At 45.9% G+C, this 57,671-nt stretch carries 52 protein-coding genes and 2 pseudogenes (1 of these 54 running past the window's edge); 9 read left to right on the forward strand and 45 right to left on the reverse strand.

The window, feature by feature from the left end; translation table 11 throughout:
* The 19 genes and pseudogenes from sigE to ACXN9U_RS07015 all read right to left on the reverse strand — a co-directional run.
* Nucleotides 1-404: the 5' portion of an RNA polymerase sporulation sigma factor SigE gene (sigE, locus tag ACXN9U_RS06925; protein WP_016936200.1), read on the reverse strand. The gene continues 316 nt to the left of window position 1, outside the view; the window shows 404 of its 720 coding nt (coding positions 1-404); the start codon lies at nt 402-404; its stop codon lies off the left edge, out of view.
* A gap of 57 nt (nt 405-461) precedes the next feature.
* Nucleotides 462-1,391 carry a sigma-E processing peptidase SpoIIGA gene (spoIIGA, locus tag ACXN9U_RS06930; RefSeq protein ID WP_438421880.1) on the reverse strand — a complete coding sequence of 310 codons (930 nt, stop codon included), beginning with the start codon at nt 1,389-1,391 and terminating at the stop codon, nt 462-464.
* Between the two features lie 215 nt (nt 1,392-1,606).
* Nucleotides 1,607-5,896: a S8 family peptidase gene (locus ACXN9U_RS06935; protein ID WP_060962843.1), complete on the reverse strand. Its 4,290-nt coding sequence runs from the start codon at nt 5,894-5,896 to the stop codon at nt 1,607-1,609.
* A gap of 272 nt (nt 5,897-6,168) precedes the next feature.
* A pseudogene (gene ftsZ, locus ACXN9U_RS06940) lies at nt 6,169-7,318 on the reverse strand (cell division protein FtsZ).
* 35 nt (nt 7,319-7,353) lie between these two features.
* Entirely contained in the window at nt 7,354-8,667 is a 1,314-nt protein-coding gene (ftsA, locus tag ACXN9U_RS06945) for a cell division protein FtsA (RefSeq protein ID WP_060962845.1), read from the reverse strand.
* A 547-nt stretch (nt 8,668-9,214) separates the two neighbouring features.
* On the reverse strand, nt 9,215-10,006 hold the full coding sequence (locus ACXN9U_RS06950) for a cell division protein FtsQ/DivIB (RefSeq protein ID WP_060962846.1): 792 nt from the start codon (nt 10,004-10,006) through the stop codon (nt 9,215-9,217).
* A 128-nt stretch (nt 10,007-10,134) separates the two neighbouring features.
* Complete coding sequence (gene murB / locus ACXN9U_RS06955; protein WP_047475120.1) at nt 10,135-11,046, reverse strand: UDP-N-acetylmuramate dehydrogenase; 912 nt, start codon at nt 11,044-11,046, stop codon at nt 10,135-10,137.
* Nucleotides 11,047-11,071: 25 nt separating this feature from the next.
* A complete protein-coding gene (murG, locus tag ACXN9U_RS06960; protein WP_016936207.1) occupies nt 11,072-12,163 on the reverse strand; it encodes an undecaprenyldiphospho-muramoylpentapeptide beta-N-acetylglucosaminyltransferase in 1,092 nt (363 codons plus the stop codon).
* Nucleotides 12,164-12,279: 116 nt separating this feature from the next.
* On the reverse strand, nt 12,280-13,380 hold the full coding sequence (spoVE, locus tag ACXN9U_RS06965) for a stage V sporulation protein E (protein ID WP_003154430.1): 1,101 nt from the start codon (nt 13,378-13,380) through the stop codon (nt 12,280-12,282).
* A 58-nt stretch (nt 13,381-13,438) separates the two neighbouring features.
* Entirely contained in the window at nt 13,439-14,794 is a 1,356-nt protein-coding gene (gene murD, locus ACXN9U_RS06970; protein ID WP_060962847.1) for a UDP-N-acetylmuramoyl-L-alanine--D-glutamate ligase, read from the reverse strand.
* Nucleotides 14,795-15,769 (reverse strand): phospho-N-acetylmuramoyl-pentapeptide-transferase, encoded by a 975-nt coding sequence (mraY, locus tag ACXN9U_RS06975; RefSeq protein ID WP_007409707.1) that lies wholly within the window; start codon nt 15,767-15,769, stop codon nt 14,795-14,797.
* A 107-nt stretch (nt 15,770-15,876) separates the two neighbouring features.
* Complete coding sequence (locus ACXN9U_RS06980) at nt 15,877-17,349, reverse strand: UDP-N-acetylmuramoyl-L-alanyl-D-glutamate--2,6-diaminopimelate ligase (protein WP_060962848.1); 1,473 nt, start codon at nt 17,347-17,349, stop codon at nt 15,877-15,879.
* 195 nt (nt 17,350-17,544) lie between these two features.
* Nucleotides 17,545-19,464, reverse strand: a complete 1,920-nt coding sequence (locus ACXN9U_RS06985; RefSeq protein WP_003154438.1) for a stage V sporulation protein D — start codon at nt 19,462-19,464, stop codon at nt 17,545-17,547.
* Nucleotides 19,465-19,576: 112 nt separating this feature from the next.
* Nucleotides 19,577-21,721, reverse strand: coding sequence for a penicillin-binding protein 2B (pbpB, locus tag ACXN9U_RS06990; protein WP_060962849.1), 2,145 nt, complete (start codon nt 21,719-21,721; stop codon nt 19,577-19,579).
* A gap of 6 nt (nt 21,722-21,727) precedes the next feature.
* Complete coding sequence (gene ftsL / locus ACXN9U_RS06995) at nt 21,728-22,081, reverse strand: cell division protein FtsL (protein ID WP_060962850.1); 354 nt, start codon at nt 22,079-22,081, stop codon at nt 21,728-21,730.
* A gap of 38 nt (nt 22,082-22,119) precedes the next feature.
* Nucleotides 22,120-23,055 (reverse strand): 16S rRNA (cytosine(1402)-N(4))-methyltransferase RsmH, encoded by a 936-nt coding sequence (gene rsmH, locus ACXN9U_RS07000; RefSeq protein WP_016936213.1) that lies wholly within the window; start codon nt 23,053-23,055, stop codon nt 22,120-22,122.
* Nucleotides 23,056-23,121: 66 nt separating this feature from the next.
* Nucleotides 23,122-23,553 (reverse strand): division/cell wall cluster transcriptional repressor MraZ, encoded by a 432-nt coding sequence (mraZ, locus tag ACXN9U_RS07005; RefSeq protein ID WP_013352164.1) that lies wholly within the window; start codon nt 23,551-23,553, stop codon nt 23,122-23,124.
* A gap of 125 nt (nt 23,554-23,678) precedes the next feature.
* On the reverse strand, nt 23,679-25,298 hold the full coding sequence (gene bshC, locus ACXN9U_RS07010) for a bacillithiol biosynthesis cysteine-adding enzyme BshC (protein WP_489202356.1): 1,620 nt from the start codon (nt 25,296-25,298) through the stop codon (nt 23,679-23,681).
* Between the two features lie 86 nt (nt 25,299-25,384).
* Nucleotides 25,385-26,266 (reverse strand): 2-dehydropantoate 2-reductase, encoded by an 882-nt coding sequence (locus ACXN9U_RS07015; RefSeq protein WP_489202357.1) that lies wholly within the window; start codon nt 26,264-26,266, stop codon nt 25,385-25,387.
* A 163-nt stretch (nt 26,267-26,429) separates the two neighbouring features.
* Between ACXN9U_RS07015 and ACXN9U_RS07020 the strand changes: the two genes are divergently transcribed.
* Nucleotides 26,430-26,912, forward strand: coding sequence for an N-acetyltransferase (locus tag ACXN9U_RS07020; RefSeq protein ID WP_060962853.1), 483 nt, complete (start codon nt 26,430-26,432; stop codon nt 26,910-26,912).
* Between the two features lie 41 nt (nt 26,913-26,953).
* Here ACXN9U_RS07020 and gerR read toward each other — a convergent pair whose 3' ends face one another.
* The 3 genes from gerR to ACXN9U_RS07035 form a co-directional block, all read right to left on the reverse strand.
* Nucleotides 26,954-27,529, reverse strand: coding sequence for a sporulation-specific transcriptional regulator GerR (gene gerR, locus ACXN9U_RS07025; RefSeq protein WP_016936217.1), 576 nt, complete (start codon nt 27,527-27,529; stop codon nt 26,954-26,956).
* Between the two features lie 156 nt (nt 27,530-27,685).
* Nucleotides 27,686-27,865, reverse strand: coding sequence for a 50S ribosomal protein L32 (gene rpmF, locus ACXN9U_RS07030; protein ID WP_003154457.1), 180 nt, complete (start codon nt 27,863-27,865; stop codon nt 27,686-27,688).
* A 21-nt stretch (nt 27,866-27,886) separates the two neighbouring features.
* Nucleotides 27,887-28,405 (reverse strand): YceD family protein, encoded by a 519-nt coding sequence (locus ACXN9U_RS07035; RefSeq protein WP_016936218.1) that lies wholly within the window; start codon nt 28,403-28,405, stop codon nt 27,887-27,889.
* Nucleotides 28,406-28,613: 208 nt separating this feature from the next.
* Here ACXN9U_RS07035 and ACXN9U_RS07040 point away from each other — a divergent pair, with 208 nt between their 5' ends.
* Entirely contained in the window at nt 28,614-29,861 is a 1,248-nt protein-coding gene (locus ACXN9U_RS07040) for a nucleotidyltransferase (protein WP_489202358.1), read from the forward strand.
* 88 nt (nt 29,862-29,949) lie between these two features.
* Entirely contained in the window at nt 29,950-30,396 is a 447-nt protein-coding gene (locus ACXN9U_RS07045) for a hypothetical protein (RefSeq protein WP_061862166.1), read from the forward strand.
* A 49-nt stretch (nt 30,397-30,445) separates the two neighbouring features.
* Here the strand turns inward: ACXN9U_RS07045 and ACXN9U_RS07050 are convergent, their stop codons facing one another.
* Complete coding sequence (locus tag ACXN9U_RS07050) at nt 30,446-31,468, reverse strand: SepM family pheromone-processing serine protease (protein ID WP_060962855.1); 1,023 nt, start codon at nt 31,466-31,468, stop codon at nt 30,446-30,448.
* Nucleotides 31,469-31,473: 5 nt separating this feature from the next.
* A complete protein-coding gene (locus tag ACXN9U_RS07055) occupies nt 31,474-32,253 on the reverse strand; it encodes a patatin family protein (RefSeq protein WP_014304961.1) in 780 nt (259 codons plus the stop codon).
* Nucleotides 32,254-32,431: 178 nt separating this feature from the next.
* Here ACXN9U_RS07055 and ylbJ point away from each other — a divergent pair, with 178 nt between their 5' ends.
* Nucleotides 32,432-33,658: a sporulation integral membrane protein YlbJ gene (gene ylbJ, locus ACXN9U_RS07060; RefSeq protein ID WP_060962856.1), complete on the forward strand. Its 1,227-nt coding sequence runs from the start codon at nt 32,432-32,434 to the stop codon at nt 33,656-33,658.
* 17 nt (nt 33,659-33,675) lie between these two features.
* Here ylbJ and coaD read toward each other — a convergent pair whose 3' ends face one another.
* The 8 genes and pseudogenes from coaD to ACXN9U_RS07100 all read right to left on the reverse strand — a co-directional run bounded on the left by coaD (nt 33,676) and on the right by ACXN9U_RS07100 (nt 38,273).
* Complete coding sequence (gene coaD / locus ACXN9U_RS07065; RefSeq protein WP_016936222.1) at nt 33,676-34,158, reverse strand: pantetheine-phosphate adenylyltransferase; 483 nt, start codon at nt 34,156-34,158, stop codon at nt 33,676-33,678.
* A gap of 4 nt (nt 34,159-34,162) precedes the next feature.
* Nucleotides 34,163-34,717 carry a 16S rRNA (guanine(966)-N(2))-methyltransferase RsmD gene (rsmD, locus tag ACXN9U_RS07070; RefSeq protein ID WP_045927180.1) on the reverse strand — a complete coding sequence of 185 codons (555 nt, stop codon included), beginning with the start codon at nt 34,715-34,717 and terminating at the stop codon, nt 34,163-34,165.
* Between the two features lie 298 nt (nt 34,718-35,015).
* Nucleotides 35,016-35,288, reverse strand: coding sequence for a YlbG family protein (locus tag ACXN9U_RS07075; protein ID WP_016936225.1), 273 nt, complete (start codon nt 35,286-35,288; stop codon nt 35,016-35,018).
* 57 nt (nt 35,289-35,345) lie between these two features.
* Nucleotides 35,346-35,796 (reverse strand): annotated as a pseudogene (ricF, locus tag ACXN9U_RS07080) (regulatory iron-sulfur-containing complex subunit RicF).
* A gap of 70 nt (nt 35,797-35,866) precedes the next feature.
* Nucleotides 35,867-36,106 (reverse strand): YlbE-like family protein, encoded by a 240-nt coding sequence (locus ACXN9U_RS07085; RefSeq protein ID WP_003154475.1) that lies wholly within the window; start codon nt 36,104-36,106, stop codon nt 35,867-35,869.
* Between the two features lie 15 nt (nt 36,107-36,121).
* Complete coding sequence (locus ACXN9U_RS07090; protein WP_047475165.1) at nt 36,122-36,532, reverse strand: YlbD family protein; 411 nt, start codon at nt 36,530-36,532, stop codon at nt 36,122-36,124.
* A gap of 173 nt (nt 36,533-36,705) precedes the next feature.
* Complete coding sequence (locus ACXN9U_RS07095; protein WP_438421867.1) at nt 36,706-37,746, reverse strand: CAP domain-containing protein; 1,041 nt, start codon at nt 37,744-37,746, stop codon at nt 36,706-36,708.
* An 83-nt stretch (nt 37,747-37,829) separates the two neighbouring features.
* Nucleotides 37,830-38,273, reverse strand: a complete 444-nt coding sequence (locus tag ACXN9U_RS07100; RefSeq protein WP_489202359.1) for a CBS domain-containing protein — start codon at nt 38,271-38,273, stop codon at nt 37,830-37,832.
* A 140-nt stretch (nt 38,274-38,413) separates the two neighbouring features.
* On the opposite strand from ACXN9U_RS07100, the gene ACXN9U_RS07105 reads away from it, so the two are divergent.
* Nucleotides 38,414-38,773: a YugN family protein gene (locus ACXN9U_RS07105; protein WP_016936230.1), complete on the forward strand. Its 360-nt coding sequence runs from the start codon at nt 38,414-38,416 to the stop codon at nt 38,771-38,773.
* Between the two features lie 33 nt (nt 38,774-38,806).
* Here ACXN9U_RS07105 and ctaG read toward each other — a convergent pair whose 3' ends face one another.
* From ctaG to cyoE, 6 genes are all read right to left on the reverse strand, one after another.
* Nucleotides 38,807-39,676: a cytochrome c oxidase assembly factor CtaG gene (ctaG, locus tag ACXN9U_RS07110; RefSeq protein ID WP_489202485.1), complete on the reverse strand. Its 870-nt coding sequence runs from the start codon at nt 39,674-39,676 to the stop codon at nt 38,807-38,809.
* 39 nt (nt 39,677-39,715) lie between these two features.
* Entirely contained in the window at nt 39,716-40,048 is a 333-nt protein-coding gene (gene ctaF / locus ACXN9U_RS07115) for a cytochrome c oxidase subunit IVB (RefSeq protein WP_007409686.1), read from the reverse strand.
* 2 nt (nt 40,049-40,050) lie between these two features.
* On the reverse strand, nt 40,051-40,674 hold the full coding sequence (ctaE, locus tag ACXN9U_RS07120) for a cytochrome c oxidase subunit III (protein ID WP_013352146.1): 624 nt from the start codon (nt 40,672-40,674) through the stop codon (nt 40,051-40,053).
* Nucleotides 40,674-42,542, reverse strand: coding sequence for a cytochrome c oxidase subunit I (ctaD, locus tag ACXN9U_RS07125; protein ID WP_489202360.1), 1,869 nt, complete (start codon nt 42,540-42,542; stop codon nt 40,674-40,676). Before ctaD ends, ctaE begins: the two co-directional genes overlap by 1 nt.
* Nucleotides 42,543-42,573: 31 nt before the next feature.
* Nucleotides 42,574-43,644 (reverse strand): cytochrome c oxidase subunit II, encoded by a 1,071-nt coding sequence (gene coxB / locus ACXN9U_RS07130; protein WP_016936233.1) that lies wholly within the window; start codon nt 43,642-43,644, stop codon nt 42,574-42,576.
* A 217-nt stretch (nt 43,645-43,861) separates the two neighbouring features.
* On the reverse strand, nt 43,862-44,779 hold the full coding sequence (gene cyoE / locus ACXN9U_RS07135; RefSeq protein ID WP_060962860.1) for a heme o synthase: 918 nt from the start codon (nt 44,777-44,779) through the stop codon (nt 43,862-43,864).
* A 343-nt stretch (nt 44,780-45,122) separates the two neighbouring features.
* On the opposite strand from cyoE, the gene ctaA reads away from it, so the two are divergent.
* On the forward strand, nt 45,123-46,049 hold the full coding sequence (ctaA, locus tag ACXN9U_RS07140) for a heme A synthase CtaA (protein WP_060962861.1): 927 nt from the start codon (nt 45,123-45,125) through the stop codon (nt 46,047-46,049).
* Nucleotides 46,050-46,142: 93 nt separating this feature from the next.
* Here ctaA and pyc read toward each other — a convergent pair whose 3' ends face one another.
* From pyc to glsA, 4 genes are all read right to left on the reverse strand, one after another.
* Complete coding sequence (gene pyc, locus ACXN9U_RS07145; protein WP_489202361.1) at nt 46,143-49,589, reverse strand: pyruvate carboxylase; 3,447 nt, start codon at nt 49,587-49,589, stop codon at nt 46,143-46,145.
* Nucleotides 49,590-49,664: 75 nt separating this feature from the next.
* The gene (locus ACXN9U_RS07150) at nt 49,665-50,876 is read right to left on the reverse strand and encodes an FtsW/RodA/SpoVE family cell cycle protein (RefSeq protein WP_049628415.1); all 1,212 of its coding nucleotides are present in this window, start codon (nt 50,874-50,876) and stop codon (nt 49,665-49,667) included.
* 204 nt (nt 50,877-51,080) lie between these two features.
* Entirely contained in the window at nt 51,081-51,362 is a 282-nt protein-coding gene (locus tag ACXN9U_RS07155) for an Fpa/YlaN family protein (RefSeq protein ID WP_016936238.1), read from the reverse strand.
* A 107-nt stretch (nt 51,363-51,469) separates the two neighbouring features.
* The gene (gene glsA, locus ACXN9U_RS07160; protein WP_489202362.1) at nt 51,470-52,399 is read right to left on the reverse strand and encodes a glutaminase A; all 930 of its coding nucleotides are present in this window, start codon (nt 52,397-52,399) and stop codon (nt 51,470-51,472) included.
* Nucleotides 52,400-52,501: 102 nt separating this feature from the next.
* On the opposite strand from glsA, the gene ACXN9U_RS07165 reads away from it, so the two are divergent.
* Nucleotides 52,502-52,978 carry a peptidyl-prolyl cis-trans isomerase gene (locus ACXN9U_RS07165; protein WP_438421858.1) on the forward strand — a complete coding sequence of 159 codons (477 nt, stop codon included), beginning with the start codon at nt 52,502-52,504 and terminating at the stop codon, nt 52,976-52,978.
* Here the strand turns inward: ACXN9U_RS07165 and ACXN9U_RS07170 are convergent.
* A complete protein-coding gene (locus tag ACXN9U_RS07170) occupies nt 52,973-54,301 on the reverse strand; it encodes a PhoH family protein (RefSeq protein ID WP_060962865.1) in 1,329 nt (442 codons plus the stop codon). The two genes, ACXN9U_RS07165 and ACXN9U_RS07170, sit on opposite strands and share 6 nt — an antisense overlap.
* A 156-nt stretch (nt 54,302-54,457) precedes the next feature.
* Between ACXN9U_RS07170 and ACXN9U_RS07175 the strand changes: the two genes are divergently transcribed.
* On the forward strand, nt 54,458-55,084 hold the full coding sequence (locus tag ACXN9U_RS07175; RefSeq protein WP_060962866.1) for a YhcN/YlaJ family sporulation lipoprotein: 627 nt from the start codon (nt 54,458-54,460) through the stop codon (nt 55,082-55,084).
* Nucleotides 55,085-55,186: 102 nt separating this feature from the next.
* Complete coding sequence (locus ACXN9U_RS07180) at nt 55,187-55,396, forward strand: YlaI family protein (protein WP_489202363.1); 210 nt, start codon at nt 55,187-55,189, stop codon at nt 55,394-55,396.
* Between the two features lie 41 nt (nt 55,397-55,437).
* On the opposite strand, the gene ACXN9U_RS07185 is transcribed toward ACXN9U_RS07180, so the two are convergent.
* Nucleotides 55,438-55,758, reverse strand: a complete 321-nt coding sequence (locus ACXN9U_RS07185) for a YlaH-like family protein (RefSeq protein ID WP_015239793.1) — start codon at nt 55,756-55,758, stop codon at nt 55,438-55,440.
* Nucleotides 55,759-55,813: 55 nt separating this feature from the next.
* Nucleotides 55,814-57,652 (reverse strand): translational GTPase TypA, encoded by a 1,839-nt coding sequence (typA, locus tag ACXN9U_RS07190; protein ID WP_016936244.1) that lies wholly within the window; start codon nt 57,650-57,652, stop codon nt 55,814-55,816.
* Nucleotides 57,653-57,671 lie beyond the last annotated feature (19 nt).

A 57,671-nucleotide genomic window follows, 5' to 3' on the forward strand; every position in this document is an offset into this window, starting at 1 on the left:
TCTGAACGGATTTTATTGTTTCGGCGCAAGTACATTAAAATTTCGTTTTCAATACATCGTGACGCGTAGGTTGCGAGTTTGATTTTCTTTTCCGGATTAAACGTGTTTACCGCTTTGATTAAACCGATTGTGCCGATGCTGATTAAGTCCTCGATATTGATGCCGGTGTTTTCGAATTTGCGGGCAATGTAAACGACAAGGCGTAAGTTTCTCTCAATCAGGATGGCCCGCGCCGCCTGATCCCCGCTCGGCAGCTTTAATAAGAGCACCTGCTCCTCTTCTTTAGACAAAGGCGGCGGCAGCGCTTCGCTCCCTCCTATGTAATATACTTCATCACTTTTCAGTCCGAGTTTCATCAGCCATTTATACCATAAATATGTCAGACGCAACTTAAGTTTTTTCATCTTCCTCCCCCTTCTAAATACAATGCGTTTTGAGTATGATGAATAACAGACTTTTCGTCAGGATACATGCTTCACAGCCTTCCCGGTCAGCATCTTCGGGTGAACGATTCCGTCAAATTCACCATCCGCTGATAATGGTTTCGCGCTGATGCCGATCAGGCATTTTTCACATGCGATCATCTCGTCTTTCGTTATAATCGTGACGTAATCCGGCTTTAAACAGAGTAAAAATTGATTGTCCTGACCGACGCCCCTGTATGGAATCAGCCTCAGCTTATCCGCATGACGGAACGAATCATCAAGCTGCTCTATCACTTCAAGCGGACTGGCAGATTTGATGATGTCCGTTTCCTTTTCACTGAGAATCGGAGCGAATTTGTCAATGTGAAGGATCATGACCGGCGTTTTTGTCAGCGGATCATAAAGCTGATTCCCGGAATCCACCAGGCCTTTTGCGCGGATTGTCTGCCCGCTGAATTCTGCCTGAACCATGACAAGTTCATCGTACTGAATGGACTTCGTCTCGATGTCTTCGATTCTCTTTTTCGAAAAAAACCATACGGCCGGAAATCCGATGACAACAAATATCCAGCTGATCGGGTCACCGAAGCCGGTCTGGCTCGTAACCATGGCGCCGTGTTCTACAATTGATTCTGTCTGCAGCAGGGAATGTACGCCGATCATTCCCCCGCCGACGAGAAAGGTCGCGAAATAAAAGGCGAACAAATTTTGAAAAAAGTACCGAAATCGTTTAAAGCCAAAAGCCGTAAGCACGATGACAACTGAAAATGCCATTTTTCCCGCCGGATGCTCCACAAAGGGAGAAACAGGCGTAAACATCAGAAGCACAATGGCTGATCCGATGAAACCGCCGGCGGCCACTCTTCTTTTTTTCACCTGGCGTTTTAAAATAAAGGCGGTTAATAAAAGCAAAAGAGAATCAAAACAAAAGTTCAACAGCCAAATGACATCCAGATAGATTTTCACATCTGACCCCTTTCCTCTTTTGTCTTACATATCTGTTTCTCTCTCTTGTTTCATAAGTATAAAGCAAGCTCTGTGGGAAAGTCTGTCAATTAATGTTGAGGGGAAAGTACAATTTTTAAGGGATAACCGTTTTATTTGTCGAGGGTCGAAGAGATTGATTTCCTATTGACCGTCTCAGCAAAAAAAGCGCTGCCGTGTCCCGGCAGCGCTCTGTTTTACTCATTGATATAAAGTTTTCCTTTTGCTGTCTGTCTCGTTTCATTTCCATAGTCATCTCTTGCAATAACGTCAATTTTTGCTCCGCTTGCCTTGATGGAAGAAGTCGCCGTCCAGTAACCCTCATATCGTCCCGGAGAAATTTCTCTCAGCGGAAGCTCCGTCGCGTTTTGGGTCCCTGTCCGGGCGTTTGCCAGAGGCATACGGATCACGAAAGAGGCGTCTAATTTCTTCCCGCTTGAAAAAGCGATTTTCACTGATTCTCCGGCTTTTAATTCTTTATCCGCTCCGGGAACCAATCCGGAGATGACGGGAGCGTGATAATTGACATCAATCACCGTCTTTTTTGTTGTTTTGTTACCCGCTTCGTCTGAGGCCGTGACTTTGATTTCGTTGCTGCCGTTTTCCAAAAGGATTCTTGCTTGATAAGAGCCGTCACTCACCTCGGCCTTTTTGCCGTTCACCTTCACCCATTTTAGATGGTTATCGTAAGCTTTTCCTTTTACAGTCACCGCTTCTTTATTTGTTTTATCTCCGTTTGCCGGACTGTCAATCGTCACATCCGGCTTATCCTGATCGAGTATGACCGTGACAGGGCGTGACTCATCGGTTGATCCCTTGTCCGTCACAGATGCCGCCGTCAGCCGATTGGCATCTTTACGCAGTGTGACATCAGCCTGGAAATGGCCGTCTGCATCCGCTTTCGTTTCAGCGGCGGTTTTACCGTTATTGGTCAGGCGGACTGCGGTTCTTGGTGAAGCCGTTCCTTTCACCGTGATGGACTTCTTGTTTGTAAATGACCGGTCATCAGGCGACGTGATGTCAGGCACGGAAGCTTCGTAGTCGACTAAAGCCCTGATCATAAAGTTTCCGTCTGATTTATCGGCTTTTGACCAGCTGCCGTCGAGGTATTGCCAGTTTCTGTTCGAATATGGACTGCCGTCGTCAGATGACAGGGCAGGTGAATAAGGATCGGGTTTCGTCTGGCGGAGCACAAGATAAAAATCCTTTCCGACCTCGATTCCTTTTGAGCTGAGATCCACTTTGGTCCATTCTCCGTTTCGAAGCGCTTCAGCTTGGAACGGGCCGGCAATTTTGCTGCCCGGGCCCCCGTCAGGGCCGGATGCATCATATACTTCTGCTTGAAATTCTGTACCGCCCGGATCAGGCCAGTCCGCGCCCCAAAATTTAAAGAGGCCTCCTGTCAGCATACCGTGTTCTTTTCCATCTTTAAGCGTCATCTTAACGGCAGATTTGCTGCCTGCCTTAAAATAGGACAGTCCGGCTTCTTCAGTTCCGTTATCATAGGCAATTTCCCCTTCATAGCCGATATACGGCTTAAGCTTGGCGTTTTTTTCAGCATCCCCTTTGATGTCAACAGAAAATTCACTGTTGTAAAAGCCTTTTGCGGCTACTTTAATGGTGTATGAGCCTTCGTACGCCTGAAGCGAATATTCCCCTTTATCATTTGTCACCGCAGGCTCAATTGCAGCGTCCTCCACTACATAAAGCGCGGCCCCTTCCACCGGTTCGCCTGTCGACTGATTGGTGATGGTTCCTTTTAACGTGCCGGACGGCATTTGCTCCAGTGTAAAGTCTGCCTGTGCGGTTTTGTCTGCTTGAACAGAAACTTGTTTTGCAGCGGGTTTAAATCCGTATGCCTCGGCTTTCAGCGTATAGTTTCCCGCTTTATGAGACAGGCTGTAGCTTCCGGTTGCGGGGTCGGAATACACGGATTTCCCCGTCTCGGCGACACTGATTTGCGCTCTGAGCGGCAGGAGATTCGTTTCTCGTTTCACCGGTTTTCCGGATGATTTTACCGCCGGTTTGGCCAGTTTCGGACTGACGGCTTTTTTCTTCAGATGGCCGGGCGGTGTTTGTCTATTGTGTTTACTTTTTTTGGCCGCCTTGCCGAGAGGGCTGCTTGAAAGCCGGACGTCATCAATATACCATCCGTCTTCATTGAGTACTTCGTCTGACTGCATATTAAACATAAGCTTTATATTTTGGCCTTTATACGCGGATAAGTCTGCTTCTTCATCATTCCACCCTGCGGAGTCACCATTGTAAACAGCAGCCTGCTCCCAATTCGATTTTCCTTCCGGCAGAACGAACACGTACCCGTAATCAAAAAATTCTTCGAGCTTGTGCCAGCTTTTAAATTGCAAAAACAATCGTCCTGAATCCGGAACCTGGATCGGAGGCATCACCAAATTCATATTGGCTGAATCGGCATACGGTCCGGACAGGTTCGTCGCATACACTTTATCTCCGGAAAATGCAGCGCCGGGGCCTGAACTCGGAATCCCCCATTCCCATTGGTCATGTGTCCCGTAACTGGACCAGCCGGCCGGCTGTGATTCAAAATCTTCTTTGTACCCCGCCGTAATGCTCGGTTTTACATCAGCCCGGTACGTATCAGATTCTGCAGAATGACCCCCGAAATCTTTTATTGTCCATTTATAACTTACCGTGCTGCCCGTTACGTGCGGAATTTCTGCCTGATAGAGTCCCTTTTTTTCATCACCGCTTTTTTGAACGGCGGCGATCGTTTTCCACTCTCCTTTATCAAATTGATAGGAAAGTAACACCTCAGTCACGCTTACATCATCTTCTGCTGTAACCGTTAACGGCAGATTTGCCCCTTTGTAAGCTTCATGGACGGGTTCATGCTGCCAGCTGGGGGGATTGTGATCTTCGCCCGCAGAAGATACTTTGCCTTCTACGCTTCCGATTCCGTCTGTTACGGCAGAAACGGCGTCAAAAGCATTGACTAAACCGTGGCCGTAGCCGTTATTCGGTGATTCTGGAAAAACGGAGTCTGTCAGCTTTTCAGCGGTGCGCGTCAAAACGTCTTCCATTTCATCAACCGTAATAGACGCGTTCGCCTGCCTTAACAAAGCCGCCGTCGCCGCCACATGCGGCCCGGCCATTGAAGTTCCGTTCCAGCCGCCTTCATATGTTCCCCCAGGAATAGAGGAACGGATATTCACTCCCGGAGCCGAAATATCCGGCTTAGTTTCATGATACGGTGAGGGGCCTTGAAGTGAGAAATCAGCGAGTTTCTTGTCGATGTCAGTCGCACCTGTCGCAAATGCTTCCGGATAATTGGCCGGATTTGCGATTGAACCGGGTCCTCCCGGTGTAAATAAGTCTTCATTTCCCGCAGAGAATTCCGGAAAAATCTCGGCTGCTCTCCATGCATTCACCATATCGCGGTACCACTCGTCCATACCTGAACCGCCTGCCCAGGAATTATTGACAACATCCGGCGCCATCTCGGGATGCGGAGTGCCGTTTTTATCTTTTGGCGCGAGCACCCATTCACCGGCATCCAAAATATCGGCATCGGTTCCTCCGTCATCTGAAAATGCTTTTACTGCGATCCATTTCGCGCCCGGAGCGACACCGATTTGATTTGAGCCGTCAGGTTCTGAACCCGTCATGGTTCCTGTTACATGAGTGCCGTGTTCAAGATCATCGTAGGGCGCGTCTTTTTTAGACACGGCATCATACCAGTTCATTTCATGGTTCGGCGCTGCGGGATTTTCAGGATCGTACCCCCGGTATTTCTCCTTAAGCGCCGGGTGATCCCACTGAACCCCTGTATCAATGGAGGCGACAACCGTACCGGTGCCGTCGTACCCTGAGGCCCAGGCCTTCGGCGCATCAATTTGGCTGATGTTCCATTCAACGCCTCCCTTTGCCTTGATCTCTTTTTGTTTTTTCTTCAATTGAAAAGGAGCTTTCGATTGAGTAAGCTGACGCTTTTCATTCGGGAGAACTTTTTCTACTTCAGGAAATGAGGCAACTTTCTCCATCACCTCTTTCGAAGCCGTGACTGCCATTCCGTTGACAATATAATAGGAATGGATGCGCTCCGCCTTGCCTTTCTTTTTTTGTTTTTCCAAATATGTTTTTATATTCTGCTGGGCATTATGAGCCGCTACTTTTAAAGAAGAGACGACCGCTGACCGCTTTTGATATTCTGTTTTTGCTGCAGAAAGCGATTGGGACTTGGCGTTTTTCTCTGCTTCTTTGACCGCTTTTTTCGTATCGGCTTTCTCTTTAAATTTGATGAGAAATGTGACTTTATCATTTTTCTCAAAACGCTTCTTGACCGAATCGGAAATCTTATGCTGAATGCTCTTAGAGGAAGAAAGATCTTTGGTGGCAGAAACTGTTCCCGGTGCGGTCTCCGCTACGGCTGCACCCGGAAACAGCAGTGAACTGACGACAATCGCGCTTAAAACGGAGCCTGTCCATCTGTTTCTCATTTTTTTCTTCAATCGTATCCCCCCTTATTTGGAAATGCAATATAAATTTGTATTCCTCCCCTCTCAATTGGAATGGTTTGTCATTTCGATGCTGTACGTTAAATGTAGACAATCTTCTATTCAGATATTGTCACATTCTGTCAGAAAGCCGGACGAAACTAGAAAACAATCAATTGGTCATAGGTATAAAGTTTCTATTTTTGCTGTATAGATCATGGAGATAGGCAGGAAGACTGAGCGAAAAAAGAAAAAGGACAAAACCATGTGGTTTTGTCCTTTTTGCATCAGCCGCGTTTGTTGCGGTTTCTTAAAAATGTAGGAATATCAAGGGCATCATCCGCCGGCTGTGAAGTATGGCGGTTTACCGTGTTTTGATGCTGTGTTTCTTCTCGTTTCGGCTCACGTTTCGCAGCAGGCTGGCTTTGAGACTTCAAGCCTTGGTTTAAATTCGGACGCTGCGGTTTTGAGTCATCTTTCTCCTGTTCGATAAAACCGGTCGCGATGACGGTAACGACGATTTCATCTTTCAGATTTTCATTGATAACTGAACCGAAAATCATATTCACATCAGGATCAGACGCAGAAGCGACGATATCGGCTGCTTCCTGCACTTCGTAGAGGCTCAGATTTGTACCTCCCGTAATGTTCATTAAAACACCTTGCGCTCCGTCGATTGCCGCTTCAAGGAGCGGGCTGGAGATGGCCTTTTTAGCGGCTTCGGCAGCACGGCTTTCTCCTGTTGCGATCCCGATACCCATCAATGCTGAACCTTTGTTGGACATGATGGTTTTAACATCGGCAAAATCCAAGTTGATTAAACCGGGCGTCGCGATAAGGTCTGAGATACCTTGCACCCCTTGGCGAAGCACGTTATCAGCTTCACGGAATGCTTCAAGCATCGGTGTGTTTTTATCGACAATTTCTAAAATCCGGTCATTCGGAATAACGATCAGCGTGTCAACGGCTTCTTTCATCGCCGTGATACCGCCTGCAGCCTGCAGCTGGCGTTTTCGTCCTTCAAATGTAAACGGTCTTGTTACGACTCCGACAGTCAAAGCGCCTAAGTCTTTTGCGATTTGCGCAATAACCGGTGCGGCTCCCGTTCCGGTACCGCCTCCCATTCCGGCTGTAACGAACACCATGTCAGCGCCTTTTAACGCTTCTTCGATTTGTTCTTTACTTTCTTCAGCGGCTTTTTTGCCGACTTCCGGATTCGCTCCCGCTCCGAGACCGCGGGTCAGCTTTTCTCCGATCTGCATTTTCACTTTCTGCTTTTGACAGGTTAAGAGCTTGCGCGTCCGTATTGACCGCGATGTACTCTACACCCTGTACTTCGTTTTCAATCATTCGGTTGACCGCGTTATTACCGCCGCCTCCTACTCCGATTACTTTAATTGATGCTAAGCCGTCTATGTTTGTTTCGAAATCCAACATGCTAAATCCTCCTAATCTGCCGAATGACTATCAATCTATTCCCAAAACATGCTTAATAGTTTTTTCATTTTGCTCGGTTTGTTGTGTTCGGCTTGTTTTTTTTGTTTTGCTTTTGGACGCTGCTGCGCCTCAGGCCGCTGATGATGTTCTTCTTCGTGAGAGACCGCGATTTCCTGCACGGCTTCTTCCGGCATATGAAAGCCTATTTTTCTTCCCTGAATTCTGGCATTTCGGCAGGCAAATTGTATCAAGCCGACACCCGTCATATATTGAGGGTCTCTTACACCGATATAATTCGGGCTTGCGACCCTAACATTGTGCCTCAGCACTTCCTGTGCCAATGAAAGCACTCCGGGCATTGCGGCCTGTCCGCCGGTCAGCACAAAGCCGCCGGGCAGATCTGTAATTCCCATATGCTCAATTTCGGCTGCGGCAATCTCAAGAATCTCTTCCACTCTTGCTTCAATAATATTGGCAATTTCCTGCTGTGTAAAAGATTGCTTTTGATTCGTTCCTATGACGGTGACTTCAAATACTTCATCTTCTGAAGCCTCATCGTAGAATGCATGTCCGAATTGTTTTTTTACTCTTTCAGCCTCTTCGGTGGAAGTGCGCAATCCGATCGATACATCTTTCGTGATGTTTTCGCCTCCGAGCGGAATGACGGCTGTCTCCTTCAGGTGCCCCTGTTCAAATACCGCCACCGTCGTCGAGCCGCCGCCGATATCAATCATGGCGACTCCGAGGTTTTTTTCGTCTTTTGACAAAGCCGCTGAACCGGCCGCAAGCGGCTGCAGGCAGATATCTGTAATTTCGACGCCCGCTCTCTCCACACAGCGAAGTAAATTATGTAAGATCGTTTTGGAGCCGGTAATCAGCGTGCCTTCTACTTCCAGGCGCACGCCGAGCATTTTTTTCGGATCGGTAATTTCGTCTCTTCCGTCAACGATAAACTGTTTCGGAACGACGTCAACGATCAGCTGCTCGTGCGGAACTGACACGACCTGTGCCGCTTCCATTACCCTGCGGACGTCTTCAACGTGAATTTCTTTGTTTTCACTGGAAACAGCGACAACGCCGTTCGTATCTTGAATATGAATATAATTTCCATTAACGCCGACAATGGCTTTTTTCAGCGGAAAACCTACCATTCTTTCAGCTTGGTCAAACGCTTTTCTTATAGAATGAACGGTTTCATCTATATCAACGATTGAGCCTTTTTTCAACCCTTCAGACGGTACATTTCCCACTCCGATAATGTTAAGGGAATCATCTGTCATTTCTCCGACGATCACTTTTGTATTGGACGTACCGATGTCAAGACTGACGTAAAGTTCATTGTTGTTCATTCTATGGCACCTCCTCACATTTCGATCAAATTCTATTCTATTATTTGCGGAACAACAATACAATGGATGTGGCTTTACAAGTGTGTAACAAAAACAACAGCATCAACAAATTTTCATCTGATTTCTCACAATTTATGTTTAATGAAACTATTCGTTATATTCTATGTATATCCTCTTTTATATCGCATTTTTTTTATTTTTTTTGGAGATGGCCCACCTTACCGTAAGATTTCTTGTCACGGGGTCATCCTGTGCAATCCAGATGCAAATATACCCGCTTTCCATTAGTCTACACTAAGATGAACCTTCAGAAAAGCGATAGATATTGCCAGAAACATCCGAAAAAAGAAGAAACAGGAGGAAAATTCCAAATGCAATGCTCACTGCAGAAGACACGCCCATTGCATTAAGAATTTTCCGCTTGTCCGGCAGCCGGATCGCCGGCACAAAACAAACATAGTCATAACTATTCCGCTATCGGTTATATCGGCTGCCGTGCTGATTGTAACAGTCCCTTTTGAATCACCTTAAAATTAGTTCTTTAGAACTATTGATCAGTTTCTTTTTTCTTGCCGGATTTACCTTTTTTAAATTCTTCAAAATATGTAGCGACTTCTAAGTGGATAATTCCCTTTTTTTCGCCGTCCAGCTGAGAAACGATAGAAGGATAGGTCTTCATCCGGGCGGCAAACGTTTTAATTGAAGCGGTCACCACATATCCGTCGTTCATATACAGCTTAATCCGATCCTGATCCATTTTTACCGGCGTGTAGTAGATTTCAGAAATCGACTGCTTTAACGAACCTGAAAGCTTATCAAGCTGCTCCGCCATTTTGACCCGCTTTTTCGCGTTTGTCCAGTCTACCAAAATCGGACCCGCGTCATCGGGCGTGACTTCGTTCGGCAGCACGGTGCCGTTCTCCAGCACTTCATAATACACATCATTCCGCTGCAGATACGCGATGGTCTTATATTCTTCAATGTGAATTCTGACTTTGTTAGGAAATGCTTTTGAAAGCTCCGCCTTTTTCACCAGCTTATTCTGCTCAATCTTTTCTTCTGTTTTTTTCTTGTTCAGACTCCAGAACTCGGTCTGTCCGTTATGTATATCAGAAAGCGCGCTGATCTCTTTTACAGACACGTTTTCGTTTCCGGAAACGGTGACAGAAGAGACTTTGCTGATCGGCATCTGCAAATACACGATGATTAAAACCATCATAAAAAAGAGCACAATGAATGAAATCAGCCGGCGGTTTGCTTTTTGTTTCCGCTGCTCTTTGATTTTCGGAATCCGTTCTTCAATATTTACGATTTTTTCTCTTTCATGATTCGGGTTCACTGCCTGTCCACCTCGCTAAGAATGAAACAGCTTGACATTCGTCTGATTGAAAAACAAACGGCATGCTGTGATGCCGTTTGACATTTGTTAAAAGTATATCACATGAGCTCACGTAAATCAGAGAACCTTTAGCGATTCCCGCCGATGATTTCAACTTCTGTATGCATGTCAACATCATACTGCTCACGGATGGTCTTTTTCACATACTCAATCAGGTCAAGGACGTCCTTGGCAGTCGCCCCGCCGGCATTGACGATAAAATTCCCGTGCATTTCAGACACTTTCGCTCCGCCGATCTGATATCCTTTTAATCCCGCTTTTTCAACGAGGTTTCCGGCATGATCCGGCAGCGGATTTCTGAATATGCTTCCGGCGCAGGGGCTTGAGTACGGCTGAGTATTTTTTCTGTAATCTTTGTTTTGCTGCATTTGCGCCGTGATGGCTTCCCGTTCCTTTTGCTCAAGCTTTAGAACTGCCTCGAGACACACGCCGGGACGTTTTTTCTGCAATACAGATGTTCTGTAGCTGAAGTCCATCTCTTCGTTCGTCAGCCATTCGATCGTGCCGTCTTCAAATAAGATACGGGCTTTCACGAGAATCTCACTCATATCAGATCCGTGCGCCCCCGCATTCATATAGACGGCTCCGCCGATTGATCCCGGAATGCCTGCTGCAAATTCGAGTCCGGACATTCCTTTTTTACTCATCGAAGTCGCAAGACGGACGACTGAATAACCGCCTCCGACTGTCACCTGATCGCCGTCAATCTCCAAATGATCGAGTCCCGCTCCCAGCTTAATAACAACTCCTCTTATGCCTTCATCAAGCACGAGCAGATTTGAACCGCGGCCGATAACCGTCCATGGCAGGTCATGTTTCTTCACAATATCCATAATATCTTTGACCGCTTCCACACGGTTGGGGATGATTAAAATGTCCGCCGGACCGCCGATTTTCATCGTTGTATGATTCGCGAGCGGTTCTTGTTCCAGCACTTTGCCGACTTCGCGGTCTCTTAATTCCTGAATTACGTTCTCCATCGTAAACCTCCGCATTCCATTTGCTCTATTTTTTAATGTCTTCCATGATACTGTACAGTCTGGCTGCCGCATCGGGAACACCGAGTGATTTTGTCCGCTCACTCATGTCTTTTAACGTTTCATCATTCATTACGATTTTGTCCAGCGCAGCGATCAGTTTTTCTCCGCTGAGCTCGGTTTCCTTCAGTACGATTGCAGCGTCATGCTGGCTGAGCGCCTTCGCATTGACTTCCTGGTGATTGGCTGTCACGTACGGGCTCGGAATGAGCACGCTCGGAATGCCGAGTGCGGTGATTTCCGCAATCGTTGTCGCCCCGGCTCTGGCCACAATGACATCAATTGATTTTAAGTACTCCGGCATTTGGTGCAAAAACGGTTTTGTCACCATATTATCAGCGGCTTTTCCGCCTTTCAGCTCAGCCGTTACCTTCTCATAATGCACTTCCCCGGTAATATAAAGCACTTGGTAAGGTCTCGTTTTCAATTCTTCCTGCATATCAATAACTGCACGGTTAATAGGAGCCGCACCTCTGCTTCCGCCGAAAATGAGCACTGTTTTTTGATCTTCTTTCAGCCCGAATTCAGTTAACGAGCGGCCTGTCTTAATTGAGACGACTTCAGAGGCTCTCGGGTTTCCCGTAAAAACAACTTTTTCAGCAGGAAAATGCGATTTTGCCTCTTCAAAGCAAATCGCCACCTTATTAACATATTTCGAGAGAAACTTATTCGTGATGCCCGGAAGGCTGTTTTGCTCATGAATGATCGTCGGAATTCCCATTTTTGCCGCCGCGTATACAACCGGACCGCATACATAGCCGCCTGTGCCGATAACAGCATCTGGTTTAAATTCTTTTAAATACGATTTGCTTTTCTTCACGCCTTTTAAGAAACGCATGACCGTTTTTACATTTTCAAAAGAAAGTTTTCGTTTGAAACCTGTAATTTCAATGGCGCGAAACGGAATATTTTCCCGTTCAACAATTTTTTTCTCAAGACCGTTTTCTGTTCCGATATATAAAAATTCCACGTCAGGATGCCGGCGCTGAACTTCTTTAATAAAGGCCAAAGCCGGATAAATATGTCCTCCGGTTCCGCCTCCGCTTACTGCAATACGCATTCGTATGTCCCCCTTAATCACACAGCGATAACCCTGTTTTTTAGGACAGGGTTATTGATGTTGTCTGTTTTTTTATAAATGACGAATATATCATGAGTGATGAGGCAAGATACAGATCAATACCTCGAGTACCGGCTGACATTTAAAAGCACGCCGACCGCTGCGAGCATCAGCGTCAATGATGACCCTCCGTAGCTTAAAAACGGCAGCGTAATTCCTGTTACCGGGATCAGCCCTGTCACAACGCCGATATTAATCATGACTTGAATAGCAATCATAGAAATAATGCCGATGGCGACAAAGCTTCCGTATAAATCCGGAGCGCCGAGGGCAATCCTGACGCCCCGCCATAATAAAATACTGAACAGCAGCAATATGAGCGAACCGCCGATAAAGCCGAGTTCCTCAGATAAAATAGCAAAAATGAAATCGGTTTGCGGCTCCGGCAGGTAAAAAAACTTTTGCCGGCTTTGACCGAGCCCCATTCCGAACAGACCGCCCGGACCTACGGCATAGAGCGACTGAATGATCTGAAATCCGCTTCCAAGCGGATCCTCCCACGGGTTTAAGTAGGAGGTGATCCGTTTAATCCGATAAGGAGCGGACAGAACAAGCGCCGCAAATCCGCTTAAACCGATGAGTCCGAGAAACGCGAAATGAGCGATTCGCGCACCGGAAACAAATATCATCACGATGCACGTGCCCACCATCACCGTCCCCGTTCCAAGGTCGGGCTGGCACATGATAATAATAAATGCAGAAAACACGATTCCGAGCGCGGGAACGAATCCGCGTCTGAATGACGTAATGTTCTTCTGTTTTTCAGAAAGAAATTTAGCCAGAAACGCAATCATCGCGAGTTTCATAAACTCCGAAGGCTGAATGCTGAACGCGCCCACTCCGATCCAGCTTCTTGAACCGTTCCGCACCATTCCGACTCCCGGAATCAGTACAAGCACAAGCAGGAAAAAACAAATGATCAGAAGCAGCTTCGACCATGTCCGCCATGTCCAATAATCCACATTCATAATGAAAAACATGGCAATGACGCCGATTCCCGCAAACAGCAGCTGCCGTTTCGCAAAGAAAAACGAGTCGTCAAATTTATAATCCGCCCAAACCGCACTTGCACTGTAAACCATAATTAATCCTATTGTTAAAAGCAATAACGTAATGATAACTAATAACAAATCAGGCGCTGTTTTTTTAGTAGTCAAAGCAATCGACACCCCAAGCATAAGTCATTTAGGGCTGCCGATGAACAGAGACAAGCCCTTACTTAAGCATATGCACGGCATCTATAAACATGTCACCGCGTTCTTCAAATGTTTTGAACTGATCCCAGCTTGCACACGCAGGTGACAAGAGGATGACGTCTCCTTCATTTGAGAGCGCAAACGCCGCAGATACTGCTTGTTCAACATTATCGACACGTTTGACATGTTGTATTCCCAGCTCATTGCCCAGTTTTTCTATCTTCGGCGCCGTCTGGCCGAACGTAAGGACCGCTTTGACATTGTCCATATACGGTTTCAGATCGTCAAAGCCGTTGCCGCGGTCAAGTCCGCCTGCAAGCAGTATAACCGGAGCGTTGAACGCGGAAAGCGCTTTGCTTGTGGCCAAAATATTCGTCGCTTTGCTGTCATTATAAAATTTACGATTCTGAATCGCAGTCACATACTGCAGACGGTGTTTAACACCGGTAAAGCTTGTCAGTACCTTCTGAATAGCATTATTGGATGCGCCCGCCGTTTTTGCCGCGGCTACAGCGGCTAGAATATTTTCTAAATTGTGCGCGCCCGGCAGTACGATGTCATCAACAGGCAGAATCGCTTCATCGCCGAACATCAGCATCCCGTCTTTAATGAATGCACCGCTGGACAGTTCCTGATGAACTGAAAACGGAACGGTGCCGGCTTTTCCGCCTTCGGCAAGCCGCACGACTGTTTCATCGCTTTGGTTCACGATGGCCGTATCGCTCTCAAGCTGATGCAGATACACCTTCTGCTTGGCTTTTTCGTAATTTTCACGGCTGTGGTGATAATCCAAATGAGCGTCAAATACATTTAAAATCAGGCCGATTTCAGGTCTGAACGCATGAGTCCCCATCAGCTGGAACGAAGAAAGCTCCGTGACGATCCATTCATCACCGTCAGCATGATAAGCCACTTCACTGGCGACAGTGCCGATATTCCCCGCGATCAGCGCCTTTATCGAGTCAGCCTTCAGCATTTCGTAGACCAGGGTCGTCGTTGTTGTTTTCCCGTTCGAGCCTGTAATGCCGATGAATTTTGCATTGGTGATATAATACGCAAGCTCGATTTCCGTCCAGACCGGGATGCCTCTTCTTTGCGCTTCCTCTACCATGATATTTTCATACGGGATTCCGGGATTTTTGATCAGAATGGTAATATCATGCTGATCAAAAAGTGATGTCGGATGTTCACCGCATATAACCTCAATTCCTCTTTCTGAAAGCCTTTGGGCAGGTTCGTTTTCTTCAAAGGCTTTTTGATCATTTACGACGACGTTAATGCCTTTTTCATGAAGAATTGACGCAGCCGCATATCCGCTTTTCGCCAGTCCGAGGACCAGAAAGTTTTGTTTTTGCAAAAAAAGTTCGTTTTCCACTTATAACCACACCTCGATGTAAATTCCTAAAACGGCAAGCAGCAGTCCCGCAGTCCAGAATGTGACGACAACTCTCCATTCAGACCATCCGACCAATTCGTAATGGTGGTGAAGCGGACTCATTTTAAAGATTCGTTTTCCTGTCGTTTTAAAGCTGATGACTTGTAAGATAACAGATAAGGTCTCAATAACAAAAACTCCGCCGATAATGACGAGCAGAATTTCAAGCTTCGTCAGAATGGCAACGGTCACGATCGCTCCTCCGAGCGCAAGCGAACCGGTATCCCCCATAAATACTTTGGCGGGATGGGCGTTGAATACAAGAAAACCGAGAACGGCGCCGACAACGGCAACCGAGAAAATCGCAACGTCATATTGTGACTGGTTCCACGCAAGGATCGCGAAAGCGCCGAATGCGATAGCAGCAGTACCGGACAAGAGACCGTCCAGACCGTCTGTCAGGTTGACGGCGTTTGAACCTCCGACAAGCATAAAGAGAACGAGGATAAAGTATCCCCAGCCGAGATCGATTGACAGATGTGTTCCCGGCACCCTGATGCCGGTTGAAAAATGGCAGTAATGATATACTCCGTAGAATACAATGGCGATAATGATCTGGCCGATCAATTTCTGCTTCGACGTTAATCCGAGATTCCGTTTCATCACCACTTTAATATAATCATCCAAAAAGCCGAGCAGGCCGTATCCGATCGTGACAAACAGCAGAAGAAACATTTCCGCGCTCAAATGCGAAAATTTCTGCGTCATGACAATCGCCGTAATGGCGATGGATACGATAATCATGACCCCGCCCATCGTCGGCGTCCCTGATTTTTTCATATGTGATTTCGGCCCTTCTTCCCTGATGCTCTGGCCGAATTTTAAGCGTCTTAAAAACGGGATAAGAATCGGAGATATCAGAACACTGATTAAAAATCCCATTATTATTGTAAATAAAATCACTTGCTCAAGCATTGCTCTTTTCTCCTCCCGTTTCGTTCAAACGACATACGTATTTATCATATTCACATTGTTTCCCCGTAATTCTTTTCATTTCCCTCATTCTAACACTCTTTCCTGTTTTACTTTTTATTCAGCTCAACGATAGCTCTTCCCGCTACTTCGGCGTCATCAAAGTCGAATGTTTCATTGCCGATCTGCTGATAGGTTTCATGCCCTTTTCCGGCAATCAGGACCACATCACCCTTTTTCGCGTTGGCAATGGCAAAAAAGATGGCCTGCTCGCGGTTGGCGATACTGTGATAGTAAGTTCCTTCTACTCCTCTTTCCATATCTCTTAATATGGCCAGCGGGTCCTCGCTTCTCGGATTATCTGAGGTAAAGATCGGTTCGTCGGCAATCCGCACCGCAATTTCCGCCATTTTCGGGCGTTTTGTTTTGTCCCGGTCACCGCCGCAGCCGACGACGACGAAAAGCTTGCCCTCTGTCATGTCTTTGCATGTATTCAGGACGTTTTCCAGACTGTCAGGCGTGTGCGCGTAATCGACGACGACAGGGAACGGCTGATTGTGATTCACCAGTTCAAACCGGCCTCTGACACCTTGCAGCTCTTCAAGTGCGCTTGTGATCGTATCGAACGGGAGACCCGCTGCGATCGCTGTCGCCGCTGCAGCCAGTACGTTATACACGTTGAACCGGCCGACGAGTGAAACCGTGATCTGTTTTGTTCCTTTTGGCGTAACGAGTTCAAAGCTTGTGCCTTGCGCAGAGATCTCAATTTGTTTCGCCATGACATCGGCATCGTTTTCGATTCCGTATGTAAGGATGTGTGCCGCCGTCACTCTTTCAAAATAAGCGCTGGCTTTGTCATCTGCGTTTAAAACGGCCCGCTTCGGCTTTTCATGGTTGAAAGAGCCGCCCAGCTGGGAAAACAGGAGGCTTTTAGCCTGTCTGTAGTCTTCCATCGTCTTGTGATAGTCTAAATGGTCCTGCGTCAGATTCGTGAACACGGCGATATCATAATCGCAGCCGTGAACCCTGCCGAGTGACAGAGCGTGAGAAGACACTTCCATAATGGCTGTATCAACATGCTCGTCATTCATTTTCTTGAACGTTTTTTGCAGTGTGACGCTTTCAGGTGTTGTATTTTTGACCGGGAATGTCTCATCACCGATTTTAATGTACATCGTTCCGATTAAACCGGTCTGTCTTCCCGCTTTTTTGAAAATCTCATCCACCATATGCGTCGTTGATGTCTTGCCGTTTGTGCCGGTGATGCCGATAAGCTGAAGCTGCTTTGTCGGCTGCCCGTAAAACGCATCAGAAAGAACGCTGAGCGCCCGCTGTGACCGGCGGACGATAATGACAGGAATATCGACGTCAAGCTCTTTCTCGGCGACGATGGCCGCTGCGCCGTTTTCTGCGGCTTTTTGGGCGAAATCATGTCCGTCCACCGTATACCCTTTTATACACACAAAAAGACTCCCTTTTCTCACTTCCCTGGAGTCCATCTCAATTGAAGTTATATCAGGGTCATGAAAGTCATTTTGAACAGGTTCGGCCATTAAATATGTAAGCAGCTTTGTAAGTTTCATTGTATCAAACCTCTCAGAAATTCTATTCATTCTTTTATCATGATAATTGTTTGTAAAAGTCAGAATGGCTTTTAAACATACAGTTCATATTTTAGCGTAAATAAAAGGATACATCCAGTTAATCTTAAAAGTTATCTTCTTTTTTTATCTTTATGATAAAAGGCAGCCGAAAACAATCGGCTGCCTCAAAAAGACTCATTCTTCACTCAAGTAAACACGGATCTTTGAGCCTTCTTTTACTTTCGTTCCGGCTGCAGGTGATTGCTTCACAATTTTGCTTCCTTTTCCTGAGGAGTCTATATTCAAATTGACAAGCAGCGACTCAAGATCAGAGACAGACATCCCTACAACATTCGGAACCTCTATTGTTTTTGTGTCGTTCCATTGATATTTTTTCTCGATTTGATTTTTTCGCGGTTTAACGCCGAGCTCCGGCAGACTGTCTCTCATCATATTTCCGACAATCGGCGCGGCGACGGTTCCCCCGAATTGAATCGTGCCTTTCGGATTATCAACCGCGACATATACGACAAGGCTCGGGTCATCAGCCGGCGCAAAACCGATAAAGGAGACGATATGGTTGTTTTCGAGATATTTGCCGTCTTTGACCTTTTGAGCCGTTCCAGTTTTCCCCCCGACGCGATATCCTTCTACAAAGGCATTCCGCCCCGTTCCCTGAGCGACGACGCTTTCTAAAGCGTATCTGATCTGCTTTGACGTTTCCTGGGAAATAACTTGTCTTTTCGCAATCGGCGATTGTTTCTTAACGGTTTTTTTCGTGACGGGATCAACCCACTCTTTGGCGATAAACGGAGTATAAAGCGTTCCGCCGTTTATTGCTGCGGATACGGCTGCCACCTGCTGAATCGGCGTGACGGAAACCCCTTGTCCGAAAGCGGTTGTCGCCTGTTCGACCGGGCCGACTCTGTCAAGCGGAAATAAGATTCCCGTTCCTTCCCCCTGCAGATCGATGCCTGTTTTCTTTCCAAATCCGAAGTCCTTAATATATTGAAACAGCTTTTGTTTTCCGAGCCGTTCCCCAAGCTGTACAAACCCAGGGTTGCAGGAATTTTGAACGACTTCAAGGTAAGACTGCGAACCGTGGCCGCCCTTTTTCCAGCATCTGAGGCGGGCGCCGTCCACCTCGGCAAATCCTTTGTCATAAAAATGATCTCTTTGCAAGTTTACTTTTTGCTCTTGGAGCGCCGCCGCAAGCGTAATAATCTTAAAGGTCGAACCCGGTTCATACGTGCTCCATACCGGCAGATTCCGGTTGTAAACGGACGGATCCACTGATTGATAGTCAGCCGGATCAAAATCAGGACGGCTTGACATTCCCAGCACTTCTCCGTTTTTCGGATTCATTGCGACCGCAATCATTCCGTCCGGGTTGTATTTCGCCGCTGCATTGTCGAGCTCTCGTTCTATAATCGTCTGAACCTTGGCGTCAATCGTCAATTTCATATCAAGTCCGTCTTTCGGAGGGGTGTAATCATCCGCTTCATCAGGCATTTTCTTCCCCTTGGCATCCGTATAAAATTTCACGGAGCCCTTTACACCTTTCAAGTCATCATCATAATAAGCCTCCAGTCCGAGAAGGCCCTGGTTATCAATACCGGCAAAACCGAGAACATGGGACAAAAAACTTCCGTACGGATAATGACGGATGCTGTCTTCAGCTACATAAACTCCTTTTAAATCGAGCGCTTTGATTTCTTTCGCTTTTTTATTTGAAATTTTCCGGCCCTCGGGTGAGATTTTTTCTATGGATGTTTTCTTTGTAATGTGTTTGTAGACCTTCTCTTCTGACATATTTAAAACTGACGCGAGAAGCTTGCCCGTTTTTATGGGATTTTGAATCTGGCGCGGTACGACAAAGACGGTCGGCGCGCTTTTATTAGTAGCCAGCTTCACGCCGTTCCGGTCAAGGATCTCTCCCCGCTCAGGCTCAAACGGCAAATTCCGGCTCCAGGAATCCTTCGCCAGCGAAGTCAGCTTTTCCCCCATTACAAATTGGACATAGCCTAATCTGCTGTCAATGATCAAAAAAATGATCACGCCAAAAAGCAAAACCAGTAATAAACGTTTTCGAACCGTTACATTTGAAACGCGCAAGGGACCGTCCACTCCTTATTTAGGCTTGTTTCATTTTATGCCTCAGCTTGGACACATAGAACGGCGCGCATAAAAAAGAAGCCCGCGGGCATCCGCGGACTTCTCTGTCCCGTTAATCAGGATTTTTAAATTTCACCTTGATCACGGTATTTCCCTTCAGTTCTTTGCCTTTTTTGACACTTTGGCTGGCAGCGTAACCTTCGCCGCTCACATCAATGTGAATGCCTGATACCTTGCTGAATTGAAGCACTTCCCGTCTCGACCATCCGGACATATCCGGCATCGTCATCTTTCCGTCTGTTTTTAAGAAGATTTTCTGATTGGTGATCACATCTTCTCCGGCTTTCGGATACTGCTCTTTTACGGCAACATCACTGCCGATGACAATCGGTGTGAGATGTTCATTTTTCGCTTCCTTCTCAGAATTCGTAACCGTCTTGTCTGTCAGATCAGGCATCTTTTGGCTTTTCGTTTCTTCCTGGCCGGAATCTGACTTTTCCGTCGGCTCGATGTTCAAATAATGCAAACTGTTTTTCATCGTCGGGTTAAAGATTTCCGCGACAGGATCGGAGCTGCTTTGGCCCGCTTTTAATTGCGGCTGCTGCACGGCTACATAGATGACGAGCTTAGGATCATTTTTCGGCGCCATGCCCATGAATGAAAACACATAGTTGCTCGTTCCAGATAAATATCCGCCCGTCCCCGCGATTTGCGCGGTTCCCGTTTTCCCCGCAACATCAAAACCCTCAATTTTATAAGGTTTTCCCGTTCCGATGTCTGACGTCACGACTTCTCCAAGCAGATTCCGGACTTGTTTGGCCGTATCAGCCGAAATCGGCGTACCTGCTTGTTCGGGCTTTGTCTGCTTGACGACTTTTTTCGTATCAGGGTCGACAATATGGTCAATCACGTAAGGCTTCATCATTTTGCCGTTATTGGCAATCGCCGTGACTGCCTGAAGCTGCTGAATCGGCGTTATCGCCGATGCTTGGCCGTAAGCCGTAGACGCTTTATCAAAATCATATTTGAAGTTAATTTTACTTGATACTTCACCGGGCAGATCAATCCCTGTTTTTTGATAGAGCCCGAATTTGTGCAGATACTCATTAAACCGGTCAAACCCGAGTTTTTCATTGGCCAGTTTGGCGAAAGCAACATTGGATGACCTCATGAGGCCGTCATGGAAGCTTGTCATGCCCCAGCCGGCGCCATCATTCCAATCTTTAACAGGTCTATCGCCTACTTCATATGTTCCTGATTTATATTTCTCGTTTGCAGAGAACACGTTTTCCTGAATCGCCGCGGCAAGCGTAAAGATCTTCATCGTCGATCCCGGTTCATACGCGTACGACACTAAGTCGTTGTAATAATTGGTGACGTTTCTGAGATTCGGGTCAAAACTCGGACGCTGCCCCATCGCAAGCACTTTGCCTGTTTTCGGTTCTACGACAGCCGCCATAATTTTTTTCGGTTTATATTTTTCCGCCACTTTCGTCATGCTGTCTTCTAAAAAGGTTTGAATTTTCTGATCAATGGTTAAATATACATTGTCACCGTTTTTAGGTGCGGTGATTTTTTCTTTGCTGTTCGGAAGTTTCCAGCCGGATTTATCACTTTCATACGTGACAGATCCGTCGCGTTCCGTCAGATAGCTGTTCAGTATTTTTTCCAGCCCTAAAGATCCTTGTATCTGGTTTGTTTTTTCATTTACATCGGCATAGCCGAGAACATTTGATAAAAACACGCCGTTCGGATAGTAGCGCTTCGTATCTCTTAAGAAAGAAATACCCGGAAGATTCATTTTTTCGATCTTTTGCTTTTTCGCATAAGAGATATCGCGGCCAGCTGAACCGAATTCCACCTGCTTCGCGCCATTCCTGTTTAAGATGTCCAGAATCTCGCTTTTGTCCAGGTCAATAACGGACGCCAGCTTTTCCGCTGTCATTTCTTTGTCTTTGACATGCTGAGGGTGCTTCTTGTCGGTCGTCATCTTTTTATCAAGCACGGCAATGAGCTTATAAGTCGCCGTGTCCTCAGCGAGCACTTTGCCGTTCCGGTCAAGAATGGAGCCGCGGCTCGCTTCTATCGTCCGCTTTTTTTCGTGCTGCTCGGTCGCTTTTGTTGCAAGTTCCACCCCGTTAGCTTTACCGGTTAATTGAATGTACGCCATTCTCCCGAGAATGACAAAGAAAAAGAGAGCGAAACAAATACTCAGTATCGCTGCTCCTCTGTTCATAAACTTATTTTTTTTAGGCATGGGTTATCATTCCTGTATGTTTTTCACTTTTTTATCTTTCAGATTCAAACCGTGCTTTTTGGCGATATCCATCAATCGCTGCGGCTGGCTTAAGTCACCCGCTGTTTTTTGGAGATCACCGATCTGCTTATTCTTCTCTGATACTTTCTCCTCCAGTTTTTGCACCTCAATATTGGATTGGTACGCCGCGTATGCCTTTGATACGATAAACATTGAAGTGGAGAGAACGGCAATGGCAAACAGGACGAGCAGCACCTTTTCCCCGAGTGTAATGGAAGCCCCTTTTTTGACAATCACCTTTTTTTCGGGACTTATCACTGGCCGTTGTTGTTTTTCCTGCTGGTAAGCTAAGTTGCTCATAGGCTGATGACCTCCTTTATGTTGTCATTTGCTGCCCGTTATTTTCGTTTCTCCGCAATGCGGAGCTTCGCTGAGCGGGCGCGGTTATTTTCTTCAAGCTCCTCTTTTGATGCCGTAATGGGTTTTCTCGTAATCAGTTTTAATTCCGGTTCAAATTCTTCCGGTATCACAGGAAGACCCGGAGGCAGTTCGGGAAGTGATGATTTTTCCTTGAATGTCGTCTTGCACATTCTGTCTTCCAGTGAGTGAAAAGTGATCACAGATACCCTTCCGCCCGGCTTCAGCATCTCTATCGCCTGCAAGAGAGCCTCTTCAAATACTTGAAGCTCATCGTTTACGGCGATTCGAATGGCCTGAAATACGCGTTTGGCCGGATGACCGCCGCTTCTTCTCGCCGGAGCCGGTATCGCGTCCTTTATTAGATCGACCAGTTGGCCGGTTGTTTGAATAGGCGATTTCTCTCTTGCCTCTTCAATTTTTCTGGCGATTTGCTTGCTGAATTTTTCTTCTCCGTATTTAAAGAAAATCCGCACAAGATCCTCATACCGCCATTCATTTACGACCTCTTTCGCCGTAAGGGCGGCCGACTGGTCCATCCTCATGTCCAGCGGTGCGTCATGATGATAGCTGAATCCCCGTTCCGGTGTATCAAGCTGCGGTGAGGATACTCCTAAATCAAATAAAATTCCGTCGACACTCGTAATGCCGTGTTCGTGTAAACATTCTTTTAAATAACGAAAGTTGCTTTTCACCAAAATGAGCTGTCCTTTGTACTCAGACAATGTTTGCTTTGCGTTTTCAAGCGCCGTGTCATCTTGGTCAAAGGCGATTAAACGCCCTTTTTCCGATAATTGCTGCAATAAATATGTACTGTGCCCGGCGCCTCCCAGGGTGCAGTCCACATAGGTTCCGTCCGGTTTGATATTTAAACCGTCGACGGTTTCACGTAGAAGTACTGTCTTATGCTGAAACATTTGTGTCGGTCCCACCTTTATCAGGAATGAATTGAATTGTCAGTTGCTGTGATGCACGAAGATCCATTATATATCAAATCCAATCATGTTTTCAGCAATTTCGGCGAATGAATCTTCTTGCTCTTCTGTGTATTGTTCCCAGATTACCTTACTCCACAATTCAATTCGATTGGAAACCCCGATGACAACACATTCTTTTTCCAGTTTTGCGTAATTCAGAAGAGATGACGCAATATTAACCCTTCCCTGCTTGTCCAGTTCGCATTCGGTCGCACCGGAAAAAAAGAAACGGGTAAATGCGCGGGCGTCTTTTTTGGTGAGCGGCAGCGCCTTCAGCTTTTCTTCGATCAGCTTCCATTCATTCATCGGGTAGCCGAAAAGACATTGGTCAAGTCCTCTTGTCAGCACAAACTGCTCACCGAGGCCTTCTCTGAATTTTGCGGGTACGATCATGCGGCCCTTTGCATCAATTGTATGCTGGTATTCACCCATAAACATGATAAGGACCCCCACTTTCTCCCCTAAACTCACCACTATCCGCCACTTCTCTCCACAACCTCATTTTACACTGTTTAAACATAAAAAAAAACCCTGAACTATTCAGGGTTCTTTAAAACTTTATTTCAAAGTTTGACAATCTGATGTTGGTTTTGAAAAGAAAATGGCAGATGTTTGAAGGTTGTGAAGAATTTTGGACCGTAACGGTTCAAATAATACATTACATTCCAGATCCGTTCCTGCGGAGCGCCGAGCGGTCTGATGCTGTTTTGGATTCTTTCATAGTCACGAAGCACAAAACCTTCTTTTTCTTCAATTCTTTTTGTTACCGTCCGTTCTAGAAACAAGAGCTGATCTTGAATGAAGGCGGCATTCTTCTGTAAGAGCGGCTCAAGGCTTGAATCGACTTTAAGCGCTTCGTCTCTTGCTTTTTTATGGGCAGCTTCAATCTGTGACTTCGCCTGTTCCATCACAGAAGAAAATTCTTCAGGAATCTGCTCGTTAAAATAAGTCTCCTTCAGATGTCCGGTGCCGTGTTCGATCGCTTCTTGAAGCGGGATATTCCGTTCTGCAAGCTTCTTTTCAATATGGCGCTCAAGAATCGTAATGTTTAATCTCGGCACTACCGGAGTCATAGAAAAGCCCATTAATGAGAAAGCCTGCTTCAGCTCGCCCCAATAATTGACTTCCCCCGGCCCTGCGATAAACGCAAGAGTCGGGATGAGAAACTCCTGCATCAGCGGCCTTGTCACAACGTTATTGCTGAAACATTCCGGTTTTTCTTCCATATGGGTATGAAGTTCGTCGTCCGTCCACTCGAGGTCGAGCTCCTTAATGACAAAAACGCCATTTTCTTTTTCAATTAAGAAGCGCTCTCCCTCATACTCGTAAAATAAGTTGGCCTGTTCTTTGTCCGATTCAATAATCGGGTGATAACCGGCTTCCCGCATAAGACGTTGCTGATTTGACACTGCTTCGGCAAGTTCATTATTGTGCTTTAAAATCTGCTGAAACATTCCCGTTTCCAGCTTTTTAATTCCGGGATCTCCGGAATTCATCAGAATAAGTCCTTCTTCTTGAAACAAGCCGGCGATTAACAGTTCAAAAAAATCCGTAAATGTCTCTGATGAGCGTAAACATCGCTTCACATTTTGAAGGAGTGCGTTTGTGTGATCCGTTTCCTCAAAAGAAGCGAACACCTCATCAATCCACGCCGCACATTTTTCCTGATCAAGAGAGGTATTGGCTGCCGATGTTTTTTTCCAGTAAGACTGCGGCAGCTTCTGTTTCACCGGGCCTTTTTTCTCTGTTGACGTATGCACATAATTGATTTCTTCCAGATCGTGATCTTCACCCGCCACCCAGAAAATCGGAACGACAGGAATCCGGAGCGCCTCTTCCTGCTGTCTGGCAAGTACGATAATGGAGATAATCTTATGTATGGTGTAAAGGGGTCCTGTTAAAAGACCGGCCTGCTGTCCGCCTACAACTGCTGCGCTTTTTGGATCTCTCAGTTTTTTGATGGAGGCCTGCATGGCGGCGGAGTTAAATTTTTCGTGATACGAGGATAGGTAATCGGCTAATTCCTCTCTGGCAAACGGCCTTGAAGACAGGTCTTGAAGCCGCTTTTGCCATACATCCTCAGAATGAATATCATAATCAAAAAATGAAGACATGTTTTCTCCATCTATATAGTGCTGCACAAACGTATTTTGACTTTTGATGGAAAGTTCAGTTAGCTGCATCTGTCTGGAACTTCCTTTCTCCAATAAATAGTTAGGTTTCCGAAATGAGTATAGCATGTTAGCGGAAAACCTCAAAAGACTTTGTTTCAGTTTCTTTCTAACGCTTTTATGCTGCGGTGTAAAAACGGGAGATGAACGGCCGGCAATCCCCGGCTCTCCGCCTCTTTCACAAGGTATCCGATAATCGCATCGGCCTCCGTCCGTCTTCCCTCCAAGATATCGACAAGCATGGAAGAATGATTTTTTTCCGTCAGGCTGCAAACTTCGCAAACCCTGTTCCACGCTTCCTCTCTATCCGCGAGGCCAAGTATTGTCTCCGCTTCTTCAAACACGTTTCTCATATATGTTTTGTAAGCGGCATTTGTTAACAGCTCTCCGTTTTTCACGCGCAGCAATGCAGTTAACGGGTTGATGCATACATTTATGATCAATTTTCCCGTTAACAGCTGATACCAGTCGTTTTCATCATATACGGGAAAATCCCGGTGCATTCCGGAAAAGATGGTTTTGAGCGTTTCCGGACGGGATGCACGGAATACACTCCATCTTACGGCTCCGGTCCCAGTATGTTCAACGACATGATCTGATATCCTTTTTGCCCCGTGCTCAACCGTGCCGGCATAAAGCGAATGATCTGTATGCCAATCTTTGATGTCGTGTATGTGTCCCATGCCGTTTTGCAAAAACAACACATTCGTCCCTTTTATTGTCTCAAGATCCGGCAAAACATCGCTGAGCTGGTGCTGTTTAACAGCTGCGATTAAGAGATCGAATCCGGAAGTGATGCCTGTTTGCGCTCTGCATGACGCCGTACATTCTTTTCCGTCTTTCACCAGGCGTATACCGCCTGAGTTAATCGCATCAGCCTGCTCTGTCCGCCTCGTGATGACCGTTACCTGATGGCGGGACGATAAGTAGTAAGCACATAAAAGGCCCACCGCTCCGCCGCCGATAATTCCGATTTTCACACTGTCACACCCTATATCTGCTTTTTTCCATATTATCATAGCAGAAGCCGCCGCAAATTACTTCAATTTCGTTTTGAACAAAATGACAGACGAACATATTATAGTTGGAATTTTCAATTAAAGCGTTTACAATAATAAGTAGAACACAACAAAGGGGGAGTTTGTGTTGAAAATAGAGCGCCTGCTCATCAACTTTAAGACACTCGAAGAATTTAAAAGGTTTAAAGAATACGGGATGCAGGAGCTGTCCATGCTTGAAGATCTGCAGGATAATATCATTGAAAATGACAGCACCTCGCCTTTTTACGGGATTTACTTCGGGGATAAACTAGTGGCGAGAATGAGTTTATATCAGGTAAGCGGCAGTGCGAATCCGTATTTTGATCAGCGTCAGGACTTTTTGGAACTATGGAAGCTGGAGGTTCTTCCCGGCTATCAAAACAACGGATATGGCAAAGCGCTTGTCGATTTTGCAAAATCCTTCAGAATGCCGATCAGGACGAATTCACGCATGAAATCAGCAGAATTCTGGGATAAGATGAATTTCGAGCCCGTTAAATATGATATGGCGCGTGATAAAGGAGAAAACCCTTACATCTGGCATCCTGATATGGACGGTGAAATGACAGCCGGGGAAACGGCATAATAAAAAAACCGGCCGGGACAATGCCCTCAGGCCGGTTGATTTTACAGGCTCTGCGCCGATTTTCTTTCATCATCTTTCAAATTGACCATCCTTCTCGCCCTGTCCATAATATCAATTAACGCTTTGTAATCTTCTTCCGTCATCTCCAGCTTGTTTCTCAAGCTTTCGTTTTCCTCACGCAGATCCTCGACTTCTTTTTGCAGCGCGGTCAGCTGTTCTGTGAGTTTTTCTTTTTCATGACGCACATCCGCTGCGGCTGGCGACTCTTTAAATTGCTGCAGAAACAAAATCACATCATCAATGGACAGCTCTTTTTCTCCTTCCGCCCTGCGGATCGGGGGCTGCTTGACGGTTCCCGGCAGATTGGCGGAATGCACCCCGATTTGCTTTCTTAATTCCTTCCGCTGTTTTTTCGCCAGTTCTATCCCTGACTGATATTGTTTCCTGACATAAGAATTCCACCTGAACCCGCAGGCGGCAGCCGTTCTCGTCAGCGCTCTGCCGACTTCTTCAAAAGCGGAAAGCTGCGTCCCGCCTTCCCGTATGTGCCTGAGCACCACTTCGGCCAGCAGCAAATCTTCATCTTGCGTCCACGCATCTTGTCTCGTAATCGTCAATCGTATCTCCCTCCATATTTGCTCATTTACCTCATACATATGCCGCTGATAGATTAGATAGACTATTGGCGCTCACAATTTTTTCGGCGGAAGCAGGCCGGAGGAAGAAAAAAAGAAAAGCGCAGGAACCGAAATTCCCGCGCTTTTCTTCATACATTAATTGCTTTTTACATTTATGTCTTTGCCGTTGTATGATCCGCATGCTTTACATACACGGTGAGACAATTTCATCTCTCCGCATGACGGGCATTCTGTCATACCAGGTACATTTAGTTTGAAATGTGTACGGCGCAATCTTTTTTTCATTTTAGAAGTTCTTCTAAAAGGTACAGCCATTATTCCCACCTCCTTAAAGAGTTAAGATTCATCATCTTGTGTTAAGAGCTTTTTCAGATCCGCAAGTCTGGGGTCGATCTGATTTTTCTTCTCTTCCTCAGAAATCACTTGCCAATCCTTTCCCACTTGGGGAGCGGCCCCTTCTTTTTGTTCAGTTTCACAAAAGATTTGCATAGGAATTTCTAAAAGAATCTCTTCTTTTACGATCGGAGTCAAGTCGACGGTATCGTCTTCAGCAATATGAACGTCCTCATCTTCTATATCATCCGTCTTATGAAATCTAAACAGTTCTTTTGTCGCGATTGTAAATGGATACGGCACATCAACTAAAGTTCTTGAGCACGGCAAAACCATTTCGCCTGAAATCGTAAAGTCAAACGAAACCTGCTTGGATTCAATCTCCGCGCGGCCCTTCACCCGGACGGGAGAAATGCGGCGGATGTCAGAATTCAATTTTGTCAGCTCATTCAACTCAACTGTTTCATCAAATTCAAAGCTCTTTTTCGCCATTTGATGAAGCTGATAAATCGTCCATTTCATTTGTATCACCTCAGGAAAGCAACAAACATGATTATAGCTTTTCAGAATGTTTTTGTCAATATTTTTTCTTTACAGCATAATGCCGCCGTCATGCAATCGTTGACAGCCGGATAGGCTAATCATACACTAAACGAAACGGACGAAAATATGCACTTCATTTGCAAATGTACCATACGAAGCAAAACATAGCAAGAAAGGCGGAACAAATATGAAAGCAGTCGGAATAATTGTAGAATATAACCCTTTTCATAACGGCCACGCTTATCACATACAACAAGCAAGAAAACAAACAAAGAGTGATATTGTAATTGCTGTAATGAGCGGTAACTTTCTACAAAGAGGAGAGCCTGCGATTGTTTCAAAATGGTCAAGAACGAAAATGGCATTACAAAACGGGGTTGACATTGTTATTGAACTTCCATACATATTTGCTGTTCAAAAAGCTGAAATTTTCGCTCAAGGAGCTGTAACATTATTAAATCATTTAGGATGTTCGTCTCTTTTCTTCAGTAGTGAATCCGGTAACATCAACTCATTTTATGAAACATTGAAGCTTCATCAAAGAGAACAAAGGAAAATCAAGGAATTTTTCAAAAAGAATATAAAGACAGGGACTAGTTATGCATCAGCAATGTCTCAAACAATTAGTGATATCGGTATAAAAAATGGTGTGGATTTATCCTATCCTAATAACATTTTGGGTTTTCATTATGTAAAAGCAATTAATGATTTAAACTTATCATTAAAGCCACTTACTGGTTTACGGAAATCACAAGGATATCATGAACAATCACTTCCCAAAAATAAGGAGTCTTATGCAAGTGCAACCAGTATAAGAAAAGCGCTTATTGAAAATCAAGAACTTAATTTTATTAAAGATTTTGTTCCATCTACAGTTATTGAAGAGCTCCTTCAATATAAAAATGCGTATGGAGTTTGGCATAAATATGAAGATTACTTTCAGTATTTAAAATATGCCTTTTTTGTTTCTTCATCTAGTGACTTAAATAGTATATATGAAGTAGTAGAAGGCCTGGAGCATCGGATACTTAAAGTGCAAAATAATTCTTATTCATTTGAAGATTATATGAGAAAATTAAAAACAAAACGGTATACTTGGACAAAATTACAGCGTTTGAATTTACATATTCTAACACACACAAATAGTGATGTAATGTATAAATTATTAGAAGATGGGGTTACATATGTAAGATTATTGGGGATGAATACCAAAGGACAATCCTATTTATCTAAAATGAAAAAAACATTTAAACTCCCTATTGTTAGTAAGCTTTCTTCCTTTTCTAATCCGTCATTAGACTTAGACGTTAAAGCAGGACTTGTTTACAGCTTGCCAATTAGAGAACCCATGCGTTCTAAGTTTAACATAGGGGAATACTCAAATTCTCCAATTCGTTTTGACGAATTTAAAAATGTATTTATTCAAAACAATTGATCATTTGACAATTTTTGAATTTAATTTTGACAATTTTTGAATTTAATAATAAAATATACCTATATTATATTTTTTAGGGGGAATTTCAATGAAAAAATTCATCTTTCTCATTGCTTGTTTATTTATTGGTACATCTACATTTTTCGGCTTTAATGAACAAGTTCATGCTGCAACTTATTCTGGATGGCAACATCCCGACAATATGGCTAAGAGTTGTAAAGTAAGAATTATAACTGATGCTAGTACATATACCGCTAAAGCAACATCTGTCGATGCAAAAATTGAACAGAACGGTAAATGTGGTAATATTTATTACAAAATGTATTTAAGTTATAAAAACGGAGTATTTGGTGGAATTGGTGATGAACAAACGGGAAGCTTTAAAAGTTCAACTCCTTGGAAATCTATAAGTTTAAAAGGCACATCTTTCGCCACTCAGACTACTTCCGTTCATGTTCTTGTTTCCAAAAAGAAAAATAGTGGTTATAGTAAAGAACCTGTCTATTCAAAAAATATAAAATTATATGCACGTTAAATAAAAAGGGAAGCTTCGGCTTCCCTTTTACTATTGGTTTGAGAATTTATCAGGTGCTTTTTACTTTCAGCTTATCCAAATAATCAAGTGCGTCCTGCATGGTGTCGACCGGAACGATCTTCATATCGGACTTGATAGCTTTTGCCGTTTTTACCGCATTTTTATAATCAGAGTTTTCAGCACCGTTTTGGTTCGGAGCAAAGAAAATATCTTTCCCCGCTTTGTCTGCGGCGACGACTTTCTGATCGATTCCGCCGATCGGTCCGACTTTGCCGTCAACGTCGATTGTTCCCGTTCCGGCTATATTATAGCCTTTTGTTTCGTCAGGTTTTGTCAGCTGGTTGTAAATTTCTAAAGACATCATGAGACCCGCAGAAGGCCCGCCGATGTTTTCAATGCTGAAATGAAGATCGGGCTTCACTTTCACGTTCCGGTCCGTATATAAGGCGACACCGATTCCCGCTCTTTTCGGGTCGTCCGGGAATGATTTCAGCCCAATGTCAACGGTCTTTTCTTTCGTGTCCCGTTCAATGTGAAACGTGACTTTTTCCCCCGCTTTTTTGCTGCTGATATAATCAATCAGCTTTTCAGCGGATTCGTATTTCTTCCCATCCGCGCTGATGATTTTATCACCGACCTCTATTTTTCCTTTTGCCGGCATGCCGGAGACGACTGAGCTGGCGTAAATGCCGTTAAATGAGTATTTTACCTGTTTTCCGGCTTTTTGATAAGCGGCAATGACCGCGTTTTCTTGAGAGCTTTTCATCATCTGCAGCTGGCGCTTCATATAGTCTGAATCTGTTTCGCCCTCTTCTTTTATGCTTTCATCCGGGACGATTTCATCGTAAGGATGCACTTTCGCCCAAAGATATGTATACGGATTGGCTGGGCCTACTTTGACAGTCATCAAGGAAAGGCTTCCTTTTTCAGGATAGCCTCCGTCCACCTTAATCAGCGGTCTCAGCTCTGATGCTTCTCCCGGCTGTGTGATGTAATACGGAAGCTTAATAAATGTAACAGCGATTAATAAGATCAGGATGATAAACACCCAGCGAAAATGTTTTGCTTTCATATGAGTTAGCCCTCCCAGTTCTCTATTTCTTGTTTAATCCGGCCGATCATCCGGTCTGCGGCTTCTTCGCCCGCTGTGATCATATGATCAATGTTGGCAAAAGAGCTTGAACTGAATGATTCAAGAGAAGGGCGGATCATGACGTCTGCGGCAATGGTCTGGTGACGGACCAATTCATTTTGCAGTATATCCATACTTTGCATGATTACATCAAAAATATGTGCCGCTTTTTCCGTTTTTTTCACCCGCGATACGTCGGAGGCGATGACGATATCAGCGCCCATATCTTTTACCGCGGAAACCGGGATTCTGTCGACCACCGCGCCGTCCACTAACATGCGCCCGTTCATTTTTTGCGGAACGAAAACGCCCGGTATGCTGATGCTCGCGCGGACGGCTTCGGATACAGAGCCTTTTGTAAAAACGAGTTTTTCTCCGGTCTGGAGGTCGCATGCCACAATGCCGAGCGGGATCCGCAGTTCTTCTATCGGCTTGCCGTACGTATACGCATGTACGAGCTGCCTGATGCGGTCCCCTTTTAAAAATCCGAGACGCGGCATCGTATAATCTGCATACAGCCGCCGCTTAAATGCTTTGGCGACTTTTTTCATCGTGGCCACGTCATGCCCGGCCGCATAAAAGCTTCCGACTAACGCTCCCATGCTGCTGCCGGCAATCATATCAATTGGAATCTGATGCTTATGTAAACTGGATAACACTCCGAGGTGAGCAATGCCTCTTGCCCCTCCCGAACCTAACGCTAACCCGATTGTAGGTTTGGCCAACGCGACGAACCCCCTATAGACATCCTATACATGAATTCTATGGTCTAAATTGAACCCCTATGCTCGTATATTAGTACAGGATGACAAATAGGTACTTGCCCGGCCGTCCTTAAGGTCTGTTCTATATTTTATCATGATATAAATGTCAGTGTGCAATTTTAGCATTGGGGAGGTAAGAATGAACTTGTCTAAGTTTCATACATTTTTGATTTCATTGTTTTTTATTTTTTTGACGGCGACGGTTATTTCACACCCGCAGGCCTCATTCGAAGCCTCCAAAACCGGACTTTCCATGTGGTGGGAGGTAGTTTTTCCTTCGCTGCTTCCGTTTTTTATTTTATCTGAGCTTTTAATCGGATTCGGTATTGTCAGGTTTGTCGGCCTTTTACTCGAACCCTTTATGCGCCCCATTTTCAGAGTGCCGGGGGTCGGCGGATTTGTACTGGCTATGGGCATGGCTTCAGGAAATCCGGCCGGCGCGAAACTGACTGCACGGCTGCGCCAGGAGAAACAGATCTCCAGAGTGGAGGCTGAACGCCTCGTCTCTTTTACCAATTCATCCAATCCGTTATTTATATTCGCGGCTGTGGCGGTCGGCTTTTTTCATAACGCCTCTCTCGGCATTCTTTTAGCATCAGCTCACTATCTCGGAAACATCGCCGTCGGCCTGACGATGCGTTCATACGGACGGAAAGAAGAAGCGTCGTATACCGGGAAAAAGACGCTCTCTCTTCCTTCACTGAAAGAAGCATTTCTGGCGCTGCACAAAGCGCGGCTTTCGGAAAAGCGGCCGCTCGGAAAAATTTTAAGCGACGCCGTCACGTCTTCTGTACAAACCCTGCTGATGGTGGGCGGTTTTATTATATTGTTTTCGGTTTTCAGCCGGTTATTATCAATCGTACAAGTCATGGATGTGCTTTCTGTATTTACAAACGCGCTTCTTTCGCTCTTCCATCTTCCCGTAAGTCTGGACATTCCTCTTATCAGCGGAATGTTTGAGATTACGCTTGGGAGCAAGCTGGTCAGTGAAGCGGATGCCGCCTTGCTGCCGAAAGCGATGATTGTGAGTTTTATTCTCGGTTTCAGCGGCCTTTCCGTACAGGCCCAAGTGGCCGGCATTTTATCGGAAACAGACATCCGCTTTAAACCGTTTTTCGCAGCGCGTATCCTTCAAGGCATTTATGCCGCCCTTTTTATTCTTTTACTGTGGAAGCCGCTTTATCTTGCATTGGACGAACCTTACCAGTCCGTATTCCTTCCGCTCCGCGATCAGGGCGCGGCCTCGGCTGCCGTCAGCGGATGGAACACACTTGTTGAAGCCGGCCCCGCCGTAACCCTGGCTGCCCTCACCGTATACGCACTGATTTATTGTTACAGGCTGTCAGCACGAATAAAAAAAGGATGAGACGCCATACGCGCTTCTCATCCTTTAAATTTCTGCTGCAGCGCCTGTTCGACTTCCGGAGGAACAAACTCTGAAACAGGCCCGTTATATTTTGCGACCTCTTTTACAATGCTTGAACTTAAAAAAGAGTACTGATTGTTCGTCATCATAAAAAAGGTTTCTATTGACTCGTCAAGCACGCGGTTGACAGAGGTTCCCTGCATCTCATATTCGAAGTCAGAAACAGCTCTGAGTCCCCTGATAATCGCATTCGCCTGCTTTTTTTTCGCGTAGTCGATCAACAGTCCCCCTGACGTCTCGACCGTAATATTCGGTATGTCTTTTGTCACTTCCCGCAATAGCTCACAGCGTTCTTCGACTGTAAACAGCGGCTGCTTGGAAGAATTATTAAGCACGCATACGTACACATGCTCAAACACGTTTGCTCCCCGCCTGATAATGTCCATGTGTCCGTAGGTGACGGGATCAAAACTTCCGGGACATACAGCTATACTTGCCACATCATTACCCCCTATTTCGGTATATCGTCACTCCTGTAAGCCCGTAAATTTCCCTTCTTGTTACAGTAAGCGCGCCGACGGCTTCAGGAAGCGCAACCGCTTTATCATGCTCGGCTACGACAAAACCGCCTTCATTCAGCATGTTCTCTTCATCAATCATTTCGATAAGCGCTTTCAGCTTTTGTTCCTTATACGGGGGATCTAAGAAAATTCCGTCAAAACCTTTTTCCCGTTTCGCCGCGGCATAGAGGGCCCGCTCTGCATCATTGCGGTATACTTCCGCTGAAGACAGCAGATCCAGCGCTTTTATATTCGCTTTTACCGTTTGGATGGCTTTGAAATCCCGATCCACAAAGATACAGCGGTCAAATCCGCGCGACAGCGCTTCAATTCCGAGACCGCCGCTCCCCGCAAACAAATCCAGCCCCGTTCCTCCGTCAAAATACGGGCCGATCATATTAAAAATAGACTCTTTTACTTTATCCGTCGTCGGCCTTGTTGATGTGCCCGGCACAGCCTTTAAGGCTCGTCCTTTTCTTGAACCGGAAATTACTCTCATTTTTCACACCACTTTTTCTGAAAACTTTGATGTTTCGCATCGGCTGAGCCGTTATGTACAAAAACAATCCCTATCTTATCATAAAGCATTCTTTCAAACAATGAGCGTGAAATCATGTATACATGCTCACATTCTTGTCAAAACTACGTGTAACAGCATCAATAAATGATGTTGTTGCCAACCGCGGAGAAGACTTACGTTTCCCCATAAGTTCTTCCTCCGGTTTCTCCTCTCCCTTTGCCTTCTCCTTAACTTGTTAAGGAATAGAAGGACCCCGCAGGTTTCTGCGGGGATTTTTTTATATGCCGATCTTATAATCGTACTCTTTCGCTTTATCAAGCTTTGATTCAAATTCCAGCTTTAAAAAGGGCTTATATGAAGGCTCTACTTTCTTCACATATGAATAAGAAGAAATCTTTTCCATCGTTTTTTCGATTTGGCCCATATCGCAATACAGCACTGCGTATTTCAGCCGCTTGGAAACATAATGAACGTTGCCGAATTTTCTCAGCATTTTACTGTGTTTTAAAGAATGCAGATATACGATTATGCCTTGGCGCTTGCTTTCCATCATGATCACCGCCTGACTCTCTGTTCATTTTATGTAAAAGACGAGACGGCCGTCTCGTCAGGAAACTTTGCATCCGCAGCCGCCGCCGGAACCGCAGCCGCCGCCGCAGGATGACAGGCCGTCAAAATAAGGATTCCCCGTCGGAACTTTTACATGCTCCGAAAACGGCCGTGCCGAGTTCGATGCTGATCTCGTCAAGCAGCGACTGAAGCTCAGTCTCCGCTTTTTTAAATTCGGCCACCTTATCATTTAAATCCAGCTCCCGCTTCAACTCTCTCATTTTGCGGGAAATTTCTCTATAATCAGGATGGTATTTGCCAAAGCGCTGCACATCCTCATACTGCTCTTTAATGCTCAAAAAAGAACGAATAATCCGCCCTGCCTCTTCATCTTCATGGAGACGCTTGTAACAATCGCGGTAATTTTCAGCCGTCTCAGACTGCAGAATCATGCCGGCAAGCTGCTCCGCTTCACTTTGAAGCCGGACGGACTCAATTGTTGCATACATTAATACGCACCTCCAGTTGTTAGTTTACCACGAAACCTGCCAATTGGAAAATGCGGCGTTTAAATGCTTTTTAATCCTGCGAACGCATGGCGTGAACCATCTGCATCATCATCTGCGCCATCTGAATCCCGTTTGAAAATTGGCTTACCCGGTGCGGTATTGTTTTTTCATAAAAATTCATCATGTCCAGCTGAAATGAATTGAGATCGTCCGGCTTTCTCGCGAGTCTTCGGTACCAGACGGGGCGCTGCCGTATAAACCGTTTCCGTTCCTCATCTGCAGATATGAATTCCTGAACCTCTTTTCGCATACACGATCCCCTTCTTTAATCCTTCCTGAACGAAAAAGGATGTTGTCCGGAGCCTTGCCGGGGCTGCTTTGTATCGCTGCTCGAAAATTGGCTTAAAAGGCTTTGCAATGATGAAATAGACTGGCTCATTTTATTGATCTGCTCATTCATTTGGTTGATATCCATCTTTTTGACGGCAGTGACCATTTTTGAAACGAAATCGTTCTTTTCAGCTGGTTCCTGTTTGGTTTCCGCTTCAGAAGCAGACTGAACGGCCTCGTCTTTAAATGGGTCCCACATCGAATCGTCCTCGCCGAGGAGAACCCAATTTTCATAGACTTCCTGCCAGCTTCTTTGTTCCTTGCGAACATTTTGGATCAGTTTGGGATGCTTTTTTACGAATTGTTTAAAATCATCGATTGATTGCCGTGATTGCTGATTCGCCACAATTCTCACCCCCTCCGAAAAGTTTTGCCTGCTATAATGTATCGGTTCAGGCGCCTTAATGTTCGCCTAAATTGCGAAAAAAAGCAGGTATATGCAAAAATTATTTTTCCCGGCAGGAGCCCGCTCGCGAAAAAACATAAAAAAACCGCGGGGGCTGCGCCCCTCTGCGGTTTTTACTGCCAAGGCTTAATGAAGTTTTGCGTATAATATTTCCGGTCCACGCCGACCCCGAGGTGGGTGTAATCAGGACTTAACAGCGCTTTTCTGTGTCCTTCACTGTTCAGCCAGCCCTCCACTGCCGCCGGACCGTCCACATAGTTGTAGGCAATATTTTCACCGGCTTCCCGGTATTTCACATCGCCTTTTTCCAAGCGGTCCTTCAAAGTCCCGTATTTCTTTGAGACATGGGAGAAATACTTGTTGTCCTTCATGTCCTGGCTGTGGCCGAATGCCACTTTTGCAGCGCCTTCGTCCCATTTCAGCCTTGTAAGTCCGTGTTTCACGCGGATGACATTTGTAATATCGAGAATCTGCTGTTCGCTCGCCCGTTCAATGCTGTCCCATTTTTTATCAGAAACAGGCTCGGGTTCTGTGAGTCTTCCTCTGTACATGACCTCGTACGGCCTTTGTTTTACTAACGTCTCCGCATCAAATGCCCTGATGCTTGACAGATTCCCGTCAAATTTGTCCATGTACAGCTGAACATACATACCGCCGATCTTGACAGTGGGACGGGTATTGATATCTTCTTCAGAAAACTCAAACCGGTACGTGTTACCCTTATCCGTCACATTGACAAACGGAGCAACCTGCGTCGTTTTAAAGACTTCGCCCGTCGATTCGCCGATCTTAAACGGTTTTGCGTTGATGCCGCTTCCTGAAGCGTATAAAGTCACGGCTTTATCATTCAGAATACCGACTTGTACATATTGGTCTTTCCCCTGGTTGTACACCCACCATTCATAATCATAGGCAGAAGGATCTTTCCGGGACGGTTCCCCGAGTTTCTTTTTCACATCGGCAGCAGATTTCCCCATAAGAGAAAGCAGTCCGGATGACGGTATTTTCAGTCGTTTTCCGCTCGCCTCCTCATTGGAAACCTGAGGCTCCTCCTGATTCGTTTTTTTCTGAGGAGCCGATCCATATTGTATAAACAGAACATACGCTCCGTAAATAAGCAAAAGGATAACGAGAGCCCTGGCGATATTTTTCAACCTCTCACCCCCATGAAATCAAACTGTTCTATTATTGTTTTTCTTATACAGTACAGCCTATTTGCAGCGTCCGTCATTTATGTTTAATGGATAAACCCTTCCGGACCTTCGTCTTCAGAAATGTCAGACAGCGCCCGGCCTGCTTGCTCATTTGATTGCTCAGCCAAGGAAAGGTCGCCGAGCGTGACAATGCCGACCAGTTTTTTATCCCGTGTGACGGGGATTCTTCTGAGCTGATGTTCAGCCATCATATAAAGCACTTCTTCCACAGAAGCGTCTTCTTCTGCACTGATAACCCGCTCTGTCATTGCATCGGTTATTTTTTGAGAGTTCGGCTTTTTAGAAGCAATTCCCCGTAATACGAGATCTCTGTCTGTCACGATCCCGACAAGGGTCGCTCCGTCTTCATCCACTATCGGAATAGCGCCGACATCCGCGTCTTTCATCTTCACCGCAGCTTCATATACATTATCTAATACTGTACAATATTGCAAGTCTGACGTCATGAGCTTATTGATCTTTGTCATTGCGGAATTCCTCCTTTTTTCTGCTACTATTGTCGTCAAATTTTTCTTTTTGCATACTTTCACCGTATGAATCATTGAATGTGCAACGCTTTCATACTATGATTGTCAGGAAAGGTAAATTTTAAAAGGAGGGGGAAGGTTTGAAGTTTGAAAACAGCGGTCTTGAAGGGGTAACTGCGGAGCTCAGCCGCTTGAATGATCTGATGGAAAGCAAAGGGCTCATTCTGGCCGGACAATGGGATTATGAAAGAGTGACTTACGACAAAAAGTTTTCAGTTGCTGAGGGGACATTTTATCTGCGGATTCAAGGAACGGCAAAAGAGGGCGATGTAGGCGGCAGCCGTGCCGTGATTCAGCTGAAGGCCCCTCTTTTAGGAAAGCATTATTATCCGCACGGCGTAGAATACGGCAGCGATGAAGAATTTCCGGAACATGTCGTCGCAAAAAGCAAGGCATTACTGCTTGAATTGGCAGAGTCTTTAAAAACAGTGCAAATGTAATAAAAAAGTACAGCAGAATATGCTGTACTTTTTTTATGAGACGGTATGCTCGATATACGGCGGCTCTGAGAGCGTATCTTTTTCCCGTTCCGTTCTGACCCACTGAAAAAAGACGACAGCCAAATATGTTCCGTAAACAATCTCTTGTATGATTTTCATCAGCACTGCCCCGAGCTGCTGATCTTCCAGAGGAGGAAGCGTGTTAAATATCTCCGGACCGGATAAAGGGATCTTCTCCACCAAGTCTAAAGGGACACAAAGCTTCATAGCTTCGGCCCAAGCCGCCGGATCTGTGTACGTGGCATACATGGGCGCCCCGCTGAACATAATGAGCGCACAAGCCGGCGTTAACAGAATCCCGTCCGCCATAATATACCCAAGCTTCATTAAACCGCTGAGCCGGGGCAGACCGTCCACCTGATGCACAAGCGGCCACCACATAAAAAACGCCGTTACAAAGATGAGTCCGTTCATCAGCGCGTGATACAGCGAATCCATTTTGACGAAATCAAATATAAACGGAATGTGATACAGTGAAAAAATGCCGTTAAACAGCAGCAAAGCGATAAGCGGCTGTGAAAAAAATGAAAACAGCCGCTTTACGCCGGGACGGAAAATCAGTTTTTTCCATGCCCAGCCGGGAATTCCGGAAATCAAGAGCGGCGGCACGACTAAAAACAGAACCGCCATCTGCACCATATGAGCGCTGAACATCACGTGGCCCAATAAGTCAACCGGACTTCCCGCAGCCGCGTAAAAAAACAGCGCGGAAAGCACAAACAGCACCTTCTCTTTAGCGGACACGCGTCCTTTATGCCGGCTGCACCAGTAAAAGTAAACACCTGTTATCACGGCAGTTATAAAAAACAGATACGGGCTCCACATGGCGCGAAACCCGAACATTTCCAAATTAATCAAATCTCTCACTCCCCGCCGCCCTGATTACCACCAAATAATCGTGACAAATGCAAGCACGGTGATAAACGCGACAAATATTCCCGAATACAGAAATAGAGACGGCGCTTCATGCCCTTTCTGGCTCATATGCATAAAGTAAAACAGCTGAAAGATGACCTGGATGACCGCAAGCAGGATAAGAAACGGCATCGTAAACCATCCGGCAATGCCGTCTGCAGCCACCGTCAAAAACGCGACTAGCGTAAGGCCGATCATTAAACCGAAGGAGATGACCTGATATTTCATCTCCTCGGCATTTTTCTTTTTCCGATATTCGAGATCCGTACTGACAGTCCCTCTGTTTTTGTTATCGTCCATCGTTATCCCACCATCCCCATCAAATATACAACGGTAAAGATAAAGACCCACACGACATCAATGAAATGCCAATATAGACTGGCCACATAATATTTCGGCGCATTATAAAGGCTGAGCCCTCTTTTAGCATTCCGGATCATCAGTGCGCTGATCCATAATAACCCGAACGCCACGTGTGCTCCGTGTGTGCCGACCAGCGTGTAAAATGCCGAGCCGAGCGCAGAGCTAGTAATGGTAAAGCCGAACTCGTGAGTATAATGCTTAAATTCATAAATTTCCACCCCTAAAAATCCGGCTCCCAATAAAACGGTAATCAAAAGCCACACCTGCATTTTTTTAAAGGAGAAATTTTTCATATGATACATTGCATACACACTCGTTAAGCTGCTCGTTAACAGAAGCATCGTGGCGATAAAAACGATCGGCAGCTCGAACATGTCAGCCGTTGACGGCCCGCCCGCTTTAGATTCCCGCAACGCGAGGAATGTCGCAAAAAGCGAGGCGAACAGAACCGTTTCCCCGCCGAGAAACAGCCAAAATCCTAAAAACTTATTTTTCCCTTCAAGCGTTGCTTTTTCAGGAGAAGCCGGAAAGGTTTCAGCCGTCATTTTTTCCTGTAGCTGCATTACGCCTTCACCCCTTTATCATCATTCGGCAGATCTTCTTTGTGAATATGATAACCGTAATCATCTACCAAGGACCGAAGCAGCATGGTAAAGAATGTGATGCCGAGGCCTATAAAGATAACCGGAAGCCCCCATGAATAGTCAGAGTGGTATAAAAACCCGAACGATGCGACAAACAGCCCGAAGGACATGATAAACGGCATGATGGAGCCGTTCGGCATATGAATGTCCTCTACAGGCTCTGCAGGCGGCATCCCTTCATTTCCGCCCTGCTTTTCAATCCACAGCGGATCAAGTCCCCGCACAAACGGAAGCTGTTTAAAATTATATTCAGGCGGCGGCGAAGAGACAGCCCATTCGAGCGTACGTCCGTCCAGCCACGGGTCATTCCCGACGTATTTCCCTTTTACAGAAGTATAAATAATATTGACGACGAGCAATACAGCCGCGCCCGCCATGAAAAACGCGCCGATTGAACTGATCAGGTTGCCGGTATCAAGCCCCTGACCGGGCAGATATGTGTAAACACGCCGCGGCATTCCCATTAAGCCGAGGAAATGCTGAATGAAGAAGGTAAGATGAAACCCGATAAAAAACAAGACAAAGGAAATTTTCCCCATCGTTTCATGAAGCACCTTCCCGAACATTTTCGGCCACCAGAAATGCACGCCCGCCAGAATGCCGAACACCACGCCGCCGATGATGACGTAGTGGAAATGCGCTACGACAAAATACGTATCATGGAACTGATAATCTGCCGCTGCGGCCGCCAGCATGACACCCGTCACACCTCCGAGCACGAAAGACGGAATAAAAGCGACGGCATACAGCATAGGCGTCGTGAATTTGACGTTTCCTCCCCAAATCGTCAAAAGCCAGTTGAAAATCTTAATGCCCGTAGGCACCGCGATCGCCATTGTCGCAACCGCAAATATCGCATTGGCAATCGGTCCGAGTCCGGTCGTAAACATGTGGTGAACCCATACCATGAACCCGAGAAAGCCGATCAGCACGATCGCAAAAACCATAGAGGAATAACCAAACAGACGCTTTCTCGCAAACACAGGAATGATTTCTGAAAAAATCCCGAAAGCAGGAAGAATTAAAATGTATACTTCCGGATGCCCGAAAATCCAAAACAAGTGCTCCCAGATAATCGTATTTCCGCCCAATTCAGGATTAAAGAAATTCGTCCCGAACAGACGATCCAGCATCATCAGCGCTAAACCGGCGGTAAGCGGAGGAAATGCGAATAAAATGAGTGCCGACGCCACAAATGTCGTCCACGTAAACAGCGGCAGTCTCATATACGTCAAACCTGGCGCCCTCATATTAATAATGGTTGCCAGAAAGTTAATCCCCGCGATCAGCGTCCCTAAGCCTGATATCTGCAGGCCGAGCACGAAAAAGTCAATGCCGTGCCCTTTCGAATTCAGCGCAAGCGACGCATACGACGTCCAGCCTGCATCTGGAGCGCCTCCTAAAAACCAGCTCAGATTCAAGAAGATTCCCCCGAAGAAAAACAGCCAGAACCCAAGCGCATTCAGAAATGGAAATGATACGTCACGCGCCCCGATCTGTAGCGGCACAACCGCGTTCATCAGCCCGAATAACAGCGGCATTGCGGCCAGGAAGATCATTGTCGTGCCGTGCATCGTCATAATTTCATTAAACTGCTGCGCATTCACAAAATCGTTTCCCGGTCTCAAGAGCTGAATCCTGATAAGCATGGCCTCAAGTCCGCCGACGACGAAGAAAAATCCCCCGGCGATCATATATAAAATCGCGATCTTCTTATGGTCAACCGTCGTCAAATAGTCCCAAAGCAAAGAGCCTTTTCTTTGCTTCCCTGTAAGCGTATTCATCATTTGCGACCTCCCCCCTGATATCTCCCTGTCCTCACTTGTTCTCCGCTTTCAGCCCTTTTAAATATTCATACAGCGCATCTGTTTCAGAGTCCGAAAGCTTCGGATAAGTGCCTGTCATCTTATTGCCCGGTTTAATGCTGTCCGGATCTTTCAGCCAAGCTTTTATATTCTCTTTATTCGCATCCTTGATGCCGGCTACTTTGACACGTTCGCCGAAGGTAGCCAGGTTCGGAGCCGTTCTTGCCGCTTCAGCCCGTTTATCATTAGGCTCAACCGCATGACAGCTCAGGCAGTTTTTTTCCTTAAACAGCTCTTCTCCTTGCGCGGCTAAATCGGAATCTGTTGTATGCTTATAATTTTTCATCGCTTTCGTCCATTGTTTAAATTCTTTTGACGGCAGCGGTTTCACTTTGAAATCCATCAGCGCATGTGAAGGTCCGCACAGCTCCGCGCATTTCCCGAAGAAATATTTCCCCGCTTCTTTGCTGCGTTTAGAATCGAAGGTCAGAAAGAAAGTATTGTCGTTATCTGTATTCGTATCGATTTTTCCCCCGGCTGACGGAATCCAGAAAGAGTGTTTCACATCTGAGGACTTCAGCTTGAAATAAACGCGTTCATCTGTGGGAACGATCAGCTCCTGACTGGTCACAAAGCCGTAATCAGGATACTCGAATTCCCACCAGTATAAATTCGCCCTTACATTAATCACGAGCGCATCCTCTGCTTTACGGTTTTTCTTATCCATCGGCGACGTATCCGCCAGCGCCAGTGTCTGGATGACAACCGGGATGACAAGAATAATCAGAAGCAGGATCGGAATAACGGTCCAGGTGATTTCTAAAAAACGGTTCCCCTCCACCTGTTTCGGTATCGTGTCTTCCCCTACACGCGACCGTCTGAACCTCACAATGACGTAAAAGAAAATAACTGCTACGACCGCAACGACGACAACCATGATAAGTGTGCTGAGCACCGTCAGATCATACTGTTTATCAGCCACTTCGCCGGCAGGCTTGAGTGTGGACAGAAACGGTTTTCCACAGCCGCTCAATAAAAGCGGCACTAAGGCTAATAATGATAAAAGACGCCAACGCTTTAACATTTCACCCAACCCCTTTTTTGAATCAGTACAAAATGCACGAGCAGTAAATCTGCTTCCAGCTGAAATACTTCATTTCCTCATTTCTTAAAATATGAGATTTTTTACTTAAAATTCCATCTATGTATAAAAGCAAAGCCGCCTGATTAAACAAAAGGTCAAGGCGGCGTTTACTAGTTGTCATTGTTTGTTTTGGCGATCAAACAAGCTCATTATTCAATTAAAACAGCGTGAAGACCACCATTGCTACGAAATAAATGGTCATGTAATTAAGCGAATAGACAAACATAAGAGTTGCCCATTTCATAATGTTTTTCATACGGAAACCCATCAGTCCGAGAACAAGCCATCCCACATTCAGCAGAGTGCCGAGAATGACGAGCGGAAGACCGAGACTGCCGAGGAAAAACGGAAGCGGCAGCAGGCATGCGACCCAGACGATAATCTGTCTTTTCGTCACCTCAAAGCCGTGCACTACCGGAAGCATCGGAACATTCGCTGCTCTGTAATCTTCCGTCTTCTTAATCGCAAGCGCTAAAAAGTGCGGAATCTGCCAGATGAATAAAATCATGAATAATACCCATGCGACAACACCGATGTGCCCTTCAACCGCTGTCCAGCCGATTAACGGCGGAACCGCGCCCGATACACTTCCGACAACCGTATTAATCGTATAGCGGCGTTTCGTCCACATTGTATAAAGAACAACGTACGTAAACACCCCGATAAAACCGATGACTGCCGCCATTACGGTGGTCATTAAAAGCATGATAAGTCCTAAAGCAATGAGTAAAATTCCTGACCACAGCGCTTGATTCGGCTGAATCTTTCCGGTAACCGTCGGTCTTACTTTCGTGCGTTCCATTAAATGATCAATATCACGGTCATAATAGTTATTAACCGCACAAGAACCGGCGATGATCAGTGAAGATCCTATTAATGTAAGAAGCACGGTGTTTAAATTGCCTAAAAAACTCAGACCGGATATATGTAACGCAAGCCACATGCCGGTAAAAGTCGTAATTAAATTCGAATTGACGATTCCTATTTTAATAAGCGAAAGGAAATCCTTCCATGCCGTCGTCTCTTCAATCTGTCCGTCTATAGCTGTATCGTTTAAAATTCTGGAATTAGCCATAACGTAAACCTCCCTTACAAACCTAAAGCAGGTTTTTTAAGACCTGCAACTCTATCATACAAGATAATGACCTGTAAAAAAACATCCTCTTAAATATTAAACGAGAAACAGGAATTTATTTGTGAACGTTTTATGAATTTTACTAAATCCGCCGATTGCATAATAAAGCGGTTACTTTATTTCTATCAGACCCATCTGGAATAATCAACCCCATTATCTAAGAAGTCCTGATTCTATTATATTTTTGTGAACAAACAGAATTGAGAATTGCCACAAAACACATATTCGCTTACACTTGGTACGTATATCATTTTGTCCAGTTTGTTAAGAAGGTGAATGTAAAATGAATAAAGCTTTAAAAGCACTCGGTGTACTGACGACATTCGTCATGCTCGTCGTGCTGATCGGCGGCGCTCTTGTCACAAAGACAGGGTCGGGTCTCGGATGCGGAAGACAGTGGCCGCTTTGCCACGGCCGCTTTTTCCCGGAGCTTAATGCCGCTTCTATCATTGAATGGAGCCACAGACTCGCAAGCGGTGTCTCAATCGTTCTCGTGCTGAGCCTCGCGTTTTGGGCATGGAGAAAAGTCACGCCTGTTTTCCGTGAAACAACCTTTCTCGCCATTATGTCCATTATCTTTTTATTTTTACAGGCGCTTCTCGGCGCATTAGCGGTTGTTTTCGGATCAAATGCGCTCGTTATGGCGCTTCATTTCGGCATATCGCTGATTTCTTTCGCTTCTGTTCTGATTTTGACGCTGCTCATCTTTGAAGCGGATAAATCAGACAAAAAGCTCGTCAAGCCGCTCAGAATCGGCAGGAAAATGCAGTTTCATATGATCGGCCTTTCGATTTACACGTATATCGTCGTTTATACGGGGGCTTATGTGCGCCATACGCAATCAAGCCTTGCCTGTCCTGATGTTCCGCTTTGCAGCAGACTGAACCACGGGCTTCCGTCCCAATTTCAGGAGTGGGTGCAGATGGGCCACAGAACGGCAGCGCTGCTTCTGTTCGTATGGGTCCTTATCGCTTTCGTGCATGCGGTGCGCTCCTACAAAGACCAAAAACAGATTCTTGGTGGCTGGACGGCGGCTCTTGTCTTTGTTTTATTACAGGCGCTCTCCGGAATCATGGTTGTTTATTCAGAAATGGCCACCGGTTTTGCACTTGCCCATTCACTCTTTATTGCCGGGCTGTTCGGTGTCCTATGCTATTTCCTATTATTAATCGCCCGCTTCCGTTATGAATCAAAACAGCGGAACATTTGAGGCGCATGAAAAGGCCGAAGCATCAGCGCTTCGGTCTTTTTACATACAAAAAACCTGATCGCACATGGATCAGGTTTTTTAATGTTCATTCTTTTACGCTTTTTCAATCTCGATCAGTAAATCGCCTGTCTGAATCGGTTCCCCGTTTTTCACATGGATCTGCTGAATCGTCCCGGAGAACGGCGCCTGCACCGTCGTCTCCATTTTCATCGCTTCATTAATCATCAGATGATCGCCTTTGTTCACCTTCGCGCCGGTTTCAGTTAACAATTTAATAACGGTTCCCGGCATTGATGCTGCAATGTGGCTTGGGTTTGTCCGATCGGCTTTTAATTTTTCCTTTACGGATGATTTAATGCTTTCATCTTTAATGACTACCTCACGCGGCTGGCCGTTCAATTCGAAATAAACGACCCGTGTCGCATCAGGCTGCGGTTCACCGATAGATACAAGCTTCACGATCAGCGTTTTTCCGCGCTCGATTTCCACTTCGATTTCTTCACCCAGCGTCATGCCGTAGAAGAAAGTCGGTGTGTCCAATACGGAAATATCACCGAAGCGTTCAGCCGTTTGTACATATTCAGTGAAAACCTTCGGATAAAGAGCATACGCGATTGCGTCCTGATCACTCAATTCCATCTGATGCGTTTCTTTCCATTCTTCTTTAATGCCTTCGAAAGATACCGGTTCGAGCAGCTCACCCGGTCTTACCGTAATCGGCGTCTGCCCTTTCAGCACGAGCTTTTGCAGTTTTTCCGGAAATCCGCCGTGCGGCTGGCCGATCTGCCCTTTAAAAAGCTCAACGACAGAATCCGGAAAATCAAGCGTTTCGCCTTTATCATAAACATCTTGTTCTGTTAAATTGTTTTGCACCATGTAAAGCGCCATATCTCCGACGACTTTGGAAGAAGGTGTTACTTTAACGACGTCGCCGAACATGCGGTTAACGACGCTGTACATCTCTTTCACCTCATTCCAGCGGTCACCCAGGCCGACTCCTTTTGCCTGCTGCTTCAAATTGCTGTACTGCCCGCCCGGCATTTCGTGATTATAAATCTCAGTGTGCGGAGACTTCATCCCGCTTTCAAATTCACTGTAATATTGACGGACGGATTCCCAGTATTGTGACAGTCTTTCAACCTGCCGGACATCCATTTCAGGACGGCGGCTGTTCCCTTCAAGCGCATGGTAAAATCCGCTTGCGCTCGGCTGTGAAGTCAGCCCCGCCATTGAGCTGACGGCGACATCCACGATATCCACACCCGCTTCAACAGCTTTGGCATAGAGAAAGACGCCGTTGCCGCTCGTATCATGCGTGTGAAGATGAACGGGAATATCAATCGTTTCCTTCAGCGCGGAGACAAGTTCATATGCTGCTTGCGGTTTCAAAAGACCGGCCATGTCTTTAATGCCGAGAATGTGCGCACCAGACGCCTCAAGCTCTTTCGCCATGGAAAGATAATATTTCAAATCATATTTCGTCCGGTTCTTATCAAGAATATCTCCCGTATAACAAATCGCAGCCTCCGCCACTTTTCCAGTTTCACGGACGGCATCGATGGCCAGCGTCATCCCTTTCACCCAGTTCAGACTGTCAAAGATCCGGAATACATCAATACCTGATTCTGCTGACTGCCGGACAAATTTTTGGATGACATTGTCCGGATAGTTGGTATAACCGACGGCATTTGATGAACGAAGCAGCATCTGGAACAATGTGTTCGGCACTTCCTTGCGAAGATCTTCAAGGCGTTTCCAAGGATCTTCTTTTAAGAAACGGTACGCTACATCAAATGTCGCGCCTCCCCACATTTCAAGGCTGAACAGTTCAGGCCACAGGACAGCCGTGGGGTTCGCGATTTTTTTCAAATCATTTGTTCTGATTCTGGTCGCAACCAGGGACTGATGGGCATCCCTGAACGTTGTATCGGTCAGGAGTACGGACTTTTGCTCTTTCACCCAGTCAGCAAGCCCTTCAGCGCCTCTTTCATCGAGAATCTGTTTCGTGCCGTTTACCGGCGTTTCTCCGATACCTAACGCAATGGCCTGAGGCTTATCAAACGCAGGTTTTTCTTTTTTCCCGATTCCCGGAAAACCGTTTACCGTTACATTGCCGATGTAAGAAAGCATTTTTGTTCCGCGGTCCTTCTGTTTAGGAAAAACAAACAGTTCGGGCGTTGTGTCGATAAACGATGTATCATATTGCCCGGTCAGGAATTTTTCATGCTTTGCCACGTTTTCAAGAAACGGGATATTGGTCTTAATGCCCCTGATTCTGAATTCCTGCAGGTTGCGGACCATTTTTGCCGATGCCTGCTCAAACGTCAGCGCCCATGTCGACAGTTTGACGAGCAGTGAATCGTAATAAGGCGTGATAACCGCGCCCTGGAAGCTGTTCCCTGTATCAAGGCGGACGCCGAAGCCGCCGCCTGAGCGGTAAGCCATAATTTTACCCGTGTCAGGCATAAAGTCATTCAGCGGATCTTCAGTGGTCACACGTGATTGTATCGCATATCCGATTGTAAAAATGTCTTTTTGCTGAGGAATATTGACGGCACGGCTGTGGAGTCCGTGGCCCTGCGCAACGAGAATCTGCGTCTGAACGATATCAACCCCCGTAATCATTTCCGTAATCGTATGCTCCACTTGTACGCGAGGATTCACTTCAATAAAGTAAAACTCACCGTCCGCTACGAGAAATTCCACAGTTCCCGCGTTGATATAGCCGACATTTTTCGCAAGGGCGACAGCCGCTTCACAGATTTCGTCCCTTAATTCAGGCTGTAAGGATACACTCGGCGCCACCTCAATGACCTTTTGATGGCGTCTCTGAACGGAACAGTCCCGCTCATACAGATGGACGACATTGCCTTCTTTATCTCCGATCACCTGAACTTCAATATGCTTAGGATTTTCGATCAGTTTTTCAACATACACTTCGTCGTTTCCGAATGCGGCTTTCGCTTCTGATTTGGCCCGTTCAAACGAATCTTTCAATTCGCCCTCGCTTCTGACGATTCTCATCCCCCGGCCGCCGCCTCCGAGCGAAGCTTTAATAATAAACGGATACCCGTGAACTTTTGCGAATTGTTCGACATCTTTTAATGTTTCAGCAGGCCCGTCACTCCCCGGGATAACGGGGATGCCGGCTTTTTCTGCCTGCTCTCTGGCCTTGACCTTGTCTCCGAACATATCCAAATGCGATGACGTCGGTCCGATAAATACGATGCCCTCTTCTTCACAGCGTCTCGCAAATTGGATATTTTCAGACAGAAATCCGTAACCCGGATGGATGGCGTCAACACCGTTTCTTTTCGCAATCCCAATAATCCCTTCAATATCAAGATACGCGTCTATCGGTTTTTTGCCTTCTCCGACAAGATAGGCTTCATCCGCTTTATAGCGGTGGTAGGAACCCGAATCTTCTTTTGAATAAACGGCTACCGTTCTGATGTTCAATTCTGTGCACGCCCGGAAAATCCGGATCGCAATTTCTCCCCTGTTTGCTACTAACACTTTTTGGATGGATTGTTGTGACAAATTTCTCTCCCCCTTGGCCTATTAAATATGTAGTTTATAATAAAGGAATATCCCCCCTGTGTATACACTTGTTTTTTACAGATACACAGATTTTTCCGTCTGCCGTCTTTTTATCCCCTTAGACGGAACGGGTTCCCTCTTTTTCTTCTTTTCTGAGTACTTGACATGCATACTGACGTTCACCAATATACCGGCGCTTGTCAATAATAAAAACATGGATGAGCCTCCGTAGCTGATAAACGGCAGCGGAACACCCGTAATCGGAATTAAACCGCTGACACCGCCGAGGTTGATGAAGGTCTGAATCGCAATCATACTGGATATCCCGATTGCCAGGAGACTGCCGAACGGATCTTCACATTTTCTCGCAATATAAAAACCTTTTAACACAACAAAAGCAAGCAGCACAATGACGAACAGGACGCCGAAAATGCCGAGCTCCTCTGAAATCACCGCCATGATAAAGTCTGTATGCGATTCCGGCAGATATCCGTATTTTTGAATGCTTTCTCCGAGACCGAGGCCGAAAAAACCGCCTGAGCCGATCGCATAATACGAATTTATAATCTGCAGGCCTGATGTGCCGGCATATTTAAACGGATTTTCAAGGCTTTCAAACCGGCTCATGCGCCCTGGTGTCAAAATATCGTCCCATTTCAGATAAATGATCGGGCTGACAAGAAGTAATACGATTCCCGCCATGATAACCAGCCTGAGCAGCGTCTTTCCGCTGAATCCCGAACACATAATGACGCAAAACGCGATCAGACCGATAATCATCGCCGTTCCGAAGTCAGGCTGAATGGCGATAAGCGCACAAATGACTACGGTGACGATCACCGGCGGAGCAACTCCTGTCAAAAGCTGATCGATATAGCTTTGTTTTTTCGCGTACACCGCGGCAAGATACAGAATCAGGGTCAGCTTGACAAATTCCCCCGGCTGAATGGCCATTCCGCCGATTTTAAACCAGCTTTGCGCGTTTCCGGCAACATGTCCGAAAACAAACAGCGCGCAAAGCGCAGCCACTGACGCAAGCAGTAATATTTTCTGGACCTTTTGATGGGCGAGCACTTTGTACGGAAAAACGGCCGCGATGATAAACAGCACGAGCCCTGCAATGACGGCGAACAGCTGCCGTTTAAAAAAATAGTCGCTGCTCACGCCGTAACGCATAACGGCGGTAATCATACTTGAACTGTATACCATTACCAATCCGAAACTGCACAGCAGAATAATAGCGCTTATCAATGAATAATCGTAAGATTTTAACATTCTTTTAAACATAACATCCTCTTTCCTGCTTAAAGCTTACGTTTAATACCTATTGCGTATTATATTTTACTATAATTCATAAACAATTTACGCAGTTTCTTTATAGTTTTTCGGATGAAATGCAGATTAATAGACCGTCTCACGAAAAGAAGATGCAAAAAAACGGTTTACGGTTATAAAAAAACCCAAACCGTTGAATAGTTTGAGTTTGATCATTTATTTTCCTGTAAACGCGTCATGCAGAGCAGACAGTTCTCTTTCAAGTCTGTCCAGCAGCTCTTTTCCGTCGTTTTCATCAACTAATCCCAGGCGGACAGCAAAATCGATTTCCCTCGACAGTCCGAACATCTGAGTATCCAAGACCTCTTCGTACAGAGGACATTGAGGCATCGTTAAGTTATCCATTTGTACTCGGATCAGCTTCAAAATCTTCTCAGCATCTGACTTCAACAGTTCGAATGCTTTCTGCTGATGGTCAACTATAATCTCTGAAGCCAAAAGTATCCCTCCGTTCCCCAGGCGAGTACCTAATTCTTCTATTTATCATAAAGGGTATCAGGTGAAATTGCAAGAGGATTTAAGCAGATGTCATGATAAAAAATGTTTCAAAAAATACTCAGCCTGTATTTCTCAGACATGATTTCCAAAAGCTTCACACCCGCGATGCTGTTGCCTTTTTCATCAAGCGCCGGGCCGAATATACCGATTCCGAAATTGTATGGCGAAATGCCCATGATTCCTCCCGAAACCCCGCTCTTGGCGGGAATGCCGACCTTGATCGCGAATTCCCCGCTCGCATTGTACATGCCGCATGTCACCATAAACGTCTTGCAGATTCTCGCCACATCTTTTTTAATGACCTGTTCCCCGGTCTCCGGATGCTTGCCGTCAAGTGCGAATACGCAGCCGATTTTGGCTAGATCCAGACTGCTCATCTTAATCGCGCACTGTTTTGTATACAAATCCATGACCTCTTCAACATCGCCTTTAAAAATGTCATACTGCTTCATGTAATAACACATTGCCCGATTGATCATGGAGGAACTGAATTCTGATTCTGCGACATGTCTGCAATATGTAATTTCCTGATTATTCGCAAGCCTTCTGATAAATCCGAGCAGATAATCCAGACGGGCTTTCGGCGTATGCCCTTTAATAAAACTTGTAACGACGAGAGCGCCTGCATTAATCATCGGATTTAAAGGCTTGCCCGGGTTCACCGTCTCAAGCTTCACAATGGAATTAAACGGGTCGCCGGTCGGCTCCTGCCCTACGCAGCTGAATATCTTTTCCTTTCCGTAATCCATCAGTACGAGCGCCAGAGAAAGCACCTTCGAAATGCTCTGCAGCGTAAATGTCCGGTCGGCGTCTCCTGCCGTCAGACATGTATTTTCCGCATGATAAATCGTGACTGAAAGGCTGTCTTGCCCCGATTCTGCCAAAGCCGGAATATAGTCTGCCACTTTGCCTTCTCCGGTCTTTTTTTTCGCTTCTTGAACGAGTGCGTCCAGCTCCTGGTAATGCCGGCATACCATTTCGATCCCCTCACTTTGCTGCCGTTGGTTACGTCTAATTTGCGACGCAAAGTGACAATTCATGCGAAAACTTTTATACTTTAAGTAAAGGGGGGCTTCACCATGAGCGTTATTCAAGTTAAAGGCAATGTTACATACCCGATTACAATTGATCCGAGTGTCTGGATTTTCGATGACCGCAAGTTTCCGTTTGAAAACAATCAGCCCGTTCACTCAGACGGCTCGGCAGAAACTAAGGAGCATACACTTGATCCGGAACGGGTGATCAGAGAAGGGCGCATTTCGCCGCCGACTTTAAAAAGCGAAAAACGTTTTGAAAAAGAAAGATTAATGAACGGCAGCTTCGCCATGAAGCTCGGTGCTGTCTTAGCAAATGCCGAGCCGAAAGAAAGCGCTGTCCTTTGCGTATTTATTTCAGGATCTGAAAGAACCGAGGTGCCGCTTGAAAAGGCGATGGACGCAATCGCCCATTTCTGTGAGTCAGGGAAGCCTCTTCAAGACGGCGGTCCGGTCCATTTTTACGTGAACGAAAACTTTGAAAAACCGATAACGGGCGTCACAGAAATCGAAGTTCTATAACAAATCGGCCGCAAGCTGTGCAAGGCCGGATCTTTCGCCTTTCATAAGCTTCACGCTGCCGGAGACGGTTTGTCCTTTAAACCGTTCTACGACATAAGCAAGTCCGTTATTTAAACTGTCTAAATATGGGTGATCTATTTGCTCCGGGTCGCCCATCAGGACAATTTTGCTGCCTTCTCCCACCCGTGTCAAAAGTGTCTTTACCTCGTGCCTCGTCAAATTCTGAGCCTCATCGATAATAATAAACTGATCCGGAATGCTTCTTCCCCGAATGTATGTCAGGGCCTCGACCTGAATTGATCCGATGCCCGCTAAAATCGCTTCAAGTTCACCCGGCTTTTTCGCATTGAACAAAAATTCAAGATTATCAAAGATCGGCTGCATCCACGGCTTGAGCTTCTCCTCTTTTTCACCCGGCAAATATCCGATATCCTTGCCCACCGGAACGATGGGACGAGCGACGATCAGCTTTTTATAAATACCGAGATCCTCCGTCTGCAGAAGCCCCGCTGCAAGAGAAAGCAAGGTTTTTCCCGTTCCCGCTTTTCCGATCAGGGTGACAAGCGGGATATCTTCTCTCAGCAGGAGTTCAAGCGCCATTGTCTGCTGGACGTTTTTCGGCCTGATGCCCCATACGTGCTCATCATCGAAAACGAGTCTTTTTACGGTCTCCCCTTTCTTATCTGCCATGCCGACCGCAGAAGAAGATCCTCCTAATTCATCTTTCATCAGCACAAATTGATTCGGATAAACCTGATGCTGCTGAAGCTCCTTGACTGAAATTTGTTTGTTTTTATAAAACGAGTCAAACCGCTCTTTATTCATAAATATATCTTTGTACCCACTGTATATCTCATCATGGTCAACGACTCTGTCGTTTAAAAAGTCCTCCGCCAAAAGCCCGATGGCATCCGCCTTTACCCTGACCAGCACATCCTTGCTGACCAGGATGACGGGGCGGCCGTTTTCTTTCGTTTCCTCCTCAAGGCTTAAATTTTTTGCCACCGCCAAAATGCGGTTATCATTTGTTTTTTCGATAAAAATTTCCTGAAGCTGATGAAATGACCGGTGATTCAGTTCAATTCTGAGCGTTCCTCCGCTTTCAAGAGGAACCTTTTCGTGCAGCCTTCCTTTCTCCCTGAGCCCGTCTATCAGCTTAGATACGTGCCTCGCATTCCTCCCGACCTCGTCCATATACCGCTTTTTTGAATCGACCTCTTCCAGCACGACGGCGGGGATGACAACTTCATTTTCTTCAAAAGAAAAAATGGCGTTAGGATCCTGCAAAAGTACATTCGTATCTAACACATAAATTTTACTCAAGTCTCAGCCTCCTGAAAAATAAGGATCAAAGCCCAGCGTGTGCTTCTCTTTTCGTGAAAAACGGGGATGCCTGCTAAAATATATGATTTGGTGAATAAAGATAGAAGGTTAATTCAACAATAAAAGAAATGAAAGCATTAAAGGAGGGAATCTGACGTGCGAATTCTTTTCATTATCATACAAGCTTTATTTATTCTGACCGGCTGCACCGCTGTACAGGACGGCCGCGGGCGCAGCAATATCCAAAACGAATCAACCGATCAGGGCGGAGCAAAACCGATTCATGTGAGTGATACAGCTCCTGAAACAGCTGCGAATCCCGGCCGGACAGACATTGCAAAGCATCTAGTCGAAGTGACTGAAAAAATCCCAGGCATTACAGATGCCACCGCGGTCGTACTCGGAAGATACTCAGTCGTCGGAATCGATGTGGATGACAATTTAGAACGGAGCAAAGTGGAAAGCATTAAATACACCGTTGCCCAAGCGTTAAAAAACGATCCTTACGGCGCCAATGCCGTTGTCGTCGCTGATCCTGATACAGTCTCCCGCCTGAGAGGCATGGGCAGCGATATTAAGGCCGGACGTCCGGTTTCAGGCATTTTAGACGAACTCGCCGCCATCGTCGGACGTGTCATGCCGGAAGTTCCGAATGATGTGACCGACAATGAAAAAGAATCACCGACTAAATCGAATGATGACCAGCTGAACCAAAGAGAGCAGAACAAGCTGCAAAAAGAGCAGAATGATCAATCGGATCATCACATGAATAACCGCCGGTAAAAAGCAGCGCCCGCTACAAAGGAAGGGCGCTGCTTTCTTTCCCTTTGGCAGGCGGGTCATCCATGATATAATGCTTGTCATAGTGAAAGAGGTGAAAAATCAATGAGAGTTAAATGTTCCATTTGCGACAAAATTGAACAAATTGATGATGAAACACTGACAGCCAAACGCCTCCGCAACCGTCCGATTCATACATATATGTGCCAGGAATGCCATGACCGAATCAAAGTCAAAACAGAGGCGCGGCTGAATACCGGACACTTCTCCTTTCATTCAGGGCAAAAAACGAAAAAAGATAAAGTGAAAAAATAAACCAATAAAAAAATGACCCGCCGAAAGGCAAGGTCATTTTTTTATTGCGGTTTAGCTGACTGGCTTTTTTTGGACTGGTGCAGACGGATTTTGTAAATGATCAAAATCAAGGCGGCGACAACAAGCCCTTCTCCGACCGGCAGAAACACACCGAAAAAAGTCAGCACGGTGCAGCCGAGCACAAGAAAGAGATAAACTGCCGCAGCCTTTAAAACCGGCAGCCTTTTGGCAAAGCCGAGTTTAAATACAATCACCGAGAGCACGACGATCGTTCCGTATAACAGCCACATTCCCGTCAGCGGATGCTCATCCACTTGGTAAAGCGCAGCAAAGAACGACAGCCGTTCACTTACTTCATTCAAAAAGATCCCCTCCCCTTTTCCGTTCGGGTTCTATCTTTTCAAATTCTGCAAGTGATTAAGACATTCCTGCTGTTTTTTTCTTTTTCGCCGCTTTTTCACGTTCGTTTTTGTTCAGGATTTTCTTTCTTAAACGGATGGATTCCGGTGTTACTTCACAGTATTCATCATCGTTTAAGTACTCGAGTGATTCTTCAAGCGACATAATGCGCGCTTTCTTAATCGTAGTCGTTTGATCCTTCGTTGCGGAACGGACGTTTGTCTGCTGTTTCATTTTGCTGACATTGACGACAAGGTCATTGTCACGGTTATGTTCGCCGACAATCATGCCTTCATATACTTCTGTGCCCGGCTCAACGAAGATGACGCCGCGGTCTTCAATACCTTGAATTCCGTAAGATGTCGCTTTTCCATTTTCCATGGAAACGAGCACACCCTGACGTCGGCCTCCGACTTGGCCTTTTTGCATCGGCTGATAGCTGTCAAACGTGTGGTTCAGGATACCGAAACCGCGTGTCAGTGACAGAAACTCAGTAGAATAGCCGATGAGCCCGCGTGAAGGTACGGTAAAGATCAGGCGGACCTGGCCGTTTCCGTTATTAATCATATCGAGCATTTCGCCTTTTCTCGCACCCATTGATTCCATAACAGAACCGGTATGCTCTTCAGGCACGTCAATCTGCACGCGCTCAACAGGCTCGCAGCTTACGCCGTCAATTTCCTTAATGATAACTTCAGGTTTAGACACTTGAAGCTCATAGCCTTCGCGGCGCATGTTTTCAATTAAAATAGACAGGTGAAGCTCACCGCGTCCTGAAACAACCCATGCGTCAGGCGATGCCGTCGGTTCGACACGAAGACTGACGTCTGTTTGAAGCTGTGCGTTCAGACGCTCTTCAATTTTACGGGCTGTGACATATTTGCCTTCACGGCCTGCAAACGGGCTGTTGTTTACGACAAATGTCATTTGAAGCGTAGGCTCATCAATACGCAGAACCGGCAGCGGCTCATGGTGGTCAGCCGGACAAACCGTTTCACCGACGTTGATGTCTTCCATACCGGAAACGGCAACGAGGTCTCCCGCTCTCGCTTCTTCAATTTCCACGCGTTTCAATCCTTGGAAACCGAAGATTTTCGTTACACGGAATGATTTGACCGTTCCGTCAAGTTTCATCAATGAAACCTGCTGGCCGACTTTCATCGTGCCGCGGAAAACGCGTCCGATACCGATACGGCCGACATAGTCATTGTAATCAAGAAGCGCCACTTGGAATTGAAGAGGCTCTTCGGCGTTATCAACCGGTGCAGGGACATGTTCAAGAATCGTTTCATACAGTGATTCCATGTTTTCGTCCTGCTTTTTCGGATCAAGACTTGCCGTTCCGTTAATCGCAGAAGCGTAGACGACAGGGAACTCAAGCTGTTCTTCGTTTGCATCCAGCTCGATGAACAGATCAAGCACTTCATCAATGACTTCTTCCGGGCGGGCGAAATCACGGTCGATTTTGTTTACGACGACAACCGGATTTAAGTTCTGCTCAAGGGCTTTCTTCAGAACGAAACGGGTTTGCGGCATGCAGCCTTCATATGCGTCAACGACTAACAGAACGCCGTCAACCATTTTCATAATCCGTTCAACCTCTCCGCCGAAGTCGGCGTGTCCCGGAGTGTCCAAAATATTAATGCGTGTATCTTTATAGTTAATCGCAGTATTTTTCGCGAGAATTGTAATACCGCGTTCACGTTCAAGATCGTTTGAATCCATTGCGCGTTCGGCAATATTTTCGTTGGCACGGAATGTTCCGGCTTGGTGAAGCAATTGGTCTACCAAAGTCGTTTTCCCATGGTCAACGTGGGCAATAATCGCGATATTGCGAAGATCGTTTCGAAGTTTCACATTTTCATCTCCTAAAAAA

It is taken from the genome of Bacillus sp. BACIII (assembly GCF_057836745.1).

Bases quoted from the DNA above. Each gene is read 5' to 3' on its own strand.
- glsA (WP_489202362.1), bottom strand. From the start codon at position 52,399: ATGGTATGCCGGCATTACCAGGAGCTGGACGCACTCGTTCAAGAAGCG.
- rsmH (WP_016936213.1), bottom strand. From the start codon at position 23,055: ATGTTTCAGCATAAGACAGTACTTCTACGTGAAACCGTCGACGGTTTA.
- ACXN9U_RS07100 (WP_489202359.1), bottom strand. From the start codon at position 38,273: ATGACAAAGATCAATAAGCTCATGACGTCAGACTTGCAATATTGTACA.
- mraZ (WP_013352164.1), bottom strand. From the start codon at position 23,553: ATGTTTATGGGTGAATACCAGCATACAATTGATGCAAAGGGCCGCATG.
- rpmF (WP_003154457.1), bottom strand. From the start codon at position 27,865: ATGGCTGTACCTTTTAGAAGAACTTCTAAAATGAAAAAAAGATTGCGC.
- ylbJ (WP_060962856.1), top strand. From the start codon at position 32,432: ATGAACTTGTCTAAGTTTCATACATTTTTGATTTCATTGTTTTTTATT.
- murG (WP_016936207.1), bottom strand. From the start codon at position 12,163: ATGCGTATTGCAGTAAGCGGAGGCGGAACCGGAGGACATATTTATCCG.
- ctaA (WP_060962861.1), top strand. From the start codon at position 45,123: ATGAATAAAGCTTTAAAAGCACTCGGTGTACTGACGACATTCGTCATG.
- ACXN9U_RS07165 (WP_438421858.1), top strand. From the start codon at position 52,502: ATGAGCGTTATTCAAGTTAAAGGCAATGTTACATACCCGATTACAATT.
- ACXN9U_RS07075 (WP_016936225.1), bottom strand. From the start codon at position 35,288: ATGGAAAGCAAGCGCCAAGGCATAATCGTATATCTGCATTCTTTAAAA.
- ACXN9U_RS07050 (WP_060962855.1), bottom strand. From the start codon at position 31,468: ATGAAAGCAAAACATTTTCGCTGGGTGTTTATCATCCTGATCTTATTA.
- ACXN9U_RS07180 (WP_489202363.1), top strand. From the start codon at position 55,187: ATGAGAGTTAAATGTTCCATTTGCGACAAAATTGAACAAATTGATGAT.
- ftsA (WP_060962845.1), bottom strand. From the start codon at position 8,667: ATGAACAACAATGAACTTTACGTCAGTCTTGACATCGGTACGTCCAAT.
- ftsL (WP_060962850.1), bottom strand. From the start codon at position 22,081: ATGAGCAACTTAGCTTACCAGCAGGAAAAACAACAACGGCCAGTGATA.
- ACXN9U_RS07045 (WP_061862166.1), top strand. From the start codon at position 29,950: ATGAAAAAATTCATCTTTCTCATTGCTTGTTTATTTATTGGTACATCT.
- ACXN9U_RS07035 (WP_016936218.1), bottom strand. From the start codon at position 28,405: ATGAAATGGACGATTTATCAGCTTCATCAAATGGCGAAAAAGAGCTTT.
- murB (WP_047475120.1), bottom strand. From the start codon at position 11,046: ATGGAGAACGTAATTCAGGAATTAAGAGACCGCGAAGTCGGCAAAGTG.
- pbpB (WP_060962849.1), bottom strand. From the start codon at position 21,721: ATGCCTAAAAAAAATAAGTTTATGAACAGAGGAGCAGCGATACTGAGT.
- ctaD (WP_489202360.1), bottom strand. From the start codon at position 42,542: ATGATGAATACGCTTACAGGGAAGCAAAGAAAAGGCTCTTTGCTTTGG.
- ctaG (WP_489202485.1), bottom strand. From the start codon at position 39,676: ATGTTCGGGTTTCGCGCCATGTGGAGCCCGTATCTGTTTTTTATAACT.
- bshC (WP_489202356.1), bottom strand. From the start codon at position 25,298: ATGCAGCTAACTGAACTTTCCATCAAAAGTCAAAATACGTTTGTGCAG.
- ACXN9U_RS07085 (WP_003154475.1), bottom strand. From the start codon at position 36,106: ATGCGAAAAGAGGTTCAGGAATTCATATCTGCAGATGAGGAACGGAAA.
- ACXN9U_RS07150 (WP_049628415.1), bottom strand. From the start codon at position 50,876: ATGTTTAAAAGAATGTTAAAATCTTACGATTATTCATTGATAAGCGCT.
- rsmD (WP_045927180.1), bottom strand. From the start codon at position 34,717: ATGAGAGTAATTTCCGGTTCAAGAAAAGGACGAGCCTTAAAGGCTGTG.
- ctaE (WP_013352146.1), bottom strand. From the start codon at position 40,674: ATGCAGCTACAGGAAAAAATGACGGCTGAAACCTTTCCGGCTTCTCCT.
- ACXN9U_RS07040 (WP_489202358.1), top strand. From the start codon at position 28,614: ATGAAAGCAGTCGGAATAATTGTAGAATATAACCCTTTTCATAACGGC.
- coxB (WP_016936233.1), bottom strand. From the start codon at position 43,644: ATGTTAAAGCGTTGGCGTCTTTTATCATTATTAGCCTTAGTGCCGCTT.
- cyoE (WP_060962860.1), bottom strand. From the start codon at position 44,779: ATGGCTAATTCCAGAATTTTAAACGATACAGCTATAGACGGACAGATT.
- ctaF (WP_007409686.1), bottom strand. From the start codon at position 40,048: ATGGACGATAACAAAAACAGAGGGACTGTCAGTACGGATCTCGAATAT.
- ACXN9U_RS06980 (WP_060962848.1), bottom strand. From the start codon at position 17,349: ATGAAACTTACAAAGCTGCTTACATATTTAATGGCCGAACCTGTTCAA.
- mraY (WP_007409707.1), bottom strand. From the start codon at position 15,769: ATGCTTGAGCAAGTGATTTTATTTACAATAATAATGGGATTTTTAATC.